Source organism: Intrasporangium sp. DVR, assembly GCF_040365325.1.
GTDB lineage: Bacteria > Actinomycetota > Actinomycetes > Actinomycetales > Dermatophilaceae > Intrasporangium.
The window spans coordinates 169608-226347 of record NZ_BAABZW010000003.1 but is presented as its reverse complement, the minus strand read 5'-3'; the positions used below and the strand labels follow the sequence as shown (position 1 = coordinate 226347).

Sequence of the window (56740 nt, the reverse complement as noted above, 5' to 3'; positions counted from 1 at the left end):
GCACCACGGTCGAGTGGACCGGCAGCCCGGAGGCTGCGTGGCTGCTCGACGGACGCCCGGACGGCATCTCCCTCGACCCGGTCGGCTCAGGCGTCCCGACCGTGCACGCGTCCTACCTCCACACCCACTGGGCGGGCCACCCGGCCCTGGCCCGGAGGTTCGCCGAGGCGGTCCACGCCTTCGCCGCCTCCTCCCCCGCGTCGAGCGCGCAGTTCGTGCCTGTCCCGCCCTCGTCGAGTGCGCAGTTCCTGCCCGTGTCGCCCACGCCGGGTGACCAGGGGACCGACCTGCTGCACCACGGGGACCGGGACGTGCGGCCGGGGCTCGTCGACCTCGCCGTCAACGTCCGCCGACCCGGCCCACCCCCGTGGCTCGCCGACGTCATCGGCCGCACCATCGAGGGCCTCGGCACCTACCCGGCCACGAGCGCGGCGAGAGAGGCGATCGCCGCCCGGCACGGCGTCGACGAGGGGTGCGTGCTGCCGACATCGGGCGGCGCCGAGGCCTTCACCCTCATCGCCCGGGGCCTCGACCCGCGTCGAGCCCTCGTCGTCCATCCTCAGTTCACGGAGCCGGAGGCTGCCCTCCGCGCCGCGGGGCGTCCCGTCGAGCGGCACCTGCTGACCGCCGAGCACGGTTTCCGACTCGACCCTGCCGCCGTCCCCGGTGACCCGGACCTGGTCGTCGTCGGCAACCCGACCAACCCCACCGGGGTCCTCCACGCCGCCGCGGCCCTGCGGGCCCTGTGCGGTGACGGACGGGTCCTCGTCGTCGACGAGGCCTTCATGGACGCCGTGCCGGGAGAGCCGGAGTCGCTCCTGCACCCCGGAACGGACCTGCGCGGGATGCTGGTGCTGCGGTCACTGACGAAGACCTGGGGCCTCGCGGGCCTCCGGGCCGGCTACGTCGTCGGGGACCCGGAGCTCATCGCCCGGCTGGCGGCCGTCCAGCCACCGTGGTCCGTCTCCTCCCCGGCCCTCGCGGCCATGGTGGCCTGCAGCTCGTCGCGGGCCGTCGCGGAGGCCGGCGCCGAGGCCCGGCTCATCGCCGAGCACCGCGCCGTCCTCGTCGACGCGCTGACCGTCGCGGGTCTCACCGTGCTCGCCGACTCGGCAGCCCCCTTCGTGCTCGTCGACACCTCAAGCCTCGGCCCCGGCTCGATCCGCGAGAATCTCGCCTCGCGCGGGCTCGCCGTCCGACGCGGCGAGACCTTCCCCGGCCTCGGCCCCACCTGGATCCGCGTCGCCGTGCGGACCCCCGACGTCAGCGCCGCGCTCGCCAGTGCCCTGACCGACCTCCGAAGGAGCCGTCGTGCCTCTTGACCTCTCGTTCACCGGACGATCGGTTCTCCTCACCCGCATCGGAACCGACACCATCTCGACCATCCACGCACTGCTCCACGACGGGGCCACGGTCACCGTCGAGAGCGCCGAGCCACCCACGTCCGTTCGTGACCTCGCCGACCGGGGACTCATCGAGCTCTGCGCGGAAGCCGAGCACACGGCATACGACGTCGTCATGCGCGGCGCGACCGCCACCCCGCCCCGAGCGGGCATCGGCGCCGGCGAGGTGGTGCTCGTGGGCGGCGGGCCGAGCGACCCCGGCCTGCTCACTCTCCAAGGGCTGGACGCCATCCGCGCCGCCGATGTCGTCGTCCACGACCGGCTCGCGCCGCTCGCCGCCCTCTCCCACGCCCGGGCGGACGCCGAGATCATCGACGTCGGCAAGATCCCGCGCGGCGAGTTCACGCCCCAGGAACGCATCAACGCCATCCTCCTCGAGCACGCCCGGCGTGGGCGGATCGTCGTGCGGCTCAAAGGCGGCGACGGTTTCGTCTTCGGTCGCGGCGGCGAGGAGGCCCAGGCCTGCCGGGACGCGGGCATCCCGGTCACCGTCGTCCCCGGGATCTCGTCGAGCATCGCCGCCCCGGCTCTCGCCGGCATCCCGGTCACCCACCGCGACCTCGTCCAGGGCTTCAGCGTCGTCAGCGGCCACGTCCCACCCGGTGACCCGCGCAGCACCGTCGAGTGGGGAGCCCTCGCCCGCAGTGGCACCACGCTCGTCGTCCTCATGGGCGTGGCCACGCTCGCCGCCATCACGGCCGAGCTCATGGCGCAGGGCCTCGCTGCCGACACGCCGGCAGCCGTCGTCGCCGACGCCGGGATGGCGAGCATGCGCACGGTCCGGGCGACCCTCGACACCATCGCCGAGACCGCTGCCCACGAACGCATCGGCGCCCCCGCCGTGGCCGTCATCGGCGCCGTCGCCGCACTCGACGTGCTCGCGTGAACGAGCCGACCGCCTCAGCCGAGCGACTCCACCCACCGAGCCGCGGCGGCCGGCTCCTCGACGACCACCACCCCGTCGGGCAGCGGAGGGCGGCGCACCACGACCACCGGAACGCACAGGCGAGCCGCGGCCTCGAGCTTGGCCTCGGTCAGCGCACCCCCCGAGTCTTTCGTCAGCAGCACGTCGACCCGACGGTCCTCCATGAGCGCCCGCTCGGCGGCATACGTGTAGGGACCGCGCGCCTGGAGCAGCTCCCACGACGCCGGGACCGGCCAGTGCGGCGGGTCCACCACCCTCGCGAGGACGTAGCGGTCGTCCCACCCGGCGAAGACCTCGAGCTGCTGACGACCGGTCGTCACGAACGGCCGCACCCCCAGCCCCTCGGCTGCGACTCGGGCCACCTCCACGTCGGCCACCCAGTGGAACCGCCCAGCGTCGGCGTGACGCTCCCAGCCGGCCCGCTGCAGCCGCACGAGGGGGACACCGGTCAGCGCGCAGGCCTCTGCCGCGTTGGCGGAGATCTGTGCAGCGAACGGGTGGGTCGCGTCGACCACCGCTCGCACGGCATGGTGACTCAGGTGGGCGACGAGTCCGTCGACGCCACCGAAGCCACCCGTCCGCACCCTGCCCACGGGCAGGGCCGGCCGGCTCACCCGGCCCGCGAGGCTCGACACCACGTCGTGGCCACGGTCCACGAGCACGGCGGCGAGCGCACGGGCCTCACCCGTGCCACCGAGAAGGAGGATCCGCATGGCGGGCAGTCAATCAGGTAGTCGGTCGTGACGGCGTCCGGGATCCTCGTCGCGGGCACCTCGTCCGACGCCGGCAAGTCCGTCGTCGTCGCCGGGCTGTGCCGCGCGCTGGCGCGCCGCGGCATCCGCGTCGCGCCGTTCAAGGCCCAGAACATGTCCAACAACTCCATGGTGTGCGTCGACGGCGAGATCGGGCGGGCCCAGTACGTCCAGGCGCTCGCGGCCCGCGTCGAGCCGACCACGGCGATGAACCCGGTCCTGCTCAAACCCGGGACCGACCGCCGCTCCTTCATCGTCGTCCGCGGGCAGCCCGCGGGGACCCTCGAGGCCGGTCAGTATGCCGCTGGGCGCGCTCACCTGCGCGACGCCGCGTTCGCCGCCTACCGGGAGCTCTCAGACGAGTACGAGCTCGTCGTGTGCGAAGGCGCCGGGTCACCCGCCGAGATCAACCTCCGGGTCGGCGACTACGTCAACCTCGGACTCGCCCGCGAGTTCGGCCTGCCCGTCGTCGTCGTCGGCGACATCGACCGAGGCGGGATCCTCGCCTCGCTCTACGGGACGTGGGCGCTGCTCGACGAGGGCGACCGCGAGCTGCTGAAGTCCTTCGTCATCAACAAGTTCCGCGGGGACGTGTCGGTCCTCGAGCCCGGTCTGCACGAGATCACCCGGCGCACCGGAGTGCCCTTCCACGGGGTCATCCCGTGGCTGCTCGACGTGTGGCTCGACAGCGAGGACACTCTCCAGGTCGGCCACTGGCGCGCGTCGACGTCGCTCTCAGCGACGGCCCGGGAGCGGCTGCGCGTCGCCGTCGTCCGGCTGCCGCGCATCTCCAACGCGACCGACGTCGACGCGCTCGCCGCCGAGCCCGGCGTCGACGTCCTCGTCACCATCGACCCTGCCGTGTGCGACGCCGCCGACCTGCTCGTCCTGCCCGGGTCCCGCTCGACCGCAGGGGACCTCGCCTGGCTACGGGACAACGGCCTGGCCGACGTCGTGGTGCGAAGAGCCGCCGCGGGGCGACCCGTGCTCGGCGTGTGCGGCGGCTACCAGATGCTCGCCGACGAGATCGAGGACGACGTCGAGGGCGAGGTCGGAATCGTCCCCGGGCTCGGGCTGCTGCCGACCCGGGTCGAGTTCGCGGCCGAGAAGGTCCTGGCCCGGCCCAGCGGCACCTGGCGCGACCACCCCGTTGAGGGGGCGTACGAGATCCACCACGGCATCGCCCACCCCTGCGTCGACCGAGCCACCCCTGCGGCGGAGCCGTTCCTCGACGGCTGGAGGGCCGGTCAGGTGTGGGGCACCATGTGGCACGGCGCCTTCGAGAGCGATGCGTTCCGGCGGGCCTGGCTCGCCGAGGTCGCCCGGGCTGCAGGGTCGCTCTGGCTGCCGGAGCCCGGCGCGCCGAGCTTCACGGACCGACGCGAGCGGATGCTCGAGACCCTCGCCGATGCTCTCGAGGAGCACGTGGACATCGACGGCCTGCTCGCCATGACCCGCGTCGGAGCTCGCTCGTGATCAAGCGGATTCGGATCATCGGCATCGGCATGGGCGACCCGCGGCACCTCACCGGCGAGGCCGTCGACGCCCTGGCCACCGTCGACGTCTTCCTCGTCGCCGACAAGGGCGAACGATCCGCCGACCTGCTCGCAGCCCGGCAGGCGGTCTGTGACGCCGCCATCCCCGCCGACCGCACCTACCGCGTCGTGGAGGTCACCGACCCGGAAAGGGGACCAGACGCGGAACGGAGCCCAGCGGCATACGGCCGAGGTGTGCGCGACTGGCACGCAGCGCGCGTGGACGCCTACGCCGACGTCATCGCGACGCTCGAGCCGCACGAGGAGACGGTCGGCTTCCTCGTCTGGGGCGACCCGGCGTTCTACGACTCGACGATCCGCATCGTCGACGCGCTGACCGGGAGGCTCGACGTCGAGCACGACGTCATCCCCGGCATCAGCGCGCCGCAGCTGCTCGCCGCCCGGCACCGCGTGCCGCTCAACCGGATCGGCGCGCCCATCCACGTGACGACGGGCCGCCGGCTGGCCGACGAGTACGACCCGCGGCTCGGCGACGTCGTCGTCATGCTCGACGGCCACCTCGCCTGCCGAGGGCTCGTCGACCGGTACCCGGACCTCGAGCTGCTCTGGGGCGCCTACCTGGGGTCGGCCGACGAGCTGTTGGTCCGCGGTCGGCTGGCCGACGTCATCGACGAGGTGGCACGGGTGCGGGCCGACGCCCGCGAGCGTCATGGCTGGGTGATGGACACCTACCTGCTCCGCCAGGCGGACTGAGCACCCTGGGAGCGGCGCGAGCTGCACACTCGATCCTGCCGGTCGAGTGTGCAGCTCGTGCTCACGACTCGAGGTCGCCCTCGACGTCGAGGTAGACCTGCTGCAGCTCGGCGAGCAGCTCCGGGTCCGGGTCGGCCCAGAGACCCCGCTCGACCGCCTCGTGGAACCGTTCGACCATGCCGTGCAGGGCCCACGGGTTGGCGTGCCGGAGGAAGTCCTGGTTCTCCTTGTCGGTGACGTAGGTGCGGGCGAGCTGGTCGTACATCCAGTCGTGCACGACCCCGGCGGTCGCGTCGAAGCCGAAGAGGTAGTCGACCGTCGCAGCGAGCTCGAAGGCCCCCTTGTAGCCGTGCCGGCGCATCGCCGCGATCCAGCGCGGGTTGACGACGCGGGCGCGGAAGACGCGGGCCGTCTCCTCGGCGAGGGTGCGCGTGCGGATGGCGTCGGGTCGGGTCGAGTCGCCGACGTAGGCGCGGGGGGCCGTGCCGGTCAGGGCCCGGACCGTCGCGACCATGCCGCCGTGGTACTGGAAGTAGTCGTCGCTGTCGGCGATGTCGTGCTCGCTGGCGTCGACGTTCTTGGCGGCGACGTCGATGCGGCGGTAGGTGCGCTCCATGTCGCCACGAGCGGGCACGCCGTCCAGCTCCCGGCCGTAGGCGAAGCCGCCCCACGTCGCGTAGACCTCCGCGAGGTCCTGGTCGTCGCGCCAGTTGCCCGACTCGATCAGGGGCAGGATGCCCGCGCCGTAGGAGCCGGGCTTCGAGCCGAAGATCCTGGTCGTGGACCGGCGCTCGTCACCGTGCTCGGCGAGGTCGGCCTGCGCGTGGGCGCGGACGTAGTTGACGCCGTCTGCCTCGTCGAGGCCGGCGACGAGCCGGAACGCGTCGTCGAGCAGCGCGATGACGTGCGGGAACGCGTCGCGGAAGAACCCCGAGATGCGGACCGCCACGTCGATCCGGGGGTGGCCGAGCTCGTCGAGCGGGATCGGGTCGAGCCCCACCACGCGGCGCGACATCTCGTCCCAGCGGGGCCGGACACCGATGAGCGCGAGGACCTCGGCGATGTCGTCCCCCGAGGTCCGCATCGCCGACGTGCCCCAGACCGAGAGGCCCACGGTGCGAGGCCACTCCCCCGTGTCGTCCCGGTGCCGCTCGAGGAGGCTGTCGGCCATCGCCTGCCCGGTGTCCCAGGCGAGCCGCGAGGGGATGGCCTTCGGGTCGACCGAGTAGAAGTTGCGGCCGGTCGGCAGCACGTTGACCAGGCCGCGCAACGGTGACCCCGACGGACCGGCCGGCACGTAGCCGCCGTCCAGGGCGTGGAGGACCGCGTCGACCTCCCCTGCCGTGCCCAGCAGCCGCGGGACGACCTCGTCGCACGCGAAGGCCAGTGAGCGGCACACGGCCTCGTGGACGGAGTCCGTCACGTCGGGACCGAGCGTGGCGCGCACGACGGCGGGGACGGCGTCGCGGTGCCAACCGGCCTCCGCCAGCCCACCGACGAGCCCGCTCGCCTGCTCCTCGAAGCGGTCCACGGCGTCCCGGTCCAGCGAGGACTCGTCGTGGCCGAGCGCGGTGCGCAGGCCGGGCACCGCGCCGACGGCACCGGCGAAGACCTGGTTGGCGCGGAGAATCGCGAGGACGAGGTTGGTCAGGCTCTCCCCCTGAGGAGCCTGCCCAAGGATGTGGAGGCCGTCGCGGATCTGGACGTCCTTGATCTCGCAGAGCCAGCCGTCGACGTGCATGACGAGCTCGTCGAAGGTGTCTGCGTCGGGGGCGTCGGCCGCGTCCTCGAGACCGAGGTCGCGGTGCATCTCCGCAGCCCGCAGCAGCGACCAGATCTCCGCCCGCAGGGCCGGCGCCTTGGCCGGGTCCATGACCGAGACGTTGCCGTACTCGTCGAGGAGCTGCTCGAGCCGGGCGATGTCGCCGTAGGACTCGGCCCGCGCCATCGGCGGCACGAGGTGGTCGACGATCGTCGCGTGGGCACGGCGCTTGGCCTGGCTGCCCTCGCCGGGGTCGTTGACGAGGAAGGGGTAGACGAGCGGGATCGACCCGATCGTCGCGTCCGGGCCGCACGCCGCCGACAGGGCGAGGTTCTTGCCGGGCAGCCACTCGAGGTTGCCGTGCTTGCCCATGTGGACGATCGCATGGGCCCCGAAGTCCCTGGCCAGCCAGTCATAGACGGCGAGGTAGTGATGGGTCGGCGGCAGGTCCGGGTCGTGGTAGATCGCGATCGGGTTGGCCCCGAATCCGCGTGGTGGCTGGACGATGATGACGACGTTGCCCGCACGGAGCGAGGCCGCCACGATCTCGCCCTTCACATCGGTGTGGCGGTCGACGAAGACCTCGCCCGGTGCCTCGCCCCAGTGCTCGGTCACGGCGCTGCGCAGCTCGGCAGGAAGCGTCTCGAAGAACTCGCGGTAGCGGGCCGCCGAGATCCGCACCGGCTGCCCGGAGAGCTGCTCCTGGGTCAGCCAGTCCTCGTCCTGGCCGCCGGCCTCGATCAGGGCGTGGATGAGGGCGTTGCCTGCGGTGGTGTCCGGGGACTCGCCCTCGACCGGGTCGAGCGGGCCGGTGCCCGGGATGTCGCCCGGTGATCCGAGGTCATAGCCCTGGTCGCGCATCGCCCGGAGCAGCCGGATGATCGAGACGGGCGTGTCGAGGCCGACGGCGTTGCCGATCCGCGAGTGCTTGGTCGGGTAGGCGGACAGGACGACCGCGATGCGGCGGTCCCTGGCCGGCACGTGCCGCAGCCGCCCGTGGTTGACCGCCAGCGTCGCGAGGCGCCGGCAGCGCTCCAGGTCGGGCACGTAGTGCGGCAGCCCGTCGGCATCGACCTCCTTGTGCGAGAAGACGCTTGCGATGATCCGACCGTCGAACTCCGGCACCGCGACCTGCGTCGCGACGTCGAGGGGACTCATCCCGTCGTCACTCGTCGCCCACTGCTCCCGGCTCCACGTCAACGTCAGGCCCTGGAGGATCGGCACGTCGAGCTCCGCGAGGGCCGCCACGTCCCAGGACTCGTCGTCGCCGCCGGCTCCGGCCGAGGCGGGGCGCGTTCCGCCCGCCGCGAGCACCGTGGTGACCAGCACGTCATAGCCGCGCAGGTGCTCGAGCAGGTCCGCCGGTGCATCACGGAGCGACGTGACGAAGACCGGCGTCCCGATGCCGCCTGCCTCCGCCACCGCGTCCGCGAGCGCCTCGACGTGGGCGACGTTCCCGGCGGCGTGGTGCGCCCGGTAGTAGAGGATCCCCACGCGCGGCCGGCCTTCACGCGCGAGCGAGCCCAGCGGCATACGGGACGATGCGGCACCCCACTGCGGCTGCTCGGCAGGCGGCTCGAAGACGTCACCCGTGAGCAGGATCGTGTCGGCGAGGAAGGCATGCAGGTGGCGCAGGTTGTCCGGCCCGCCCTGCGCGAGGTAGCGGTGCGCCTCCGCGACGATCCCCGGCACGACCGTCGACAGCTCCATCAGCGCGGCGTTCGGGGTCTGCTCGCCGCCGAGGACGACCATCGGCACGCCCGCGTCCCGCGCGGCCCTGAAGCCGTCGCACAGGTCCTGCGGCCCACCGAGGATGCGGGCCACGACGATGTCCGCGCTGCCGATGACGTCCGCCATCGAGGCATGTCCGGGACGGGAGGGGTTGGCCACGACGTAGTCGCCACCGCTCGCGCGGGCGCTGAGCAGGTCGGTGTCGGACGTGCTGAGCAGGGCGATGCGCGTCATGGGGCTCCTTCGCGAGGTGTCCACGCCCCGCGGTCGGTCGGATGTGATGCGCGGCCGGCAGTTCCTGACTCACGGCCCCCCCCGGGGGTGGCGCGCTCACAGTGGCGGGACCGTCCCGGGCTTGCACCGGGTTCCTGGTCGACGACGCAGGCGTCACCCTAGCGCCACGTTTCCGGGACACGCCTCCCACCCCAGCCCTACCGTCGTGTCATGGACGACCCGCGGATCCACCTGGTCGAGGAGAACCTGCTGTCCCAGTTCGAGATCCTGGCCGACAGCGGCCACGTGACCCGGCTGCCGGACGAGGACGTCGTGGCCTTCCGCCGCGACCTCCCCTTCCCGCTCTTCAACGCCATCAGCGGCGCGCGGTTCGCCCCGGGCACGGCTGGCGAGCGCACCCGGGAGCTCGTCGCCGGCTACCTCGAGCGGGGCAACGGGCTCCTCTGGTGGGCGACCCCGTCGACGATGCCTCCCGAGGCCGACGTCGCGCTCCGCTCGCTCGGGATCCACCCGTCACCGGAGCCGGGGATGCACCGGACCATGGCGGGCGAGGTCGACAGCGGCCGAACGCCTCCGGGCCTCGCCATCGTCGAGACCGAGGTCGACGAGGTCCTCGCGGACGTCCTCGCCGAGGGTTTCGGCTTCCCGGCGTTCGTCGTGGAGCCGATGCGCGCTGCCATGGCCAGCATCTCCAGCGGCGTGCTCTTCCACGTGCTCGCGACCCTCGACGGCAGGCCCGTCGGCGGGGGGAGCGGCTTCCTCAGTGGGCCGGACCGGCGCACGCTCGGGATCTACAACATCACGACCCTCGACAGCGCGCGCCGTCAGGGCATCGGCCGGGCGGTGACGGCAGAGCTGATGCGGCTCGGACGTGAGCGCGGCTGCACCGACGCGGTGCTGATGGCCTCGCAGCTCGGCCGGCCGACCTACGAACGCCTCGGTTTCGTCGAGGTCTGCCAGACGCCGCAGTACGTCTGGGCGCCATCGACGTGACCGTGGGGGCGCCCCCTACGATGGCGCCGACCGTCATCCGCTCGGCACGGCCGGGCCAGCCCGGGGAGACCCATGACCAGCCTGCCGCAGTCGTCCCGCACCGGGGCCGACGCGTGCCCAGGGGTCGCTCGCCCGTTCGGCGCGGCCGACGGGGCCATCGTGCGGGTCCGGACGGGCGCGCGGCCGGTGACCGTCAGCGCCCTCCGCGATCTGCTCGACATCGTTGCGGGACAGTCTGATCCGCAAATCCAGCTGACGTCCCGCGGGGCCCTGCAGCTGCGCGGCCTGCCCGACCCACTTCCCGCCGGGGTGCGCACGGCGATCGCCGCCACGGGACTGGTCCCTTCGGCGTCGCACGAGCTGGCGCGCAACATCGTCGCCTCGCCCCTCTCCGGCCTCGGCGAACCGGGGCTGGCGGACGTGCGCGGTCTGGTGGCTGCGCTCGATGCCGGGCTCTGCGACGACCCTGCCCTCGCCGGTCTGCCCGGCCGGTTCCTCCTCGCCGTCGACGACGGCCGCGGCGACGTCGTCGGGTCGGGTTTCGACATCGCGATCGTGGCCACCGGACCCGACTTTGCCGCCGTCCTGGCTGGTGGTCCGCATCGGGGCTGGGCCGTCCCCGTCGAGCAGGCCGTCGGGGTTGCTCTCGACCTGGCTCGCGAGTTCCTCGCCACCCGTGAGCGGCTGGGGTCGACCGCGTGGCACGTGCGCGAGCTCGGCGTGCCGCTGGGCGCGCCGGGGGCCGTCGCGCTCTCCCTCCCGACCAGCCCACCGCCCTCCGTCGGTCGCCACGGCGACCATGCCGTCGTGGCCGTCCCCTTGGGCCTGCTCACGCCCGCTCGTGTCGCGGCGCTCGCCGACGTCACGGACGAGGTGATCGTGACGCCGTGGCGCAGTCTCGTGGTGCTCTCCGGGGCTGGTGGCCTGAGCCGGCTCGCGTCAGCCGGGCTCGTCATCGACCCATCGGACCCGTGGCTGCGCCTCCATGCCTGCACCGGCCTGCCCGGCTGCGCCAGGTCGGCCATCGACACCCGGCGGCTGGCGCACGAGCTCGCTCCACGGATGCCGCTCGGCTCGCTCCCGGTGCACGTCAGCGGGTGCGAGCGCCGGTGCGGGACGCCGCGCGGTGCCTTCGTGGACGTGCTGGCGCCGTCGTCGGTCCCCGAGGCGTTGAGTGCCCTCGAGGCCTCGGAGGCGGCCCTCTCGCCCTGAGGGCCCGCGGCGCCGAGGACCGAGCAACCCCCTACGATGACGGGCGATGTCTGCGCCCCAGCCCCCCGCACCGCCCCTCACCCCTCCCACCCGTCGCTACGACTACGAGACGGATGGCCAGGAGATCTACCGGCGCTCGTTCGCGACGATCCGGTCCGAGGCCCCCCTCGACCACCTGCCCGAGGAGGCCCGCGCCGTCGCCGTCCGGATGGTTCACGCGAGCGGCGACGTCGGCCTGACCGAGCAGATCGCCGTCCATCCGCGCCTCGTCGCGGCAGCCCGCGCCGCCCTCGACAGCGGCGCACCCGTCTTCACCGACGCCCACATGATCGCGTCGGGCATCACCCGCGCCCGCCTCCCCCGCGACAACGCCGTCATCTGCACGCTGCGCGACGAGCGGGTCCCCGCACTCGCCCAGGCCTGGGGCACGACCCGCTCGGCCGCCGCAGTGTCCCTCTGGGGCGACCGGGTCGAGGGGGCGGTCGTCGCGATCGGCAACGCGCCGACGGCCCTGTTCCACCTCCTCGAGCTCATCGCCGACGGAGGCCCCCGGCCGGCCGCGATCATCGGGATCCCGGTCGGCTTCATCGGCTCGGCCGAGTCGAAGCTCGCCCTGGCCGACAACCCCTTCGACGTGCCGTGGCTCGTCGTCCACGGGCGCCGCGGCGGCTCGGCCCTGGCCGCCTCCGCCGTCAACGCCCTCGCCCGAACGGAGGAACTGTGAACCGCACCCCCGGCTGGCTGCGCGGGGTCGGCGTCGGCCCCGGCGACCCGGACCTCGTGACGATCAAGGCCGCCCGCACCATCCGCTCGGCGGACGTCGTGGCGTTCCACAGCGGGACGAAGGGCGACTCCATCGCCCGCCGCATCGCCGCCCAGTACTTCCGCCACGACGCGATCGAGGAGCTGCTCGTCTACCCGGTCACCACGGGCGTGACCGACCACCCGCTGGGCTACCACGGCCTCATGGCGGACTTCTACGACGAGTCGGCCGCGCGCCTCGCCGCCCACCTCGACGCCGGGCGCAACGTCGTGGTGCTCGCCGAGGGCGACCCGCTCTTCTACGGCACGTACATGTACCTCCACGACCGCCTCGCCGACCGCTACGACTCCGACGTCGTCCCCGGCGTCACCTCCGTGAGCGGCTCCACGGCCGCCGTCGCCACCGGCCTGTGCCGGCACGAGGACGTCCTGACGATCCTCCCCGGCACCCTGCCGGTCCCCGAGCTCGCCCGACGGCTCGCCGACACCCAGGCTGCCGTCATCATGAAACTCGGCCGGACCTTCCCCGGCGTCGTCGAGGCACTGCGCCAGGCGGGCCGGCTCGACGAGGCCCGCTACGTCGAGCGCGCGACCTCCTCCGCCGAGCGGGTCCTTCCCGTCACCGAGGTCGACCCCGCCACCGTCCCCTACATGTCGATGATCGTCGTGCCGGGCCGGGACCTGCGCGCCGACTCAGCCGGGCGCGCAACGATGCCGTATGCCGCTGAGCCGGCCCAGCGGCATACGGCTGAGCTGGGTGCCGCGCTGGGTGAGGTCGTCGTCGTCGGCCTCGGCCCGGGACCCGACCGGTGGCTGACGCCCGAGGCGAGCGCGGCGCTCGCGGAGGTCGACCATGTCGTCGGCTACGCGCCCTACGTCGACCGGGTGACGCAACGGCCGGGCCTGACCCGACACCCGTCCGGCAACACCGTGGAGGTGGACCGGGCCAGGCATGCCCTCGAGCTGGCCCGCACCGGCGAACGCGTCGCGGTGGTGTCGGGAGGGGACGCGGGTGTGTTCGGCATGGCGGCGGCCGTCTTCGAGGCCGCCGAGGACCCGGCGTTCGCGGGTGTCCCGGTCCGGGTGCTGCCCGGGGTGACTGCGGCACAGGCCGTCGCGGCTCGGGTGGGCGCGCCGCTCGGCGGCGACTTCGCGATCATGTCGCTCTCCGACCGGCTCAAGCCGTGGTCGGTCATCGAGCGCCGCCTGCGCGCCGCCGCGGAGGCCGACCTCGTCATCGCCCTCTACAACCCGGCGTCACGCACGCGCACCGGGCAGATCGCCCTGGCCAGGGAGGTCCTGCTCGGCGTCCGCGGCCCCGACACGGTCGTCGTCGTCGGTCGTGACGTCGGCCGCTCGGAGGAGTCGGTGGCGGTGACGACGCTCGGTGGGCTCGACCCCTCGACGATCGACATGAAGTGCCTGCTCCTCGTCTGCGCAACGGGGACTCGGGTCACCGCCGACGGTCGGGTCTGGACACCGCGCTTCGTGGAGCAGCCCGCCGTGGTCTGACGGGCCTGAGGGCGGGATCGCCCGGGCGTGCGGTCGCTCAGAAGGGCACTGCCGCCGTCGGCGCCGTCTCCGTGCGCTCGACCCTGGCCTCGCCGCTGTCCCCGGGACGGACGCGCCAGCTGCCGTGGTTCCCCGGGGCTACGGCGTCGTGGACCGCGCGGGATCAGCCGGACGGAGTGCCGGACGCGGTCAGCACGGCCTGTCTGGCGTCGCCGCGGGCACCCTGGACCAGCCGGAGGCCCATCGTCCCGAGCATCCGCTGCATGCCGGCCCCGACGTGCTCCGCCACGACGACCTCGATGCCGTGCTCCTTGAGGAAGGTGGCGATCCGTGCGTGGTGTGACCCCTCGGTGCCCTCACCGTGCAGGCGGTCCCACCCCACGGGCACCTCGTTCCACGAGGTGATCTGGCCGTCGGTCACGTCGGCCACGGCCACCCGGGCCGCGCGACCGAGGCCGCCCCCCACGGTGTCACCTGGGCCGAGCGTCGTCATCACGATCATTGCGAGCTCCTCTCGTCCCGACCACCGTAATCCGCTGCCTCCCGCCACCGTCGGGCAGGGTCCGCCACCGGTCGACGGACGGCTGGCCGGCCGACGACTGGCCGGCCGACGACCGGCTGGGACTGGGCACCGGTGGGTGGTCCGACCGATGTAGCGCTTTGGCCCGCTCGTGCGTCAGTGAACCGACAGCGAACCACCAGCACCTGCTGGACACCGAAAGGAGCACACCATGAAGCGCAACCTGGGAGCCTCGGACCGTCTCGCCCGCGCCGTCCTCGGCGTCGGCGCCCTCGGCTGGGCGGCGGCGCTGGGGTGGTCGTCCACCGCCGCGATCGTCCTGCTCGCCCTCGCCGCCCTCCTCGTCGTCACCGCCGCTGCGGGGTTCTGCCCGCTCTACCGCCTGCTCGGCCTGAGCACCTACCACCCGGAGCGCACGGCTGCGGTCCCCGCCGGGCGCACCGAGCGAACCGAGCGCGCTGGGCAACGCACCCGACACTAGGCTCGATCCCATCCTCAGAGAGGCGGGTCCCGTGGACCTGGATGACCTGGCCGCGACGCTGCCGCGGGAGCTTCCCGGGCTCCTGCGGTACGCCCGCGGCCTCACCCGTGACCCGGCCGACGCGGAGGACCTGGTCCAGGACACGGTGGCCAGGGCCCTGGAGCGGGCTGGGTCCTTCCGCGGCGACGCGTCCCTGACCACATGGCTGCACCGCATCCTCCACAACCTCGCCGTGGACCGGCTGCGCCGCCTGCGCGAGGTCCCGACGGAGGAGGTGGCCGAGCTTTCCGAGCTGGCCGAGCGCCAGTGGCGCGCAGACACCTACACCGTCGACGTGGCCACCGTCGCAGCCAGGGCGGAGGACCGCGACGAGCTCCGCGAGGCCCTCGCCCACCTGCCCTTCGACCAGCGCAGCGCGGTCCTGCTCCACGACATGGAAGGCCTGACCTCCGCCGAGGTCGCGCGGATCCAGCGCATCAGCCTGGCCGCGGCCAAGCAGAGGCTCCGGCGCGGGCGGATGATGCTGGTCTCCGAACTGGCTCGCGGGGCCGAGCGCCGCCATGACCTCGAAGGAGTCCCGATGCGTTGCTGGGAAGCCCGCCGTCACGTGAGCGACTACCTCGACGGGGAGCTCGAGCCCGCGGTGGCGCGGACCGTGGAGCAGCACCTGCAGGGCTGCCCCACCTGCCCGCCGCTCTATGCCGCGCTCGTCGCGACGACCGACGCCTTGCGCCTCACCGGCCGTGACCCCGACACCGTGGTGCCGCCGGACATCGCGCAACGCCTGTCCAGCCCCACTGACTAGCCCACCCAGCGGTCCAGCTGCTTGCGCCGGAGCTTCTTCCACGCCTTGTCGAAGTCCGCCTCGGCCCGTTCGGCCCGGGACTCCTCGACCCCGTGCAGGCGCCCGAAGGTGAAGGCGTTGTCTCCGTCGAGGTGCGCCTGCATGCCGAGCTCTCGCAGGCGTTCCCGGGCGACGACGGAGTCCTGGTGGACGCCGAGGGCCTCCTGGACCTTCTTGGCCGAGGCGGCCAGGGACCGGGCCTTCCTGCCGACCACCGGCCTCGCCATCTCAGCGGCGTAGCGGAGGCGCTTCGCCTTCTTCCGCGCTTCGTGGAAGGCGACGTCGCGCTGCGTGGGCTCCTCCGCCGTGTCGATGGCGCGAACCGCCCGGTGCAGGCGCTTGACGTCTCGCCGCAGGAGCCGCTTGACCCGCTTCCCGGCCGGCCCGTCGGCGTCCGGGGCCAGCGGTGGCGAGGCACTGAGCCCGTCGAGGGCGTCGAGCAGGCGAACATAGCGGGCGCTGTCGAGCGTCTCGACGGCGCGCTCCCGGCCGGCCTGGTAGGCGGCACTGAGCTGGTCGTCGATGCGCGCGGCCACCGAGCCGACGACGAGCTCTGCCGGTTGGGCCGCGATGACCTCCGAAAGGTGCTCGCGCAGGACCTGGGCGTCACGGGCAGCGCCGAGCGACTCGCCGAGCCAGCGCAGCTCGTCACGAACCGGGTCCGTGGCGGAACGATCGAGCAGGGGGCGCCACGTCGCCAGCGCCGAACGGAGGCGGCGGGCAGCGATCCGCAGCTTGTGGATGCCCTCCGGGTGGCCCTCCCGGACCGCGGCGTCGTGCGTGTGGAGCTTGGCCGTGTGCTCGGCCAGGTGCGCGGCGAGCAGCTCGCGCGCCGTTCCGTCCGAGAGGTCGTCCTCCGACGGATGAGGCGCGTCGGCGGGCAGGTCCCCGAGCGTCCGGCGCAGCTTCGACGCCGACGCAGCAGGCGAGGCGCCGGCCGACCGGAGCCGCCCCTCGACGAGGTCGAACAGCTCGGCCGGCCCGCGGTCGAGCTCCAGCTCCCACTCGCGCCACGACTGCTCGAAGCCGGTGTCCGAGCCCGAGCCCGCTCCGTCGTCGAGTCGCCGGGCCTGCACGTGGTCGTCGCAGACGCGCGCCAGGACGGCACCGTCGCCATCGCACAGCGCGTACTCCCGACGCACGGTGTTGACCTGCGCGACGGGACGGAGCGGGCGGCCGCGGACGAGCGCACGCACGCGGGCCGTGAGCGGGGCCGGCACCTCGCCGGGGTCGTCCCCGAGCGGCTCGTGCATCTCGGTCCGCGTGTCACCGCCGCCGGGCAGCTTGAGGTGCCATCCCTCGTCGCGGCCACCGGTGCGCCGCCGCAGCGTGACACCGGCGCGCGCGAGGTCGAACCCCGACGTGTCGTAGTAGACCGCGTGCAGCGCGAGCTCCTCCGGCTGACGCACCGCACCGACCCCGGCCACCCCGGAGAGGTCGGGAAACACCACCCCGGTCTCGATGTCGTACTTGCGCTCGATCTCGTCCCGCTGCGAACCGGCCATACCCCTCATGTTCCCCCCAGCCGCAGTGCCGAACAGCAAACCGGAGGCGTATGCCGCTGAGCTCGCTCCCAGCGCCCGCATCGGGAGGACCCTCCCGACCTCCCCGCACGGGACGGGGCCGACGAGGTCATGCGGTCAATGCCCGTCGAGTGGCACCAGTCTCCACATCGACCTGTGGAGGCCGGGGCCACTCGCGAGACGAGCGGCTGACGCAGTGCGAGCGGGACGGCGTGCAGGTCCGGACCGACGGTCAGCCTGTCCTGCTCAACGGGCGTGGGCGAGGAGGACGGCGGCCAGCTCGGCGGGGCGGGGCACTCGACCGCTGACGACGAGCTCCTCGTCGACGACGAGGCCCGGTGTCTTGAGAACGCCGTAGCCCGCGATCTCGCTGTAGTCCGTGACCTTCTCGACGGTGGCGTCCACACCGAGCTCGGCCAGGGCCGCCCTGGTGTTCTTCTCGAGGTTGCGGCAGTTCGCGCAGCCTGGGCCGAGGATCTTGACGATCATGTGGTCCTCCATCGGGTCGTGGTCAGGGGAAGAGAGCGTTGAAGAGGTAGCCGATGCCGACGAGGCCCAGCGTCACCGAGCCGAAGAAGATGGCGAGCAGCGGTGGCTTGAGCACCCGCCGGAGCATGATGGCCTGCGGGATCGAGAGGGCGATCGCGCTCATCGTGAACGTCATCACGGTGCCGAGGGACATTCCTTTGGCCCACAGCGCCTCGGCGATGGGGACGACCCCGGCGCCGTTGACGTAGAGCGGGACACCCGCGACCGCGGCGACGAGGACGGCGAAGGGGTTGCCGGGCCCGGCGTACTCGGCGAAGAAGTCCTCGGGCACCCACCCGTGGATGGCGGCCCCGATGCCGACGCCGAGCAGGACCCACGTCCACACGGTGGTGAACACCTCCTTGGACTCCTCGACCGCGGCGTCCACCCTCTCGGTCCACGTGGGCACGTGCCCCGCGGCGCGCAGCTGCGCGATCCTCGTGGCGAAGACCATGTCCTCGACCCATCGCTCGAGTGCGAAGCGGGAGAAGACCCAGCCGATGGCCAGGGCGATGGCGGAGCCGGCCAGGACGTAGGCGCCGGCGATGTGCCAGCCGAACTGGTCGCCGATCATGATCGCCGCGACCTCGCTCACCAACGGCGACGCGATGAGGAAGGTCAGCGTGATCGAGAGGGGGATGCCCGCGGCGACGAAGCCGATGAAGAGCGGGATCGAGCTGCACGAGCAGAACGGCGTGACGACGCCGAGCACCACGGCGAGAAGCAGCCCGACGGCCAGCCCCTTGCCTGCGAGGTAGTCCCGCGCCCGATCCAGGTCCAGGCTCGCGCGGAGCATTCCGATGACGAACATCAGGCCAGTCAGGAGCAGGAAGATCTTGATCGTGTCGTAGAGGAAGAAGTGGACACCGGACCCGATCCGGCCTTCGAGGTCGAGACCGAGGAGGTCACCGAGCAGCCAGGACCACACCCGTCCGTTCGCCCAGTAGAGGCCAACCCAACCGGCTGCAGCGAGCCCCACCCGGAACCAGACGTGGGCATCGGCCCGCCGCCGCAGCATGACGCTCACGGTGATCCCACCACGACTGAATTGTCTCGCGGTGGGATCGGCCCCGGCGACCGCGCTGAGGGGTTCCTTCCGTCACACCCGGTGGAGGTCCGGCGTGCCGACTCCCCCCGGGCGGCGCGGCCCCCGCGTACGCGAAAGGCGGTGCCAGCTGAGCTGGCACCGCCTGTCGCACCGTCCGGGCCGACGCCCGGTTGCTGGTCTCCTCTGCCTCACACCGTGTGCGCAGGGGCCCGTTCGTACGCCACGTCTCGACGGCTCAGGGACATGAGCGCCCAACCGATCAGGAGCAGCATCAAGCCAATTCCCATCGCCATCGCGGCGACGCCGAAGGCGACCACCGAGGTGAAGAGCGACGCGCGCAGGAACGACGCGGACATCGCGGTCTGACGCAGTGGGTCCTCACGGTCGAGCTCGGCGTACGTCTTGCCACCCGTTGCGTCAAGGGCGTGGTGGTCGATGATCTCGGCCTCCGCGTACGCGGAGAAGGGGCCGTCGACCTCGTCACCAGCAAGCATCGAGGCGTCCTTCGCGACGGTGATCTTCGCGGCCTTGAGCTCGTTGTGGACCATGTAGTACGTGACGCCACCGGCGATGATCATCAGGATGCCGACGATGGCAACGATCATGCCGAGGGTTCTTCCGGTACGGCTGGCCATGCGAGTTCCTCTCTAGATGTAACAGATGCGATGAGTATGGCCCTCAGTGGGACTCGGTTGGTGGATGACGAATGGCCATACCGTCGCGTGTCCCCGGGTCCGTGGCTGCGCAGCAGGCGCGGCCGGCGGGCTCAGGTGAGCTGGAGAGTGGCCAGGCAGGTCGCCGACTCCTTGCCGGTGGAGATGGCCGAGGTGGCCGAGCGCCCCTCGGAGGTCACGGTGATCGTGCCCTCGATGTCACGCGGCAGCCAGAAGCCGACGAAGCCGTTGGCGTAGGTCTTCTGTGTGCCCTCGACGAGCGTCTTGCCAGTGGAGTCAACGATCTTCACGTCGACGTTCTGGTTCGCGAGCTCGCCGGTGCAGGTGGTCAGGCTGTGGTAGAAGCATTCGTGCGTCTGGTTCACGTAGGGGGCCACGGAGAGGTAGAACTTGTCGGCGGGCAGGGCCACCTGCGTCTCGGTGCCACCGTCCTTGAGGACCAGCTTGTCGTAGCGGACCGACGCGAAGATGTCCTTCTGCCGGTCACTGGCCTGGTCCAGTGCCGTGATGACATCGGTTGCGCTGCGCCCGGAAAGACCGAGCTTGGCGAGGATGGCGTCCGCTTCGGAGCCTGCCGCGGCTGCCGCAGCGGGGGCACCCTGCGGCGCCGCGCCCGGGGCGTCCGCCGCGCTGGCACAGCCCGCGACGAGCACGAGCGAGGCCACTCCGGCGGCGACCCAGGCGAGCGGGGCGCGGCGGGTTCGGTTCGGACGGTGGGCTGAGAGCTGGCGCTGGTTCACGGCTCTACTGTCGCCGACCATGTTCACCGTTCGACGAAGGGTCCATGAAGGTCTGGTGAAGGCGTCGGTGCGGGCAGTGGCAGCCGCTTGAGCATGAGCGCATTGACCGCGACGATGATGCTGGACCCGGACATCGACAGGGCCGCCACCTCCGGTCGCAGGGTCAGTCCCCAGGCCGCGAAGACTCCGGCGGCGATCGGCAGCGCAACGGCGTTGTAGCCGACCGCCCAACCGAGGTTCTGCCGCATCTTGCGCAGCGTTCCCCGGCCGACCCGGAGCGCCGTCGGCACGTCGAGCGGGTCAGACCGCATGAGCACGACGTCGGCGGTCTCGATCGCGACGTCGGTGCCGGCGCCGATCGCGATCCCGAGGTCGGCCTGCGCCAGCGCCGGTGCGTCGTTGACGCCGTCACCGACCATGGCGACGGCGCGACCCGCACGCTGCAGGTCGGCGACCTTGGCCGCCTTGTCCCCCGGCAGGACCTCCGCGATCACCGTGTCGATGCCGAGCTGCGCGGCGATGCGTTCCGCCGTCGCCTGGTTGTCTCCTGAGAGCATCACGACCTGCACGCCCAGCTCGTGCAGGGCGCGGACCGCGTCCGCCGACGTCTCCCGAGCGGCATCGGCGAGCGCGATGACGGCCACGGCGACCCCGTCGACGCCGACGAGGACGGCGGTCTGGCCCGCCGCGGCGAGCTCGTCACGCTGGGCGAGCAGCCCACCGAGGTCGACAGCCTCTGCCTCCATGAGCTTGCGGTTGCCGACGACGACTCGCCGTCCGCGGACATCCGCCACGGCACCGTGGCCGGGGACGTTGCGGAAGCCTGACGCCACCTCACCCGCGAGGCCCAGCCCAGCGGCATACGACACGACGGCTGCGGCGAGGGGGTGCTCGGACTCCTTCTCGACGGCGGCCACGAGGGACAGCACCTCCGCCTCGCTGCTGCCCTCGACGACGACCTTGGTGACCTCGGGGGCGCCCTTGGTCAGGGTGCCGGTCTTGTCCATGACGACGGTGTCGATGTGGGCCGAGCTCTCGAGTGCGGTCGCATTCTTGAAGAGCACTCCCCGTCGCGCGCCGAGCCCGGTGCCGACCATGATGGCCGTCGGCGTGGCCAGCCCCAGGGCGTCGGGGCAGGTGATGACGACGACGGTGATCGCGAAGAGGAGTGCGACCTGGACGTCTGCGCCGACGCCGAGCCACACGAAGAAGGTGGCCAGCCCGCCGACGAGGGCGACGAGGACCAGCCAGAAGGCCGCTCGGTCCGCCAGCCGCTGGCCCGGCGCCTTCGAGTTCTGGGCCTCCTGGACGAGGGCGACGATCTGGGCGAGCGCGGTGTCGGAGCCGACCTTCGTCGCCCGCACCCGCAGCGTCCCCGTGGTGTTCATCGACGCGCCGATCACCTGCGACCCACCGGACTTCGGGACCGGGAGGCTCTCACCGGTGACCATCGACTCGTCCACGTCGGACTCGCCGTCCTCGACGACCCCGTCGACCGGCACCTTCCCGCCGGGCCGCACCTGGACGAGGTCTCCGACGACAACCTCGGAGGTCGGCACCTCGACGGGCTGCCCCTCCCGGATCACCGTCGCCATGGGTGGGGCGAGGTCGATGAGGGTGCGGATCGCGTCGTTCGCGCCGCCCCGTGCCCGCATCTCGAACCAGTGCCCGAGCAGGACGAACGTGGTGAGCATCGCGGCGGCCTCGTAGAAGACCTCGCCCCCACCACGGAGCGTGACATGGACGCTGTAGAGCCAGCCCGCGCCGATCGCGACCGCGACGAGGACCATCATGTCGAGGGTGCGGTTGCGCAGGGCGCGCACCGCGCCGTCGAAGAAGATCCAGCCGGAGTAGAAGACGACCGGCAGGCTGAGGACGAGCGACCACACGTCGTCGCGCAGGCCGAACGGCGCGGCGACGCCGAAGCCGAGCATGTCGCGCCCCATCGGTGACCACAGCGTGATCCCGAGCGCGAGGACGGCGGCGACGACGAAGCGGTTGCGCATGTCGCGGACCATGTCCTCCATCGACATGCCGGCGTGACCGCCGTGGCCCATCGCCTCGTGCGGCGAGAGCACCGCTGGTGCGACACCTCCGTGGCCGTCGTGGCCATCGTGGCCGTCGTGCTCGGCGTGGCCAGGTGCCGTATGCCGCTGGGCCGGCTCCCGCTCCAGCGTTTGGGTCCGGTGGTCGGCTGGGTGGCCAGCTGGGTGGTCGGCTGGGTGCTCGTGGTGAGCGGGAGCAGCGTGGTGGTCGGGAGTCGCGTGCTCGGTTGGCGGGCACACGTGGGACGGGACCGACGCACCGGCGCAGTGGTAGCCGCACTCACGCACCCAAGCAGCGAGCTCCTCGACGCTCGTCTTCGCCGGGTCGAACGCGACGGTCGCGGTCTGGGAGACGGCGTTGGCCGTGACCGCCGTGACACCCGGTCGGCGGAGGAGCCCCTTTTCGATCGCGGGCTCAGAGGTGGCCCAGTGCAGCCCACCGACGTGCAAGACGGTCTGCGTCGTCATGACGCCTCCTGAGGGTCGGTTCGTCGTGGGTCCGGTCCAGACCCACGATACCCCTAGGGGGTATGCATCCGACAACCCCTCGCCGACCTGCACTATTCCCGGGCCACTGCCACGGTGTCACGGCCCACCCACGCGGTCACGGCCGACGCACGCAGTCACGGCCGAGGGCTGCCACCCCGCCCGTCACTGCGTGCGCTCAGTGCGCGTTCTTCAGGACGTTCCTCGTCCGCTGGTACTCCTCGATGTCGATCTCGCCGCGCGCGAGCCGCTCGTCGAGCAGCCGCAGTGGCTCCGCAGCCCTCGGCGTGGATGCACCGTCCTCGGGACGGCGACCCAGGATCACGGCCCGCACGACATAGGCGACGAGCACCCAGAAGCCGATCGTGCCGATGAGCATCAGCAGCCACATCCACCACTCGGCGCCGTAGCCCCAACCGTGTCCCCACATACCGGTGCCTCCTCTCGATGACGGAATGTCTCCTGAGTCACAGGTTCCCCCCGTCATGTCTGGGCCCCGCGACGATTCCATGAAGGTTTGACGAAGTTCCGCGCAGGCCGGGCAGTTGGGGACTGCGAACCCTCCGGGACGGCAGACTGACGCCATGGAGTCCCCGTCACCCGAAGCCAACGCTGCCCGCCGCATCCTCGTCGTCGACGACGAGCGTGCGCTCGCGCAGATGGTCAGCACCTACCTCGCGCGGGCGGGCTACTCCGTCGCCGAGGCCTACACGGGCACGGACGCCCTTGCGATGGCCCGAGAGCTGGACCCGGACGTCATCGTCCTCGACCTCGGGCTCCCGGGGCTCGACGGCGTCGAGGTGTGTCGCCAGGTGCGCACGTTCTCCGACTGCTACGTCCTCATGCTGACGGCCCGCGGCGACGAGGTGGACCGCATCATCGGCCTGTCGGTGGGGGCCGACGACTACATCACCAAGCCCTTCAGCGCCCGCGAGCTGGTCGCCCGGGTCCAGGCCGTCCTGCGCCGTCCGCGCCAGCGCGGCGGGTCCGCCTCGACGGGAAGGGGGCAACCCGAGGAGCCGGAGCGCGTCTTCGGCGACCTGTCCATCGACGCAGCCGGTCGGAGCGTCACCGTCGCCGGGGAGGAGGTGCCGCTGACACGGACGGAGTTCGACATCCTCGACGTCCTCTCCGCGCGCCCCAAGTACGCCTTCTCCCGACGCCAGCTCATCGACGAGGTGTGGGACATCGCCTGGGTCGGGGACGAGCACATCGTCGACGTCCACGTGGGCCACATCCGCCGCAAGCTCGGTGACGACCCCGCCGCTCCGAGCTACATCGAGACGGTCCGCGGCGTCGGCTACCGGATGGGCCGGGGGTGAGCGGCATGAGCGGCGACTCCTCGACGGGGATGGGCCGGGGCCTCGCCCCGCGCCTCATGCTCGCCCAGGTCCTCGTCCTCGGGGCGAGCGTCCTCACGGCCGGTCTCGTGGCCGCGTTCGTGGGGCCGCCGCTCTTCCACCACCACATGCTCGAGGCCGGCCACGTGCCCAACACGCCCGAGCTGGCCCACATCGAGGAGGCCTACCGGGACTCCTCCTTCGTCTCCCTCGGCGTCGCCCTCGTCTTCGCGCTCGTCTGTGCCGCCGCCGTGACGTGGTACGTCACCCGCCGGCTCCAGGCTCCGCTCGGAGCCCTGGCCAAGGCCGCCCGCGAGGTCTCCCGAGGCCACCTGGGCGCCCGGGTCGGCGACTTCGGCTCCGGGGTTGAGTTCGACGAGCTCGGCCGCGCGTTCAACCTCATGGCGGGCCAGCTCGAGCAGACCGAGGAGACCCGTCGGCGGCTGCTGTCCGACCTGGCCCACGAGCTGCGCACGCCGATCGCGACGCTCACCGTCTACTGCGAGGGGCTGCGCGACGGCGTGACCACCTGGAACTCCGACACCGAGCGGGTGATGACCGAGCAGACCCAACGCCTGGCCCGCCTCGCCGCCGACCTCGACGACGTCTCACGCGCGGAGGAGGGTCGGCTCTCCCTGGAGCGGTCCGCGACCCCGGTCCGCGACCTCATCTGGTCCGCGTGGCAGGCCAAGCGCGAGGCCTTCGCCCGTCAAGGGGTCGATCTCGTCGCCGACACGGACGGCGCGCCCGACGTCGACGTCGACGTCGACCCGAGGCGGCTCGGCCAGGTGCTGGACAATCTCCTGGCCAACGCACTGCGGCACTCCCATGCCGGGGGCTCGGTGCACCTTTCTGCCCGGACGGTGGACGACACGGTCGAGATCTCCGTCACCGACACGGGGGACGGCATCAGCGCCGAGCAGCTGCCGCACGTCTTCGACCGCTTCTACCGGGGCGACACCGCGCGGGACCGGGACCGCGCGGGATCCGGGCTGGGCCTGACCATCAGCCGCGCGATAGCCGATGCCCACCAGGGCAGCCTCGTCGCTGACAGCCCCGGCCCCGGAGAGGGAGCGACGTTCACGGTCACCCTGCCCGCGTTCACGCGCCTGCCCCACTGAGCCCGGGCAGCGTCCACGTCGGCCCCGGTGGGACGCGTCGGGAGGGGTGTGGCACCCGCCCTGGGATCGGGTAGGGCACACGTGACCGCCAGACGCTGGACACCAGGGCGCGCCAGGCGCCGGAAAGAGGTGAGAGACATGGCCACTCCCGGAAGGTCGACGGAGCAGACATCGCGGGGTCGCAGAGGTGCGGCTCTCGCCGTCGCAGCGCTCGGCGTGGCTGCCGTCGTGCAGCGCGCCCGGACGCGCAGCGGACAGCACGGGCGCGGCCGTCCCGGACCGCTGTCGCTGCGTGCCTCGGTGACGGTGAACCGCCCGCCGGACGAGGTGTACGCCTACTGGCGCAGCTTCGAGAACCTGCCGACCTTCATGACGCACCTCGAGTCGGTGACCGCCTCCGAGGGGAACCGCTCCCGGTGGGTGGCCAGGGCGCCCTTCGGCCGGACGGTCACGTGGGACGCCGAGCTGACCGGCGACGAGCCGGGCCAGCGCATCTCGTGGCGCAGCCTGCCGGGCGCCGACATCGACAACTCGGGCACGGTCCACTTCGCGCCCGCCCCGGGCGACCGCGGGACCGAGGTGAGCGTCGCACTGCACTACGACGTCCCGGGCGGCAAGGTCGGCCAGGCCGTCGCCACGCTGCTCGGCGAGGAGCCGGAGCAGCAGGTGCGCGACGACCTGCGCCGCTTCAAGCAGGTGCTGGAGACCGGTGACGTGGTGCGCAGCGACGCCCTTCCCGATGGGCTCCAGGCTCGAAACACCCTGCTCCAGCGGCACGCTCAGCCGGTGCGGGGCGACGAGGAGAACGACTGATGCGGGCCCTGTGCTGGGACGCACCCAACAAGGTGACGGTTCGGGACGTCCCCGACCCCCAGATCCTGTCCAGCCGTGACGCGATCATCCGGGTCACGACCACGGCGATCTGCGGCTCCGACCTGCACCTCTACGGCGGCTACATCCCCAGCATGGTGCCTGGCGACGTCCTCGGCCATGAGTTCATGGGCGAGGTCGTCGAGGTCGGCGCCGACGTCACCAACCTCAGGGTCGGCGACCGGGTGGTCGTCCCGTTCCCCATCGCCTGCGGCGCCTGCCACGCCTGCCAACGCGAGATGTGGTCCCTCTGCGAGAACTCCAACCCCAACGCCGCCCAGGCCGAGAAGCTCATGGGCCACTCGCCCGCGGGAATCTTCGGCTACTCGCACCTCACCGGCGGCTACCAGGGCGGGCAGGCGGAGTACGTCCGCGTGCCGTTCGCCGACGTCGGCCCACTCACGATCGAGGACGACCTGACCGACGAACAGGTTCTCTTCCTGAGCGACATCCTGCCGACCGGCTACATGGGGGCCGAGCTGTGCGGGATCCAGCCCGGTGACGTCGTCGCCGTCTGGGGGGCGGGGCCCGTCGGTCAGTTCGCGGCCCTCAGCGCGACGCTCCTCGGTGCCGCCAAGGTCATCGTCATCGACCGGTTCCCCGAGCGCCTCGCCCTCGCGGTCGAACACGCTGACGCACACCCGCTGAACTACGAGGAGACCCCCGTGCTCGGCGAGCTGAGGGAGCTGACGGCAGGTCGCGGGCCGGACCACTGCATCGACGCGGTGGGCCTGGAGGCGCACACCGACGTGACCCCGGTCGCCCTCTACGACAAGGGGAAGCAGATGATGCGGCTGCAGACCGAGCGGCCCACGGCACTGCGCGAGGCCATCCTCGCCTGCGCCAACGGCGGCACCGTCTCCATCATGGGTGCCTACGGCGGCCTGGCCGACAAGTTCCCGATCGGGTCGATCATGAACCGCTCGCTCACGATCAAGAGCGGTCAGTGCCACGTGCACCGCTACATGCGGCCCCTGCTCGACCGGATCCGCACCGGCGAGATCGACCCGACCTACATCATCAGCCACCGGCTGTCCCTGGAGGAGGCGCCGAAGGGCTACGACATCTTCAAGAACAAGGACGAGCGCTGCACGAAGGTGGTCCTCACGCCCTGAGGGCAGCAGCACGGTCCCCCAGCCCCCCGCGGAGACCACGCGCGTGCGGGACCGAGCCCAGCGGCATACCGTTGGTTGATGGAGCGTGCGGACCTCATCGCGGAGATGGGTCGGGCCCGAGACGACTTCCGGACCCTCGTCGAGACCGCGACGGTCGCTGAGCTGCGCCAGCCCACGAACGGGACGAAGTGGACCAACGACCAGCTGCTCTTCCACATGCTCTTCGGCTATCTGCTCGTCCGGAGCCTCCGGTGGCTGGTGCGCGGCCTGGCACGGCTGCCGGACGGCGTCTCCCGACGCTTCGCCGCCGCCCTCAATGCGGCGACCAGGCCGTTCCACGTCATCAACTACGTCGGCTCCCTCGGCGGCGCGCGGGTCCTCGGCCACACCCGGATGATCCGACTCATGGACCACGTCGTCTCAGATCTGCAGCGCTCGCTGCGACGTGAGTCGGACACCGCTCTCGAGCGGGGCATGCACTTCCCGGTCGGATGGGACCCCTACTTCGCGGACTTCATGACCATGTGGGACGTCTACCACTACCCCACCCAGCACTACGACCACCACCGCCGGCAGCTGACCCTGGCCTGTGTGTCCCGACGCAATCCCGCGTGAACTCCCCTCCGGGTCCATAGGCTCGGCACTGTGACGGTGTCCCCCGGTTCGGGCGGGTGGCAGCGGGTGCTCATGGGTGGACGCGCCCGCTGGTTCGTCGCTGTCGCCGTGGCCTACTACCTCGGTGCGCGACTCGGCCTCAGCCTGTCGCTCGTCGAGGACAACGTGACGCCCCTGTGGCCGCCCACGGGGATCGCCGTCGCCGCCTTCGTCGTCCTCGGCCGTTCGCTCTGGCCGGCCGTGGCCCTCGCCGCCCTGGCCGTCAACCTGCCCGTCAGCGAAGGCATCGTCCCCGCCCTGGCCACCGCCGCGGGCAACACCCTGGCACCGCTGGTCGCGGCACTCGTGCTCGAACGAGTGGGCTTCCGCCGCCAGCTCGACCGCCAGCGCGACGCGATCGCGATCGTGCTCGCGGCGCTCGGGAGCACGGTCATCAGCGCCACGGTCGGCTCCCTCGCGCTCGCCTGGTCCCAGGCCATCCCAGCGCCCGGGCTCCCGGCCGCCTGGGCCGTCTGGTGGACCGGGGACGCCATGGGCGTCCTCATGGTGACACCGTTCCTGCTCGGTCTGGCCCTCTACCGCGAGCTGCCGTCCTGGCCGCTGCGGCAATGGGCCGAGCTCGTCGCCGTTCTCCTCGGCGTCGTCCTCGCCACCACCTGGGCCGCCCGGACGCTGCAGGTCATCTTCCTGGCCCTTCCCGTCGTGGGCTGGGCCGCATGGCGCCTCCAGCTGCGTGGAGCCGCCCCCGCCGCCCTCATCGCATCCGCCATCACGACGTGGTCGGCGACGCGCGCCGTCGGCGTCTTCGAGGGCCGGACGCTTCTCGACCAGATGCTCACCCTGCAGGCGTTCAACGCCTGCATCGCCCTCACCTCCTTCGTCCTGGCCGCGCTCGTCAGCGAGCGCAACAACGCCGCACGAGCGCTGCAGCAGTCGGCAACTGAGCTGGAGGCGAGGGTCGAGGTGCGCACCGCCGAGCTGTCCGCGCTCAACGCCCAGCTCGAGACCGAGATCCGCGAGAGATTCGAGGCACAGGAACAGCTGAGCCAGGAGGAGGCCCGGGCCCAGCGGGAGCACGACATCGCCGAGACCCTGCAGCGCAGTCTGCTCCCCGACCGCCTCCCCGACGTTCCCGGGGTCGAGGTCGCCGCCCGCTACGTGCCCGCGACGAGAGACGTCCAGATCGGTGGCGACTGGTACGACGTGCTCCAGCTGCCCGGCGGCCAGGTGGGCCTCGCGATCGGTGACGTCGCAGGTCACGGGGTGTCCGCCGCCGCGACGATGGCCCAGCTCCGGATGGCGCTGCGGGTCTACGCCCTCCAGGACACCTCTCCCTCGTCCGTGCTCCGCAGCGTCCACCGCCTCGTCTCCCAGCTACCGATGCCCGAGATGGTGACGCTGCTCTACGCCGTGCTCGACCCCAACACGCACCTGCTGCGCGTGGCGAGCGCCGGGCATCCACCCGCTCTCACCGCCGATGCGACGGGCGCCAGGTTCCTCAAGGTGGGCCTGGCTCCGCCGCTCGGGGTCACCGCCGAGGCCTGCTATGACGAGTCGAGCCACCGCCTCGAGGCCGGGGCGACCCTGCTCCTCTACACCGACGGGCTCGTCGAGCGGCGCGGCGAGCCGATCACGGACGGCCTCGACCGGCTGAGCACCGCAGCCGCGCCCATGGCCAACGAGAGCCTCGAGCACCTCTGTGACCATCTGCTCACCTCGTTGATCGAGCCGCACCGCCTCGCCGACGACGTGGCGCTCGTCGCGGTCCGGCCGCTTCGAGTGCCCTCCGGACCGCTGCGCCTGACCGTCCCCGCCGAGGCCCAGATGCTCTCCCACGCCCGCGGCTCGCTGAGGCGCTGGCTGCGCGAGGCCGGCGTCACCCCTGACGAGGAGAACGACCTGCTCGTCGCCTGCGGTGAAGCGTGCGCCAACGTCGTCCAACACGCCTACGCCGCGGCCCCGGGTGTCCTCGAGCTCGAGGCCAGACTCGAGGAGGGCCTGGTGCTGCTGTGGGTGCGCGACCGTGGGCACTGGCGGGCGCCCTCCAACCGGGGTGGGGGCTGGGGCCTCCCGTTGATGCAGGCCCTGACCGACACCGTCGACGTCGCCCGCACCGGCGAGGGCACCGTCGTCCACCTGCAGCGTCGCGTCAGCATCGAGAACGGAGGCGCCCGATGAGCTCCGTGGCCCGCATCACCTCGCACGAGCACTCCGCCCGGGTCCGACACGTCCAGGTCAGCGGGGAGATCGACCTCGCCAACGTCGACGACGTGCGGCAGACCATCACCTCGGCCCTCGCGGACGACCCAGCCCGCGTCGTCCTCGACCTGCGTGGCACGACCTACCTCGACAGTGCCGCCATCGCGATGCTCTTCCGTCTCGCGCAGCGCCTCGGGCACCGGCGACAGGACCTCCGACTGCTCGTCCCCCCCAAGTCTCCGATCCGCGCCGTCCTCGAGCTGACGAGCATCCGGACGGTGATCTCCGTGCACGACACCCTCGAGGAGGCCGCTGCCGAGCCCGCGACTCCCGACCGCGGGGCCCCGGGACCGACGCCGCCCCAGCGTCCGCTGACTCCTCCGTGACCGCGTGCAAGGCCACCCCCGCCGTATGCCGCTGGGTGACCTCGGCCGCCCGCGCTCGACCGTCGGGGGGCCGGGTCAGACGCTCTCGGTGACGACGCCGCGAAGGAGCGCGAGGTAGTCCTCGACGGAGCGCGCGCCCGAGATCGCGGCGCGGCCGTTGGCGAGCAGGAACGGCACGCTCGTGACGCCCATCGAGGCGGCGAGCTGCTCGTCCTCGCGCACCCGCTCGGCGTAGTCGTCACCGGCCAACACCGCGGCGACCCGACGCTCGTCGAGGCCGGCCTCGGCGGCGAGCCGCTGGAGCACCTCGTGGTCGTCGATCGCCAGCCCCTCGCTGAAGTGCGCGGCGTGGAAACGCTCGTAGGCGGCCGACTGCAGGGCGGGCCCGCCCATCTCGAGCGCGAGCGCGCACAGCCGGTGCGCGTCGAACGTGTTGGCGCGGACTGCGGTGTGCCAGTCGAAGGTCAGCCCGTCGCCCACCGCCACGTCGCTGACGTGGGCGTTCATCAGGCGCCCGCCCTCGACGCCGCCGCCGTACTTCCGGCCGAGGTGCTCGGCCACCCCGAGGCGCTCACCGACCGGGACGAGCGGGTCCAGCTCGAACGAACGCATCCGCATCGTGACGTCATGCGGACGCTCGAAGGCCGCGATGGCAGCCTCGACGCGACGCTTGGAGATCCAGCACCACGGACAGACGAGGTCGGACCACAGCTCCAGGCTGACGGGCGTCGTTGACTCCGCTGCGGACTGGTCGGTCATCGGTTCAGTCTTGCACGGTCGCTCCGCGGGCGCGCACCCTCGGACCTGCCGTAGCAGCCCTCATGGGGGAGGTCAGCTCAGTAGCGCCCGTAACCGGCGGGCATGGTCCAGATCGAGTGGTAGCCGATGACCGTGCCGGGGCGCTGCGCGTCGATCATGCGCCCGGGGCTGACGTAGATGCCGACGTGGTAGGCCGGGTAGCCGAAGAAGACGAGGTCACCGGGCTGGGGCGTGCTCACACGGGTGGCCGAGGCCTGCTGCTGGGAGGCGGTGCGCGGGATCGAGATCCCCGCCTGGCGGTAGACCCAGGAGGTGAAGCCGGAGCAGTCGAAGCCGCTCGGCGTGCTGCCGCCGTAGACGTAGGGGACACCGATCATCGACTGGGCGATGCCGACGATGCCAGACGCGGACGGCGCCGGGTCGGCGATCGGGGTGCGCTCGGTGGTCGTGCGGGACGCCCGCTGCTGCGTCTCGCGGCGCTCCGCCGCGGCCCTCTCAGCCGCCTGGGCGGCCTCCCGCGCGGCGCGCTCCTTCTCGACGACGACGTCCTTGATGACGATCGGCTTGACCACGTCTGCCTTGGTGGTCGTCGCCTGCTGGGCGAAGCCGATGGCGTTGAGCGCGCTCGCCGCCTTGATCGTCGTCGCCTGCGGACCGACGACGGCTGCGCTGCTCGGCGTGGACTTGACCGCGGCGAGAGCCTGGCTGTCCGCAGCGGCCGGCTGGGCGAACGTGGCGACGAGGCCGCCAGAGGCTGCCACGATCGCGGCACCCTTCACGGCCGGCTGCGCCGACTCCTTGGCGATGAGCTTGAGCTCTGACAACGGGTTGTAGCGACCAGGGGCGCGGTGGCGCCCGGCAACGTTCTGAGCCACGTGCTACCTCTCGACGCCTGCGAGGTGAGCTGTCGGGTTCGGGTGGGAGGTACTACCCGGCCCTCGCTCGGACCCGAAGGTCCTCGGGAGGACTTCACCCCAAGGACGTCTCACGACGCCCGGAGAATGGTTCCCCCGCTCCTGCCATGCGGTGTGGTCACGTGCCCGGTCCGGTGGCAGGACTTGGCGATCCGGCCCGGAGCACCCGCCCCATTCGGAGCGAGCCCGCTCAAACTATCCAAACCCCCCGCCGTTGTCACGTCCTGATCACGACATGGGGACAACTTTCTCGCCGGCTGCGTCACGCGGGAGTGGCGGCAGCCGTGGCGGGGCCCGACGCGGAGTGCGCGTGCGGCTCCGGATCGCGCTGGCCGAAGACATGGACTGCGACGTCCTCGGGCAGCGACACGCCGCTCGATCGGTCCATCCCCTCCCGGCAGGCGATGACGCGGCTCGCCTCGCGCACGACGGCGACGCGCTCGCCCGGCATCAGGCCCGCCGAGGTGAGCAGCGCGAGCGCCTCCGGGTCGACCTGCACCGGCTCACCGATCCGTCGGATCGTCACGGTGACGGCCTCGTCGCCGGCGGCCTCGGTCAGCGCGACGAGCCCGCTGCGGAAGTCATCGGACACCTCCAGGCCCAGCTCCTCGAGACCGGGGATGGGGTTGCCGTAGGGCGACTCCCGCCCCTCACCGATGAGGCTGAGGATCTTGCGCTCGACCTTCTCCGACATGACGTGCTCCCAGCGGCAGGCCTCGTCATGGGCGTACTCCCACTCGAGCCCGATGACGTCGACGAGGAGGCGCTCGGCGAGACGGTGCTTGCGCATCACCCGCGTCGCGAGCAGCCGCCCCTCGTCCGACAGCTCCAGGTGCCGGTCACCCGTGACGGCCACCAGGCCGTCCCGCTCCATCCGGGCGATCGTCTGCGACACCGTGGGCCCGGAGTGGCCGAGCCGCTCGGCGATCCGCGCCCGGAGCGGGATGATCCCCTCCTCCTCCAGCTCGAAGATCGTCCGGAGGTACATCTCTGTCGTGTCGATGAGGTCGGTCACGGTCCTACTCTCTCAAAGAATCCTTCATGGCTCGGGCAGCTCGGACCGGGCACTCGAGCTGTCCACGGCGTCCCGGTCCCGCGCCGACGCCGAGCGGGCCGCCACGGCGCCCCTCGACGCTGCGCGCCGAGCGACGGTCGGATCATGACGCGGCACCCAGATCCGCAACCACACGGCACCCGCGACCGCCCCGAGGCCGAGGAGGACCGACGCGGCACCGAGCGTGATGATCGCGCTCAGTCCTGACAACGCGAGCGGCCCGGCGGCTCTTCCCACGTCGGCGCACAGGCGCCAGCCGCCGAGGAACTGGGCCCGCGCCTCGGGTGGGGAGGCGTCCGCGCCCAGGGTCATGATGAGGCCGGCCCCGAGACCGTTGCCCAGCCCGAGGACCGTGGCGGCCGCCGTGACGGCGACGAGTGTCGTGCTCAAGGGCAGCAGGGCCATCCCGAGCCCGAGGACGAGCATGCTGGGGACCGCCGCGGCGACCCGGCCATGGCGGTCCATCAACCACCCCGAGGGGTAGAACAGGGCCATGTCGACCGCACCCGCGACACCGAAGACGAGGGCGGTCTGGCTGGGGGACAATCCCACCGACTCCGCCCAGAGCGGGACGAGGGCCTCGCGGACCGTGCGGGCCCCGGAGACCCACATGGCGCCCACACCCAGCGTCAGCAGCACGCGTCGGTGCTCGACGAGGACGGAGCCGACCGACCGCTGCCGGAGGCGCGGGGCCGACTCGGTCGCCCGGGGCGTGATGTCCGGCGCCACGAGGACGAGGGCGAAGGCCGCGAGGCTCGCCACGACACCGACGAGGTAGGCGGCGGCGACGTCCCACCGGGCGACGACCAGGGCGCCGACGAACGGACCGACGAAGTACCCGATCCGGTGGACCCCGCCGAGCGTGGACAGGGCCCGGGCGCGCATGCCGACGGGCACCGCCTCGGTCAGGTAGGCCTGCCGGGCGAGCCCGAAGAGGGACTGGGCGAGCCCGATGACGACGACCCCGACGAAGAGCAGGACGAGGGCCCGCGCGGTCGCAGCCACGACCATCCCGGCTGCCTCGACGAGTGCCGCGACCAGCAGCGCTCGGCGCTCGCCGATCCGGGCGGCAAGAGCGCCGGACGGCAGGTCGCCGAGGAGCGTGCCGACGCCGAGGGCCGCGACGAGCAGCGCAGCCACGCCGACCGAGGCGCCGAGCCCCCGAGCCGACACGGCGATGATCGGCGCGATCGCGCCCGTCCCCGTCGAGGCGAGCAGAGTGGGGCCGTAGGCCGACAGGGCGATGGCCCGGAGCGTCCCGCGCGAACCCTGCTCATGGGGCACGGTCATCCTTCGCACCTTACGGCCATCGGACTCCCGTCTCACCAGGTGGCCACCCCGTGGTCACCGGCCTCGCCGGCGCCCGTGCTCAGCGGTCTCGGACGTGCCACGACGGCCTAACGATTGCGCATCTGCGGTCGCTGCCGGTCCGGTTCGCCGGAAACCATGACGAGGTGGCCACCGACCGTCAGACGCCCCCCACGGGCCCGCCGTATGCCGCTGGGCTCGCTCCCAGCGGCACGCCGGGCTGGGTGCCGTGACCCGTCCCGGACCCGCGGCGGCGGGTCCCCGGACCGGGCACCTCGTCGGGTCGTTCCTCCTCGTCGTGGCCAGCGCGCTCGCGGTGTCGCTGGCGTCCCCGGTGGCGACGGTGGTCCTCGGCGTCGTGCTCCTCGGCGTCCTGCACGCCGTGCTCGAGCTGCGCTACCTCGCCGGCCGGTTCTCGGCGCAGGCCCTCCGACTGGGGCGGCCGTTCCTCCGCCTGGTCGTCCTCCTGCTCGCCGGCATCGTCATCAGCCGGCTGCTCGGGGGTCTGGTCGGCCGTCCCGGCAACGTCGCCGAGATCCTCCTCGGTTACGCGATCATCGCGGTCTCGGTCAACCGTGTCCTCGAGCGACGGCACTGGGTCCCGGCCTGGGCGCTGACCGGCTTGGCCCTCGCGGCGTCCCTTCTCTGGCCCGCCCACCACTTCGTCGCACTCGCCCACCTGCACCTGGCCGCCGTGGTCATCTTCCTCTGGGAGTGGTCACGTCGGCTGCCCTCCCGCCGGGCCCGCCGCGTGTTCCGGTCCGTCCAGGTCGGCTGGGCCGTGGTGCTGCCACTGCTCATCCTGGCGGGCTACGCCGATGCGTGGCTGGGCACGGACGCCACCTTCGTCCGCAGCCTCGTCGGCGACGGGCACTCGGTCGTCGCGGGCGCGCAGCCGCCCGGCGGGGCCGGGACGATCACCAGTGCACGGTTCCTCGCGGTGTTCGCCTTCCTGCAGAGCATGCACCTGCTCACCTGGGTCGTGTTCTTCCCCCGCTGGGCTCCCGACGCCGCGGCCGACCTGGAGGAGCGGCTGCCCTGGCTGACGGGCGCCCGCGTCTGGGCCATCGGCTTCCTCGCCGCCGCGGCGCTCGCTGTGCTGCTGGTCAGCGACTACCCGCACGGCGTGGTGGTCCACGACGCCCTCACGAGCCCGCACGTCTACGTCGAGGTCCCGCTCGTCCTCGCCCTCCTCGGTCGGCGACGGACCCCGGACAGGGCGAGCCAGTCCGCTGGGGCAGGTGCGCAGGGACGGGACGAGGGTGGACAAAACCTCTTGGCGACCACCGCGGAGGCGACGTACGGTCGGGGGAAGCATCAGGAAAGGAGGTGATCCGAGAAGTGATTTCTTCCGGAACGTGTGAGGTGGCCACGCGATAGCCGCGTCCCCACCTCCACGGCAGGATGAAGCAGGGCAGTCCGACCCGGTCGGGCTGCCCTGTCTCTGTGTCTGCCTCGCTGTGCCGGCACGGCGGGTGAGACGGTCAGGGCTGGCGGCGCGACCGGGTCCAGGCGTCGGCCTCGGCGAGGGATCCGTCGCGGGTCCGGCTGAAGACGATCCGGTCGTGGAGGCGGTTGAGCCGACCCGCCCAGAACTCCACCTCGTCGCACCGCACTCGGTAGCCACCCCAGAAGTCAGGGACCGGCACGTCATCCGGCCGGCCGCGGTCCGGGAACCGCGCGAGAGCGTCCTGCCACCGCCGCTCCAGATCCCCCCGGCCGGACGCGGGACGCGACTGGTCGGACGCCCAGGCCGACAGCCTCGAGCCGTAGGGACGGGAGAAGAAGTACTCCTCGACCGCGTTGCGCTCCACCGGCTCGGCCACGCCGCGGAAGCGGATGGCCCGGTGGAGCGCCGGCCAGGTCAGCGTGGCAGCGACCCGCGGGTTGGCCGCCAGCTCCAGCGCCTTGGTGGACTCGAGGTTGGTGACGAACCCCGGACCCCGCTCGTCGAGGAACCTCATGAGGACCGTGCGGACGTTGGGCGCGCCGTGGGCGTCGACCGTCGCCACGCACATCGCGGTCGGCTCGGGTACGTCCTCGCGTGCGGCCGAGGCGACCAACGCCGCATCGACCCATGAGCGCACCTGCTCGTAGGGCGAGCCGAGCAGGTCGGCCTCGAGCAGCCCGTCGCCGGCGGCGAGTCGGCCGGTGTCCATGGGATCGGGTCTGGCCATGGACCCAGACTAGGGTTGAGCGTCACGACCCCCGAACACCTACCGACCACGAGGAGTGAGCAATGGCAGGCAAGGGCAAGGCGGTCTCCAAGATCGTCAAGGTCGGAGCCAAGTACGGCCCGCAGATCTGGGTGGCGAGCAAGGCGCTCCGCGAGCCGGCGAAGGAGGCCGCCCAGAAGGTCATCGTGAGCGAGAAGGCCCGCAAGAAGGCGTTCGACCACGCGAAGTCCCTCTCCGACGGCAGCATCCTGAAGGTCTACGAGGGCGACCAGTCGCTGTGGATCGTCTTCAGCGGCGACACGGCGATCACCGTCCATCCCGTGTCGCCCACCCCGCTCCCCCGACTGCTGCAGGGCGCCGACCTGACCAAGCGCATCCGACCGACGGACAAGCTGACCGCGACGGACCGCGCCAAGGACGCCGCCACGTCGGCCCTGCGGCGCGGCAGGCCGGGCACGATCAACTGACCTCGGCTGGGCGACGGGTGGTCAGTCCGCGAGGTGGACGCCCAGCTCGGCCGCGAGCAGCTCGGCCAGGTCGAGCAGTTGGAGTCGGCTCACGGTCGCGCCCTTGAGCCCGGCCACGCCCCGAGGAGACCGCAGGGTCGCCCCGGAGAGGTCGAGAGCGGCATACGATCCTCGGCCGAAGGCCGGCTCGACCAGCGTGCAGCCGTCGAAGCTCAGCCCGTGGACGACCGCCTCACCGAGGTCGAGCTCGGTGACCACGCAGTCGACGAAGCGCACGTCCTTCACGCGGGCGCCACGCAGGTTGAGGAAGTCGATCTTGCCGCCCTCCACCGTCACGTCACGCCAGGACGAACCACCGGCTGACACGGCCGCCAGCCGGCAGCCCGCGATGACGACGTCCGCCAGGCTGGCCTGCGAGAGCGTGATGCCCACACCTTCGACCCGCTCCCACCGGGACTCGGACCAGCGCGACGACTCCAGGTGGACGCCGTCGAGCGAGCCGCCCTCGACCACGCACTCGAGGAAGCTCGCGCCCTCGAGGTGAGCGCGGCTGAAGTCGGTTCCCTGGAAGCGGACGAGGTCGAAGTCTCGCCCGTCCCGGCCAGTGAGAACCGGGTGCGGGAAGACCGAGAGGTCCGCTGCTGACGGCATACGGTGAGTCTGTCAGCCCCGTCGGACCGCGACGGCCCTGCGATGTGCAGAATGGCTGGTGGCCCACGCCGGGGTGGCAGACCACCCGGTGCCCATCGAACCTGACAAGGAACGTCATGGCAGACCACGCACCCGACCCCGACTTCAAGCCCGGTCTCGAGGGGGTCATCGCCTTCGAGTCGACGATCGCCGAGCCGGACAAGGAGGGCGGCGCTCTGCGATATCGCGGCGTCGACATCGAGGACCTCGTCGGGCACGTCTCCTTCGGACACGTGTGGGGCCTGCTCGTCGACAACAAGTTCAACCCCGGCCTGCCCCCCGCCGAGCCGTACCCTCTGCCGGTGCACACCGGTGACGTGCGCGTCGACGTCCAGTCGGCCCTGGCCATGCTCGCCCCGGGGTGGGGGTTCCGGCCGACGCTCGACATCGAGCCGGAGGAGGTCCGCGAGAACCTCGCCCGCGCGGCCGTGATGGCGCTGTCCTTCGTCGGCCAGTCCGCGCGCGGCCTCGACAAGCCGATGGTCCCCCAGGCCGAGGTCGACAAGGCGAAGACGATCACCGAGCGGTTCATGATCCGGTGGCGCGGCGAGCCGGACCCGAAGCACGTCGAGGCCGTCGACGCCTACTGGGTCTCCGCGGCCGAGCACGGGATGAACGCGTCGACCTTCACCGCCCGCGTCATCACCTCGACCGGCGCCGACGTCGCCGCGGCGCTCTCCGGTGCGGTCGGTGCGATGTCCGGTCCGCTGCACGGCGGCGCACCGTCGCGGGTGCTGCACATGCTCGAGGGCGTCGAACGGGAGGGCGACGCCACCTCCTACGTCAAGGGGGTGCTCGACCGGGGCGAGCGTCTGATGGGCTTCGGGCACCGCGTCTACCGGGCCGAGGACCCTCGGGCTCGCGTCCTGCGCGCCGCCGCAGAGCGTCTCGGGGCCCCGCGCTTCGAGACGGCCGCGGCGCTCGAGAAGGCCGCGCTCGAGGAGCTGCAGGCCCGCAGGCCCGACCGGGTCCTCGCGACGAACGTCGAGTTCTGGGCGGCGGTGATCCTCGACTTCGCGCAGGTCCCACCGCAGATGTTCACCCCGATGTTCACCTGCGCCCGCACCGCCGGGTGGTCCGCGCACATCCTCGAGCAGAAGCTCACCGGTCGGCTCATCCGGCCTTCGTCGCGCTACATCGGCGAGGGGCCGCGCAAGCCGGAGGACGTCGAGGGCTGGTCCGCCGAGATCGCCCACTGACGCTCCGGGCGGTCGCCGTCGACCTGGATGCGTCCCCTCGAGGCGACGCATCCACGTCATCCGAGACCAGCTCGCCAGTGCGGCCGGGGCCCGGCGGCATACGGCATCGTGCCTGTGGGCGTCCACACAGCGGGCGAGCATGTCCAACTGGTGGGCGCCTACGGTTCAATGGTCCGGTGACAACGGCGTCACCCGCCCTGACCACGCCCGCCACCCTCTCGAACCGTGGCCCCACCCCAAGGTGACAACGTGACCGACGCCCCAGCGACCACGCCGACCATCACGATCCCGAGCGAGCTGATCCCGTCCGACGGCCGGTTCGGCTCCGGTCCCTCCAAGGTGCGACCCGAGCAGGTCGAGCACCTGGCCGCCCTGGGACGGACGGTCCTCGGCACGTCGCACCGCCAGGCGCCGGTCAAGAACCTCGTCGGCTCCGTCCGCACCGGGCTGCGCGACCTGTTCAGCCTTCCCGAGGGCTACGAGGTCATCCTCGGCAACGGCGGCTCGACCGCCTTCTGGGACATCGCCGCGTTCGGCCTCGTCCGCGACCGGGCCCAGCACCTCGCCTTCGGTGAGTTCTCGAGCAAGTTCGGCAACGTCACGCACAACGCGCCGTTCCTCGGCGACTCGACGATCATCAAGGCCGAGCCCGGCACGCTCCCGGCGCCGCGCGCGGAGGCCGGGGTCGACGTCTACGCCTGGCCGCACAACGAGACCTCGACCGGTGTCATGGCCCCGGTCCAGCGGGTCGAGGGGGCCGACGCCGACGCGCTCGTGCTCATCGACGCGACGTCGGGTGCCGGCGGGCTCCCCGTCGACGTCACGCAGACCGATGTCTACTACTTCGCGCCGCAGAAGTGCTTCGCCTCCGACGGCGGCCTCTGGCTGGCCCTCTTCTCCCCCGCCGCCCTGGCCCGCGTCGAGGAGATCGCGGCGACGGGCCGCTGGGTCCCCGACTTCTTCAGCCTGCCGACGGCGATCGACAACTCGCTCAAGAACCAGACCTACAACACTCCCGCGGTGGCGACGCTGGCGATGCTCGACGCGCAGCTCCAGTGGATGAACGGCAACGGCGGCCTCGAGTGGGCGACCGCCCGCACCAAGGACTCGTCGAGCCGGCTCTACGAGTGGGCCGAGGCGACGTCCTACACGACGCCCTACGTCGCGGACCCGGCGGCGCGGTCGCAGGTCGTGGGCACGATCGACTTCGACGACGCGATCGACGCGGCGGCCGTGGCCACGGTGCTCCGCGCCCACGGGATCGTCGACGTCGAGCCCTACCGCAAGCTCGGCCGCAACCAGCTGCGGGTCGCGATATTCCCGGCCGTCGAGCCCGAGGACGTGAGCACGTTGACGCGCGCCATCGACCACGTGGTCTCCCAGCTCGGCTGAGCCACCACCGAGGTCGTATGCCGCTGGGCTCCCTCCGCTCCCGGCTGCCCAGCGCCTCCTCCCGGACCTTCGGATCATGCTCGCCCCTCGAGTCGAGTGTGCACTCCCTGCCGTGGTAGCGCCTCGGCCGTGACCTCAGGCCGGGTCACTCGTTGACCAGTGCGGGTCACCGGCGACGGTGGCTCATGCAACCGGTCGGCGAGGAGTCGAGGAGTCACCATGGTCCGGATCGTCCGCGTGAAGGAGGCCGCACGGCGCGCCGTCGCCGTCCTGCCCGTCATCGCCCTGGCCTCGACAGGGGTCGCTCTCGCGGCCGGGGCCGCGACGTGGGAGTCCCCGGCCGGAGTGCCGGACGAGGCCCTGACCGGCGGCGCCAGTCCGCTCTACCCGAGCGCCGGGCCACCGCCCGCGCCGATGCAGCTCCCCCCGATCTACCGCACGTTCACGGACCCGTTCCCCCGCGTCCCGGTGCCGGGGCCCGCCGCGGCCGCGGCCCGGGCCGCCGGTGCCCTCGCCCCCGTGCGGATCGACGCGACCGGCATCCCGAGCCCCGCCCTGGCCGCGTACCGCCGGGCGGCGGACCTCATCGGCTCGCTGGATCCGGCCTGCGGCCTCGACTGGGCGCTCCTCGGTGCCATCGGCCGGGTCGAGAGCAACCACGCCCGGTTCGCCGGCAACGCCCTCGATCGCGCGGGGATCGCCCGACCCGGCATCATCGGCATCCCCCTCGACGGGCGTCCCGGGACGGCGCGGATCACCGACACCGACGGCGGCCGCTGGGACCGCGACGGGGTCTACGACCGGGCCGTCGGGCCGATGCAGTTCATCCCCGGGACCTGGCGGGTGGCGGGCCGGGACGGGGACGGGGACGGCGCGACCGACCCGCAGAGCATGGGCGACTCGGCCGCCGCTGCCGGGGTGTACCTCTGCTCGGGTGACGGCGACCTGCGGGACCGGGACGACGCCTACTCCGCGGTCCTCCGGTACAACCAGTCCGACGACTACGCGCGGAGCGTCCTGGCCATTGCGCAGGCCTACCGCTCCGGCGTGACGGTCGTGCCGATGAGCGCGATCCCGGCTGCCAGGCCGGCCGAGGGCTCGGGCACGCAGACGCCGGAGGGGTCCGGGTTCGCCTGGCACGGCGGCGCCGCCCCCGAGTCCGGCGCCGACGCCTCGGAGAGCACCCCGACCGGCAGACCGACGAGCACGCCGACGGAGTCCGGCCGGCCGACCGCGGAGCCGCGCCCTTCGACGGTACGTCCCGCACCGGCCGGGCCCGCGCCTCGACCGAGCGCGTCGACACCCAGCCTGCCGGTGCCCACACCTCCGCTGCCCACGACGGCCGGGTCGCTGCCTGTCCCGACCGAGCCTGTGGAGACGGCGCTCCCGAAGGCGACCTCGCTGAGCATCGAGCAGCTGCTCGCCCTGCCGCACCTGCCCCCACTGCTCGGTGACCCGGCCGGACTGGTGCGTGTCACCGACCCGTCGACGAGCGAGGTCGTGTGCCTCCTCGAGGAGGTCATCGTCAGCTGTCCCTGAGCGCGCTCGCGGTATCGGTGGAGAGTCGGTCGATCCCCCGATACCGCGCCGATACCTCCTCGGCCCAGCCTCGGTGCACGGGTAAGCACCACTGACAGGGAGGGTCCCGAGATGTCAAAGCACATCGCCGTTCGTATCACCGCCACCATGGCCGCGCTCACCGCCTGGGTCGTCTGGAACTCCACGCGCGCGCTCGCCTACGTCGACCCCGGCCTGGGAGAGGGGTCCGGGGTGCCGCCCACCGCGCCGCCTCCGCCACCGGACGCGGGCCCCGGCTGGGTCGTCATCGCCACAGTCACGCTCGTCGCGATCGCTCTGATGGGCCTCACCTTCAGCGTCGCGCACCGACGGCGCGTCGCCAGCGGACAGCCCGCCTGACCGCCGCCACGAGAGGGGACCGTATGCCGCTCGGCCCGGCCCCGTGCCCCATCGGACCTGGGGCGCGGGCCGAGCTGAGCGGCATACCTCTGTGCTGGTCGGTCACCCGATGAGGGCTGCGACGGCGGCGATCGCGATGAACAGCACGAGCGCGGCCACGGTCACCCGGTGCCGGGTGCGGAAGTTCACCTGGCCACCTCGGGAGTCGTCGGACGGTCGAGCCGGATCCGCACGCGCGGCCGGCCCTGCGTCTGGAAGGTCACCGCCACATTCTGCCTCCGCGAGACCCACAGGACCACCGCGACGACGCTCAGGCCGACCGTGATGGTGCCGAGGGCGATGGTCCACCGGGCACCCCACGCGTCCCCGATCCAGCCGATCAGCGGCGCACCGAACGGGGTCCCGCCCATGAAGATCGCCATGTAGAGCGCCATCACCCGCCCGCGCATCGCCGGCGAGACGCTCAGCTGCACCATGGCGTTCGCGGTGGTCAGGGCAGTCAGGGCGGACAGTCCGGTGGGCACGAGGTAGACGGCGAACAGCTCGTAGCTCGGAGCCGTCGCCAGCAGCGCCGTCGAGATGGTGAACCCGACGAGCGCGACGACGAGGACCCGCATCCGTGGGTGGCGCCGGGCCGACAGGAGCGCAGCCGAGAGGGAGCCGATCGCCATGATCGAGCCGAGCAGGCCGTACTCCCCCGGCCCCTTGTGGAAGACCTGGGTGGACATCAGGGCCGTTGTCAACTGGAAGTTCATGCCGAAGGTCCCGAGGACGAACACGAGGCTCATGATGAGGATGAGGTCCGGCCGCCGCCGAACGTAGCGCAGCCCCTCCCGGATCTGGCCCTTGCCGCGGGCGCGCGGTGCGGGGGTCAGGCTCTGCTGGTCCATGCTCAGCAGGGCCACGAGCACGAAGACGAACGTGAACGCGTTGACGTAGAACGCCGGCGCGATGCCGAACCACGCGATGAGGAGTCCGGCCACCCCCGGCCCGATGAGACGTCCGAGGTTGAACGAGGCACTGTTGAGGGCCACGGCGTTGGCGAGATGGTCGTGGTCTACCATCTCCGAGACGAACGCCTGGCGGGACGGGTTGTCGATCGCCGTCGCGACGCCTTGCGCCAACGCCAGCGCGTAGACGTGCCACAGCTCGACCAGGCCGGTCCCGGTGAGCAGGGCGAGCGCGAAGGCGGTGACGAGCAGGGCGGACTGGGTCCAGAGCAGGATCTGCCGCTTCGGGAACCGGTCGGCGATCATCCCGGCCCAGGGCGCCAGCAGGAGGAACGGCAGGAACTGCAGGCCGGTGACGATGCCGAGCGCCGTGGCCGAGTGGTCGGTGAGGACCGTGAGGACCAGCCAGTCCTGGGCGACGCGGCCCATCCACGTGCCGATGTTCGACACGAGCGCGCCGGACGCGTAGCGGCGGTAGTTCGGCACCCCGAGGGAGTGGAAGGTGGGGCTCACTTGCTCGCCACCTTCGCGAGGACGGCACTGGCCCGGTGGAGCAGGGCGAGCTCGTCCTCGGTCAGGGTGGCGAAGCGCTCGAGCATCCACTCGTCGCGGTGCCGGCGGACGCGGGCGACGGCCCGGCGACCTGGGGGGGTGAGCGAGAGGATGACCTGTCGCCGGTCCAGCGGGTCGTCGGCGCGGGAGACGAAGCCGGCGTCGACGAGACAGCTGGTCGTGCGCTTCATGCTGGGGGCCGAGACCCGCTCGATGTCGGCGAGCTCGCTGTTGGTGCGCGGCGCGTCCTCGAGCCGCGCCAGCACCGAGAACTGGTGCGGGGGCAGCTCCTGGTCGGACTCGAAGCGCACCCGTCTCGAGATGCGCATGCAGGCGAGTCGGATGTCGTTGGCCATCTCAACGAGCTCGGGGCGGGAGACGGGCTGGGCAGGCTTGGCAGTCATGCGAGGGGTCCTGAGTCAGGTCGTGTGCGGCAATCATTACCTTAACTCATTACCCGTGCTAATCATTCCCCTCAGCGCAACACACCCGCTCACCGACTGCTCGCCCCTGCTGCAGGTGGGGGGTGCAGTCGACAAGCGGGTGTGTTGCGCGGGGGTGGGCGGGCCCGGGCACGCGCGAGGGCCCGCCTCCGTGCGGAAGCGGGCCCAGCGGCATACGGCGTGGTGGGCGACGACGCCCTCGGTGGGCTAGAGCAGGGCGTTCTCCAGCGGCGTCTTGATGAAGTAGATGAGGAAGAAGGCCGACACGATCCACAGCAGCGGATGCACCTGCCGGGCGTGGCCGCGCGCGATCTTGACGAGCACCCACGCGATGAACCCCGCCCCGATGCCGACGGTGATGTTGTAGGTGAACGGCATGAGGACGATCGTCAGGAACGCCGGCAGCGCGACCTCCATGTCGTCCCAGTCGATGTTCTTGACCTGCATCATCATCAGGAAACCGACGATGACGAGCGCCGGAGCAGCGGCCTCGGACGGCACGATCGCGAAGAGTGGCGCGAGGAACGTGGCCAGCAGGAACAGCACGCCGGTCACGACCGAGGCCAGGCCCGTGCGAGCGCCCTCCTCCACCCCCGCAGCCGACTCGATGTAGCTCGTGTTGGAGCTGACCCCACCGGCACCACCGGCGATCGCCGCGACCGAGTCGACGACGAGGATGCGGTCGGTGTGCGGCGGGTTGCCCTCCTCGTCGAGCAGGTTCGCCTCCGTGCCGATCGCGACGACCGTGCCCATCGTGTCGAAGAAGTCGGCGAGCAGGAGCGAGAAGACGAACATGACTGCGGTGACCATGCCGAGCTTCTCGAACGACCCGAGCAGGCTGAACTGGCCGAGGATCCCGAAGTCGGGGGTGTTCGTGATCGAGTCCGGCAGGCGCGGGACCGTGAGCTGCCAGGCCTCGGGGTTCTGCAGGCCCTGGTCGGTGTAGACCCGCGGCCCGATCTTGAACACGGCCTCGATGATGATCGCGATGACGGTGGCGGCGGCGATCCCGAGCAGGATGGCGCCCCTGACCTTGCGGATCAGCAGGACCGCGATGAGGAAGACACCGGCGACGAAGACGAGCGTCGGCCAGCCGTTGAGGCTGCCACCGATGCCGAGCTCGCTCGGGACGGATCCGGGGCTCGTGGGGCGCCGGGCGAACCCCGCGTCGATGACGCCGATGAAGGCGATGAACAGGCCGATGCCGACCGAGATCGCGACCTTGAGCGGCGGCGGGATCGCCCGGAAGACCGCCTTGCGGAAGCCGGTCAGCACGAGAACGAGGATGATGATGCCCTCGAGGACGACGAGGCCCATCAGGTCGGCGAAGGTGATGCCCTCGGCTGCGTGCGTGAAGACCATGCCGGCGATGAGACCGTTGATGCCGAGGCCGGCGGCGAGCGCGATGGGGAAGTTCGCGACGAGTCCCATGAGGAGGGACATGACGCCGGCGATCGCCGCGGTGCCGACGGCGACGAGCAGCTTGCTCTGCTCGAGGTCGGCCACGCCGCCGATCATCAGACCGGACCCGTCGGTGGCTCCCGAGAGGATGATCGGGTTGAGGACCACGATGTAGACCATCGTGAAGAAGGTGACGAATCCGCCTCGGATCTCGCGGGCCACGGTCGACCCGCGCTCGGTGATCTTGAAGAACCCGTCGAGTCCGGAAGGGGCCGGACGTCTGGTGGTTTTGGTCGACATGGCGCGCACTCTAGCGGCGGCACCGCACCGGCGCGCTTCGACCCGCTCGGGTCGGCGATCGTGAATCACCTAGGCTGGCCCCGTGACCGACCAGACTCCTCCCCGCGCCCCGGGTGAGCCGCTCCAGCCGGTCCACGTCCCGATGCTCAGGATCGTCGAGTGGGGCATTGTCGTCTGGGCCGTGGCCCTGGTCGTCACCCTGGTCGTGCCCGCGCTCCACGACGGCGACCGGACCTGGTGGCCGTGGGCGTGCGTCGCCGGAATCGTCCTCGGCGGCATCGGCTGGCTCTACGTGCGACGCGGACGCGGGAACGCCCAGGACGCCCGCTGACCGGTCGATCGCCGGCCTGACCGCGAGGCCGTATGCCGCTGGGCTCAGTCCTGCTCGCCCGCGCCGTCCGCACTCGCCGGGTCAGCCGGGTCAGCCGGGTCAGCCGGGTCAGCCGGGTCAGCCGGGTCAGCCGGGTCAGCCGGCTCGCCGGTCCCCTCGAGGTCGGTCTCGGCGTGGGGCGGGGAGCCGCCCCGGTCGAGCACCTCGAGGTCGACGGCGAACTCGTCGACGATCGGCTCACCGATGGGGGTGGGCTCCGGCGGCTCGGCGTCGGTCTCGGAGTGGGCGCCGCACCCGTGGTCGAGGGACACGACGCGACCGTCCGACGGGCTCCACTCGTTGGCGCAGACGCCGAAGACGGCCCGCAGTGCCCCGGCCATGGGCAGGAAGTATCCGCAGGTGGAGCAGGGTGCGGCGGCCTTGAGGGCCACCTCGGAGGTCGGGCCGCCCTCGCCGGAGTACCAGCGCGTGGCCGCGGCGTCGCGACCCTCGGCCGACAGGACGCGAGGACGCCCCAGGCCGAGCTCGAAGAAGGCCATCTGGTCGACGTCCTCGTCACCGGTCGCCTCGAAACCCGCCTCGAGGTGGGGGTCGTCGGAACGGCGCGGCAGGACGTCACCCGGGCCGAGGTCGCCGGGGGCGAGTCGCTCGGCGTAGGGCAGCCACTCGGGCGCGAGAACGGCATCGGGGCCGGGCAGCAGGTTGGTCTCGCAGACGGTCGCCACCTTGCCCCGGGGGACGCGGGTGACGCTGACGCCCCAGCGCCAGCCGTGGTAGCCGGGCGAGGTGCACTCGAACCAGTGCATGGCGAGGCGCTCGCCGAGCGAGTCCATGCCGGCGTGGGCGCCGACGGTGCCCGGCTCGGCGACCTCGGCGAGGGCTGCGCGCGCGAGGTCGGCGGCGGCGAGGAGGACGGCGTCCGTCTTGGCCGAGTCCCGCCTGGGGGTGAGCGTGGGGGTCATCGCCTCAGCCCTCGAGCTGGTCGGCAACCTTGCGCAGGGCCTGCGCGACCTTCGTGCCGAACTCACGGTCGGGGTAGCGGCCCTTGCGCAGGCCGTTGCTGACCTCGTCGAGGACCTGCATGACGTCCTCGATGATGACGACCATCTCGTCGGTCGGCTTGCGGTCCCGCTCGCGACGCTTCGCGACGAGGGAGGGTGCCGGGTCGAGGACCCGCACCTGCAGGGCCTGTGCCCCCTTGCGTCCCTCCACGATGCCGAACTCGACGCGCGTCCCCTTCTTGAGCGTCGTCACGCCCTCGGGCAGGGCGTTGGCGTGCAGGAACACGTCAGCACCGTCGTCCTCGGCGATGAAGCCGAAGCCCTTGTCGGCGTCGAAAAACCTGACCTTGCCAGTCGGCACAGTCCACCTCGTTGCTCGTCTGCGGCGCGCCGACCACGTGGCCGAGCGCTGACGCCAAGACTATCTGCTGACGCCAAACCCTATGGGCGTGCGCTCACCCGGGGGGCCTGAGCGCCGAGGCGGCGGCCCTGGACACGGGTGAGATGCCCCACGTGCCGGTCCACTCGTCCCCGGGGCCGAGGGTGATCAGCGAGTCCCCCGAGTTGAACGCCTCGGCGGGGCAGGTCATCGGCTCGACGGCGATCCCCGGCTCGCCGAGCCCCTTCTCGACCACTCCGGTGAAGACCTGCAGCCAGGGGAACGTCGCGTCGGCCCAGAGGACGAGCCGGCCGACGGACTCGCTGGCGACCTCGCACCGCCACATCCCGTCGTCGTCCCGGAGGACGTCGGTGAAAGGGGTGTCGAGCGTCGTGTCACCCAGGGCTCGACCGCGACGGAGGTCGACGGCGCTGTCCTCGACGCTCTCCCGTCCGGTGGGCAGGCCACGGTCGTCGGTGCGGAGCCAGGTCGATGCCGGCACCGTCACCCTCACCTCGGCCAACGGGGTGTCACCGATGGCGAGGTAGGGGTGCGCGCCGTAGCCGAACGGCGCTGGCGAGGTGCCGACGTTGCGCGCTGCCGCCGTGACGACGAGGCCGGTGTCGTCCAGCACGTAGGTCGTGCGCAGATCGAGCGGGTGGTCCCAGCCGGGCTGCGGGTAGAGGCGGTAGCCCACGGTGACGGAGTCGGGCTCGAGCTCGATGAGCTCCCAGATGGCCCACCGGACCAGCCCGTGGCTGGCGTTGCCCTTGGGGACCTCGGTGAGGGGCAGCTGTTGGCGCTTGCCCCCCCAGGTGTAGCGGCCGTCACGGATGCGGTTGGGCCAGGGCATCAGCTGCTGCCCGCGGCCGGACTGACAGGTCTCGTCGGGGCCGTATCCCGCGACGAGGGGCAGCCCGTCCATCGTCAGGGTGCGCAGACCGCCGCCGACCTCGACGACGGTCGCCTCGAAGGGGCCTCGCCCGATGGTCCACTGCTGCCCGGTCGGCGCGGCGGATGCGGCAGCGAACGAGGGCCGCACGGGCTCTGGGGAGACAGCGCTCATGGCCTCACGCTAGCGGCTCGGCCTAGGTTGGAGGGGTGGCCATCAACAGTCGGGACCTCCGGGCGGGCAGGAGTCTGGCGGACGACATCCGAGCCCGCGACGACCGTGAGCTCGTCGCGCTGGTGCTCGCACGCCCGGACCTCGCCCGGCCGGTGCCGGCCGACCTGACGAGCCTCGCAGCCCGGGCCTCGACCAAGGCCAGCGTGCAGCGTGCCATCGACGCCCTCGACGAGGGTCACCTCCGGGTCCTCGAGGCGCTGGTCGTCGCGGCGGAGCCAGCCGTGCTCGGTGACCTGCTGCGCCTGCTCGGGGTCGACGAGTCGGAGGAGCCGACCGTCCAGGCACTCGTCGACGACCTGTGGGTCCGGGCGCTCCTCTGGAGAGGGAGCGACGGCACTCACGTCGTGCGCACCGTCCCCGAGGTCCTGGGGCCGTCGGTCGCCGGCCTGGGCGCGGCGTACCGCGACCTCCGGCCGGGGTCGCCGGTCCCGACCGAGGCTCAGGTCCGCACCGCGGTGGACGCCGCGCCCGACGCGGCGCGCACCGTCCTCGACCGCCTGACCTGGGGCCCTGCGGCCGGCGTCCTGCCGACCGGTCCGGCCGGGTCGACGGCGGTGCGCTGGCTCCTCGAGCGCCGGCTGCTCGTCTCCGTCGGTGGCGACCGGGTGGCGTTGCCGCGCGAGATCGGCCTCGTGCTCCGCGGGGGTCGGCTGCACCGCGCCACCCGCCTGCGGGCCCCCGACCTCACCGCGCGGGACGTCGCTGCCCGCGTGGTCGACGCCGTCGCGGGGGGCGCCGCCAGCGACCTGCTGTCCCGGGTCGACGAGCTCTCCGCCGCGTGGGGTGCAGAGCCGCCGCGGGTCCTCCGGGCGGGGGGCCTGTCCGTGCGGGACCTCAGGTCGGCCCAGCAGGTGCTCGACGTCGAGCCCGAGCGCGCTGCCTTCGTCATCGAGGTGTCGTATGCCGCTGGGCTCGTCGGCGACGACGGCGAGATCGTGCCCGTGTGGGCTCCGACACCCGAGCTGGACGAGTGGTCGGCCAGCGAGGCGGGCCGGCGGTGGGCGGTCCTGGCGCGTGCCTGGCTGTCCTCGACCCGCGCCCCCCACCTGGTGGGCCGGCGCATCGGCGACTCGTCGGCGAACGCCCTCGGCCCCGACGTCCAGTGGCCGGCGATCCGCGGGCTGCGACAGGAGGTCCTGGCCGAGCTGGCGTTCTTGGAGCCGGGGATGGCGGCCGACGGCGACGCGATCCGCGAGCGCCTGCACTGGCGCCGTCCGTTGCGGTCGCCGGCCCTGCTCGACGACGCGATCGAGGGAGTGCTGCGCGAAGCGGAGTGGCTCGGCGTCACGGGCCGCGGCGCCATCTCGTCACCGGGCCGCGCGCTTCTCGGCCTGGGGACGGCGGGGCCACTCGACGAGGTGGCCGCCGCGATGTCACCTCACCTGCCCGCGCCGGTCGACCACATCCTCGTCCAGGCCGACCTCACCGCCGTCGCACCGGGGCCGCTGGAGGGCTCCCTGGCGGCGTTCATGCGCCTGGCCTCGGACCTCGAGTCGCGGGGCGGGGCGACGGTCCACCGCTTCACGCCCGACTCCGTGCGCCGGGCGCTCGACGCCGGGTGGACCGCCGCCGACGTGCTGGACACCATCCGCAGGTCGAGCCGAACCCCTGTGCCCCAGCCTCTCGAGTACCTCGTGACGGACGTCGCGCGCAAGCACGGCGTGACCCGGGTAGGGAGCTCAGCGGCATACGTCCGCTCTGACGACGAGGCGGTCCTCGACGCGATGCTCGCGACCCGGGACCTCGCGGCGCTGCGCCTGCGGCGCCTCGCGCCGACCGTGCTCGTGTCGGACGCCGACCCGGCGGTGCTCGTGGAGATGCTGCGCGACGGCGGCTTCGCCCCGGTCGTCGAGGGACGCGACGGAGGCGTCGTGGTGGCGGGGCCGGAGCAGCGACGCGCCCGACCCCGGCGCCGGCCGGCGGCACCGACGACGACGCCGGTGGACGAGACGTTCACCACGGCCCTCGTGGCCGGGCTGCGCGCCGCCGAGGCGAGTGCGGACGAGCGGCGGGCCGACGAGGCGGCCAGACCCGGCCCCTCGATCCCGTCGAGCGACCCGGTGGTCACGCTGGCGCTGCTGCGGGAGGCGATGGCCGACGGTCACGGCGTCTGGATCGGGGTGACCGACCGGCTCGGAGCGACGACCCGCCACCTCATCCACCCGCGGCGCGTGGAGGGCGGACGGGTCTTCGCCACCGACGAGGCCGGCCACGAGAAGACCTGGTCGGTGCACCGGATCACCGGCGCGACCCTCGACACCCCCTGACCATCGAAAGAGCAGTTCGCGCCACGCTGACGTGTCGCGAACTGCTCTTTCGATCAGGCGGGGCCGGCGAGGGCGCGGACCACGTTGGAGGGGCTCGGCCGGCCCAGCTGGGCGGCCATCCAGACACTCGTCTCGACGAGCTGCTCCAGGTCGATGCCGGTCTCGACGCCGGCGCCCGTGAGGGCCCAGACGAGGTCCTCTGTGGCGAGGTTGCCGGTCGCCGACTTGGCGTAGGGGCACCCGCCCAGGCCACCGGTCGAGGCATCGACGACGGACACCCCGTCGCGGAGGGCAGCCATGGTGTTGGCGAGTGCCTGGCCGTAGGTGTCGTGGAAGTGCACGGCGATGCGGTCGGAGCCGATCCCCTTGCGGTCCAAGGCGTCGAGGAGCCGGTGGACGTGGCCGGTCGTGCCCACGCCGATCGTGTCACCGAGGCTGAGCTCGGCACACCCGAGGTCCATCAGGCGCTGGGCCACCTCGACGACCTGGTCGACGGGGACGGGCCCCTCCCACGGGTCGCCGAAGCACATCGAGACGTAGGCCCGCACCCACATGCCGTCGGCCAGGGCCCGCTTCACGACGGGCTCGAACATGGCGTACTGCTCGGTGACGGTGCGGTTGAGGTTCTTGCGGGCGAACGTCTCGGTGGCCGACCCGAAGATGGCGATCGCCTGCAGTCCCAGCTCCTCGGCTCGGTCCAGGCCTCGCTCGTTGGGGACGAGTGCGGGGCGCCGGCGACCCGTCGCGTCGCCGCCGGCCGCGGCCAGCCCGGCGAGGACCTCCTCGGCGTCGCCCATCTGCGGCACCCAGCGGGCGGGGACGAACGAGGTGGTCTCGATGGTCTGCAGGCCGGCCGCCTCGAGGCGCCGGATGAACTCGACCTTCGTCGTGGCCGGCACGACCGTCTTCTCGTTCTGCAGCCCGTCGCGCGGACCGACCTCGTAGATCGTCACCGACCGGGGCAGGCCCGTCGCCGCCTCCACCTGTGGGGTACGCATGCGCCCATACTGTCAGGCGTGCCCCAGCCCCCCGACGTGACCGCCGACACACCGAGCACCCGGCAACACACCCGCAACGGAGGCGGGTGGGTTCGCAGGTGCTCGGTGTGTTGCGGGCTGAGCGTGCGCGGGGAACAGGACCGGCCGGTGCGGGGTTGGACGACACGATGAATGACGGACCGCTGATCGTCCAGAGCGACAAGACCCTCCTGCTCGAGGTCCAGCACCCGCGCGCCGAGGAGGCGCGCCGGGCCATCGCGCCCTTCGCCGAGCTGGAGCGCGCCCCCGAGCACGTCCACACCTACCGCGTCACGCCGCTCGGCCTGTGGAACGCCCGGGCCGCGGGCCACGACGCCGAGCAGGTCGTCGACGCGCTCATCACCTACTCGCGCTACGCCGTCCCGCACGCGCTGCTCGTCGACGTCGCCGACACGATGGACCGGTACGGCCGCCTCACCCTCGAGAAGGAAGGGTTCGCCGACACCCCGGAGGGCACCCGCCTCGTCCTGCGCACGACCGACCGTCCGGTGCTCGAGGAGATCCTGCGCCACAAGAAGATCAGGCCCCTGCTCGGCGAGCGGATCGACGACCTCGCCGTCGTCGTCCACCCCAGCGAGCGCGGCACGCTCAAGCAGGAGCTGCTCAAGGTCGGGTGGCCCGCGGAGGACCTCGCCGGCTACGTCGACGGTGAGGCGCACCCGATCGACCTGCTGCAGGACAGCTGGCACCTTCGGCCCTACCAGAAGCAGGCGGTCGACGGGTTCTGGCACGGCGGCTCGGGCGTCGTGGTGCTGCCCTGCGGGGCCGGCAAGACGCTCGTCGGTGCCGGCGCCATGGCCGCCGCCAAGGCCACGACGCTCATCCTCGTCACCAACACCGTCAGCGCCCGCCAGTGGAAGGACGAGCTCCTCCGGCGCACGACGCTGACCGAGGACGAGATCGGCGAGTACTCCGGTGCCCGCAAGGAGGTCCGGCCCGTCACGATCGCCACCTACCAGGTGCTGACGACCCGCCGGAAGGGCGCCTACACCCACCTGGACCTGCTCGACGCCCGCGACTGGGGCCTCATCGTCTACGACGAGGTGCACCTGCTCCCCGCCCCGATCTTCCGGATGACCGCCGACCTCCAGGCCCGGCGCCGCCTCGGCCTCACCGCGACGCTCGTGCGTGAGGACGGGCGGGAGGCCGACGTGTTCAGCCTGATCGGTCCCAAGCGCTTCGACGCCCCGTGGAAAGACATCGAGGCGCAGGGCTACATCGCCCCCGCCGACTGCGTGGAGGTCCGGGTCACCCTCCCCGACAGCCTCCGGCTCGCCTACGCCACCGCAGAGCCGGAGGACCGCTACCGGCTGGCCAGCTGCGCCGACGCGAAGCTCGCGGTCGTCGACAAGCTCGCCCAGCGGCATACGGCTGAACCGACCCTCATCATCGGCCAGTACCTCGACCAGCTCCACGAGATCGCCGAGCGCCTCGGCGCCGACGTCATCACCGGCGAGACGACCGTCAAGGAGCGCCAGCGGCTCTACGACGCGTTCCGCAACGGGCAGATCACCCGGCTCGTCGTCTCCAAGGTCGCGAACTTCTCCATCGACCTGCCGGAGGCGAGCGTGGCGATCCAGGTCAGCGGCACCTTCGGCAGCCGACAGGAGGAGGCGCAACGCCTCGGACGGGTGCTCCGGCCCAAGGGCGACGGGCGCACGGCCCACTTTTACACGGTCGTCGCCCGCGACACCGTGGACGCCGACTTCGCGGCGCACCGACAGCGCTTCCTTGCCGAGCAGGGCTACTCCTACCGCATCGTCGACGCCGCCGACGTGTGACGGCACGAGGCGGCCGTATGCCGCTGGGCCCGGTCCCAGCGGCCCGGACCTCGCGACCCTCCGAGTTCCCAGCAAACTCCCAGCGGACTCCCCGAAACTGGGGAGGTGCCCTCCTCCTCCGCACCCGTCCCCGAGGCGCGACTGCTCGTCGTCGAGGACGAGCCCAACATCCGTGAGCTGCTCGCCACCTCGCTGCGTTTCGCCGGCTTCGACGTCCGGACCGCCGACAACGGCGAGACCGCCCTGCGACTGGCCGAGGAGTACCAGCCCGACCTCGTCGTCCTCGACGTCATGCTGCCCGACGTCGACGGCTTCGAGGTGACCCGGCGCCTGCGCGAGCGGGGCCGCCAGCAGGCGGTCCTCTTCCTCACCGCCCGTGACGGGCTCGGCGACAAGGTCCACGGCCTCACGGTCGGCGGCGACGACTACGTCACGAAGCCGTTCAGCCTCGAGGAGGTCATCGCCCGCATCCGCGCCGTGCTGCGCCGCACCGGAAGCCCGGTCGACGACTCCGCCACGCTCCGCTTCCACGACCTCGAGCTCAACGAGGACTCGCACGAGGTGCGGCGCGCCGGACGGGTCATCGACCTGTCACCGACGGAGTTCAAGCTGCTCCGCTACCTGCTCCTCAACCCCAACCGCGTCGTGTCCAAGCTCCAGATCCTCGACCACGTGTGGGACTACGACTTCCGCGGCGAGTCCGGCATCGTCGAGTCCTACATCTCCTACCTGCGGCGCAAGGTCGACGCCCAGGGTCCCCCGCTCATCCACACGAAGCGCGGTGTGGGGTACGTTCTGCGCGTCCCACCCGAGTCACCCACGGCCTGACGAGCGGGAGCACGCATGCGAGCCCTCACCCTGCGCTGGCGGCTCCTGGGCGTGGCCCTCGGGCTCATCCTCGTCGCCCTCGCCGCCACCATCGTCATCCTCGGCGTGCTCCTCGACCGCTACCTCATGGGGCAGGCCCGGCAGGAGCTGGAGTTCTACGGCACGAGCGTCGCTCAGCTGCAGCTCAAGGAGTACCGGAAGGCCAGCTCACCGCTGCCGAGCGGTTTCACGCTGCGCCTCATCGTCGAGGGCAGCGACGAGCAGGTCTCTCTCGGGGAGGCGTTCCGCGAGCCGACGAAGCCGGCCATCCCGCTCATCCACGCCGACGACCCGCGGATCGGCCAGACGCTCGTGCTCGACTCGACCGACGGGACGATCGAGTGGCTCGCCCTCGCCATGACCGACACGCAGCGCGAGGCGACCCTGGTCGTGGCCCTGCCGCTGCGCCAGCTGCACGCCACCGTCAACCAGGTGGTCGTCTTCGCCAGCGCCATCGGGATCCTCGTCCTGCTCAGCTGCGCCGCGCTCGGGTGGTTCCTGATCCGGCGCACCTTCCGCCCGCTGACCCGCATCGAGGACACGGCCGCGGCCATCGCCGGTGGCGACCTCACCCGGCGCGTCGACGTCCCCGACACGGACGACGAGGTCGCTTCCCTGGCCCGGTCGCTCAACGCGATGCTGACGCGGATCGAGCAGAGCTTCGCGGCGCGGCAGGCCAACGAGGAGGAGATGCGGCGCTTCATCGCGGACGCCTCGCACGAGCTGCGCACCCCGCTCGCGGCCGTCTCCGGATACGCCGAGCTCTACCGGCACGGGGGCCTGCCGTCGGACGAGGCCGTCGGCGGCGCCATGGCGCGGATCGAGAACGAGAGCCACCGGATGAGAGCGCTCGTCGAGGACCTCCTCACCTTGGCGCGGCTCGACGGCGACCGGCCGCTCGAGCTGCAGACCGTCGACCTCGCCCTGCTCGCCGCGGAGGCCGCCCAGGACGCGCAGGCCATTGCACCGGATCGAGTCGTCACCGTCGGGGGCATCGAGGGCCCCCTCGCCCCAGCCGAGCTGGTCGCCGACGAGCGCCAGCTGCGTCAGGTCGTGACGAACCTCGTCACCAATGCCCGCATCCACACTCCCCCGTCGAGCCCGATCGAGCTCCGCGTGGGCTCCGGAGGTCCGGGCCGGGTCGTCCTCCAGGTGCGCGACCACGGCCCGGGCATCCCGCAAGCGGACCGCGAGCGCGTCTTCGAGCGCTTCTACCGCGCCGACCGCGCGAGGACCCGAGGTGGCGGCGCCGGCAGCGGGCTCGGCCTCGCGATCGTCGGGGCGATCGTCGCTGCCCACCGCGGGACGGTCCGCGTCGACGAGACCCCCGGCGGCGGCGCAACCTTCATCGTCGACCTGCCGACGCACTGACGCCGGCCACACCTGATACGCACGTCTTCCGATCCGGGTACCGGTCACAGGAAGCTCACAGACACGTCATACCCGCATCCCAACCTCGCGGGGTGTCATCGAACCAGCACCCGACCCGAGGAGAAGCCATGACGCTCTCACCGCATGACACACAGCACCTGCCCGAGACGGGCCGGACCCAGGAGATCCCTGCCGCGAGCGTCCCACCGTCCGCCGCCAGCGCCCCGCCGCCCGCCGCGACGACGACCCCTCCGGCGCCCCCGGCCTCGCCCTACCAGCCGATCGGTGACCCGCCTGGCCAGCCGCCGCGACGCGGCCGGGGCCTGGGCCAGACCGCTGCGGTCGCGTTGCTGGCGGCCGTGCTCGCGAGCGGCGGGACCTATGCCCTGACGCAGGCCAACGAGCCGGATGCGGCTGCCCCCGCGGCCGCGACGTCGTCGAGCCAGCAGGGCTCCTCCCCCACCGTGATCCAGGGCGATGCGGCCGCCCCTGACTGGTCAGCCGTCGCCAAGGCGGTCTCCCCCAGCGTGGTGAGCATCGAGCTGGCGAACGGCGCAGGCTCGGGGGTGATCCTGGACAAGGCCGGTCACGTCGTGACGAACAACCACGTCGTCGAGGGAGCGCGGGGCAACGGTGCGATCCAGGTGACCCTGTCGGACGGCCGAACCTATGACGCGTCGGTCGTCGGCACCGACCCCTCCGCCGACCTCGCCGTCATCAAGATCGACGCGGCACCCGACGACCTGACCCCGATCACGCTCGGCGACTCGGACGCGCTGGCCGTCGGCAACCCCGTCATGGCCATCGGCAACCCGCTGGGGCTCTCCGGGACGGTGACCACCGGGATCATCAGTGCGCTCGACCGACCGGTCACCACCGGCACCTCCACCGAGTCGCCCTTCGGCAACCAGGGCTCGTCCGAGCCGGTCGTGACGAACGCGATCCAGACCTCGGCAGCGATCAACCCCGGCAACTCCGGCGGCGCCC

At 72.2% G+C, this 56740-nt stretch carries 52 protein-coding genes and 2 riboswitches (2 of these 54 only partly in view); of the genes, 29 read left to right on the top strand and 23 right to left on the bottom strand.

Going from position 1 to position 56740, the window contains the following annotated elements; translation table 11 throughout:
* Both cobBC and cobA read left to right on the top strand, forming a co-directional pair.
* Positions 1-1322, top strand: partial view of a bifunctional hydrogenobyrinic acid a,c-diamide synthase/histidinol phosphate aminotransferase CobBC gene (cobBC, locus tag ABWV20_RS03945; protein ID WP_353353519.1) — the 3' portion only. 1210 nt of this gene lie to the left of the window's left edge; 1322 of the gene's 2532 nt are visible here — the last part of the coding sequence; its start codon lies off the left edge, out of view; it ends in the stop codon at positions 1320-1322.
* Positions 1312-2289: a uroporphyrinogen-III C-methyltransferase gene (gene cobA, locus ABWV20_RS03940; RefSeq protein ID WP_353353518.1), complete on the top strand. Its 978-nt coding sequence runs from the start codon at positions 1312-1314 to the stop codon at positions 2287-2289. The genes cobBC and cobA overlap by 11 nt, the downstream gene beginning before the upstream one ends.
* A 14-nt stretch (positions 2290-2303) precedes the next feature.
* On the opposite strand, the gene ABWV20_RS03935 is transcribed toward cobA, so the two are convergent.
* The gene (locus ABWV20_RS03935; protein WP_353353517.1) at positions 2304-3041 is read right to left on the bottom strand and encodes a cobalt-precorrin-6A reductase; all 738 of its coding nucleotides are present in this window, start codon (positions 3039-3041) and stop codon (positions 2304-2306) included.
* Between the two features lie 27 nt (positions 3042-3068).
* Between ABWV20_RS03935 and ABWV20_RS03930 the strand changes: the two genes are divergently transcribed.
* Positions 3069-4556 carry a cobyric acid synthase gene (locus ABWV20_RS03930; RefSeq protein ID WP_353353516.1) on the top strand — a complete coding sequence of 496 codons (1488 nt, stop codon included), beginning with the start codon at positions 3069-3071 and terminating at the stop codon, positions 4554-4556.
* Positions 4553-5329 (top strand): precorrin-6A synthase (deacetylating), encoded by a 777-nt coding sequence (cobF, locus tag ABWV20_RS03925; protein WP_353353515.1) that lies wholly within the window; start codon positions 4553-4555, stop codon positions 5327-5329. The genes ABWV20_RS03930 and cobF overlap by 4 nt, the downstream gene beginning before the upstream one ends.
* 61 nt (positions 5330-5390) lie before the next feature.
* Here cobF and cobN read toward each other — a convergent pair whose 3' ends face one another.
* Positions 5391-9056 carry a cobaltochelatase subunit CobN gene (gene cobN / locus ABWV20_RS03920; protein ID WP_353353514.1) on the bottom strand — a complete coding sequence of 1222 codons (3666 nt, stop codon included), beginning with the start codon at positions 9054-9056 and terminating at the stop codon, positions 5391-5393.
* Positions 9057-9097: 41 nt separating this feature from the next.
* A riboswitch (cobalamin riboswitch) is annotated at positions 9098-9229 on the bottom strand.
* 37 nt (positions 9230-9266) lie between these two features.
* On the opposite strand from cobN, the gene ABWV20_RS03915 reads away from it, so the two are divergent.
* The 4 genes from ABWV20_RS03915 (at position 9267) to ABWV20_RS03900 (ending at position 13535) form a co-directional block, all read left to right on the top strand.
* Positions 9267-10049 carry a GNAT family N-acetyltransferase gene (locus ABWV20_RS03915; RefSeq protein WP_353353513.1) on the top strand — a complete coding sequence of 261 codons (783 nt, stop codon included), beginning with the start codon at positions 9267-9269 and terminating at the stop codon, positions 10047-10049.
* A gap of 72 nt (positions 10050-10121) precedes the next feature.
* The gene (locus tag ABWV20_RS03910; RefSeq protein WP_353353512.1) at positions 10122-11261 is read left to right on the top strand and encodes a 4Fe-4S domain-containing protein; all 1140 of its coding nucleotides are present in this window, start codon (positions 10122-10124) and stop codon (positions 11259-11261) included.
* A 46-nt stretch (positions 11262-11307) separates the two neighbouring features.
* A complete protein-coding gene (locus tag ABWV20_RS03905) occupies positions 11308-11985 on the top strand; it encodes a precorrin-8X methylmutase (RefSeq protein ID WP_353353511.1) in 678 nt (225 codons plus the stop codon).
* Entirely contained in the window at positions 11982-13535 is a 1554-nt protein-coding gene (locus ABWV20_RS03900) for a precorrin-2 C(20)-methyltransferase (protein ID WP_353353510.1), read from the top strand. The genes ABWV20_RS03905 and ABWV20_RS03900 overlap by 4 nt, the downstream gene beginning before the upstream one ends.
* Positions 13536-13698: 163 nt before the next feature.
* Here ABWV20_RS03900 and ABWV20_RS03895 read toward each other — a convergent pair whose 3' ends face one another.
* Complete coding sequence (locus tag ABWV20_RS03895; protein WP_353353509.1) at positions 13699-14037, bottom strand: NifB/NifX family molybdenum-iron cluster-binding protein; 339 nt, start codon at positions 14035-14037, stop codon at positions 13699-13701.
* A gap of 229 nt (positions 14038-14266) precedes the next feature.
* On the opposite strand from ABWV20_RS03895, the gene ABWV20_RS03890 reads away from it, so the two are divergent.
* The gene (locus ABWV20_RS03890; protein ID WP_353353508.1) at positions 14267-14536 is read left to right on the top strand and encodes a YgaP family membrane protein; all 270 of its coding nucleotides are present in this window, start codon (positions 14267-14269) and stop codon (positions 14534-14536) included.
* 31 nt (positions 14537-14567) lie between these two features.
* Positions 14568-15341: a sigma-70 family RNA polymerase sigma factor gene (locus ABWV20_RS03885; RefSeq protein ID WP_353353507.1), complete on the top strand. Its 774-nt coding sequence runs from the start codon at positions 14568-14570 to the stop codon at positions 15339-15341.
* Here ABWV20_RS03885 and ABWV20_RS03880 read toward each other — a convergent pair.
* The 7 genes from ABWV20_RS03880 to ABWV20_RS03850 all read right to left on the bottom strand — a co-directional run bounded on the left by ABWV20_RS03880 (position 15338) and on the right by ABWV20_RS03850 (position 22854).
* Positions 15338-16885, bottom strand: coding sequence for a CYTH and CHAD domain-containing protein (locus tag ABWV20_RS03880; RefSeq protein ID WP_353353506.1), 1548 nt, complete (start codon positions 16883-16885; stop codon positions 15338-15340). The two genes, ABWV20_RS03885 and ABWV20_RS03880, sit on opposite strands and share 4 nt — an antisense overlap.
* Before the next feature lie 264 nt (positions 16886-17149).
* Positions 17150-17392, bottom strand: a complete 243-nt coding sequence (locus ABWV20_RS03875; protein ID WP_353353505.1) for a thioredoxin family protein — start codon at positions 17390-17392, stop codon at positions 17150-17152.
* Positions 17393-17414: 22 nt separating this feature from the next.
* Positions 17415-18449 (bottom strand): permease, encoded by a 1035-nt coding sequence (locus ABWV20_RS03870; protein ID WP_353353548.1) that lies wholly within the window; start codon positions 18447-18449, stop codon positions 17415-17417.
* A gap of 218 nt (positions 18450-18667) precedes the next feature.
* On the bottom strand, positions 18668-19084 hold the full coding sequence (locus tag ABWV20_RS03865) for an aromatic ring-opening dioxygenase LigA (protein WP_353353504.1): 417 nt from the start codon (positions 19082-19084) through the stop codon (positions 18668-18670).
* Between the two features lie 161 nt (positions 19085-19245).
* Complete coding sequence (locus ABWV20_RS03860; protein ID WP_353353503.1) at positions 19246-19893, bottom strand: CueP family metal-binding protein; 648 nt, start codon at positions 19891-19893, stop codon at positions 19246-19248.
* A gap of 23 nt (positions 19894-19916) precedes the next feature.
* Complete coding sequence (locus ABWV20_RS03855) at positions 19917-22406, bottom strand: heavy metal translocating P-type ATPase (protein WP_353353502.1); 2490 nt, start codon at positions 22404-22406, stop codon at positions 19917-19919.
* A gap of 196 nt (positions 22407-22602) precedes the next feature.
* Positions 22603-22854 carry an SHOCT domain-containing protein gene (locus tag ABWV20_RS03850; protein ID WP_353353500.1) on the bottom strand — a complete coding sequence of 84 codons (252 nt, stop codon included), beginning with the start codon at positions 22852-22854 and terminating at the stop codon, positions 22603-22605.
* 154 nt (positions 22855-23008) lie between these two features.
* Here ABWV20_RS03850 and ABWV20_RS03845 point away from each other — a divergent pair, with 154 nt between their 5' ends.
* From ABWV20_RS03845 to ABWV20_RS03815, 7 genes are all read left to right on the top strand, one after another.
* Positions 23009-23746: a response regulator gene (locus tag ABWV20_RS03845; protein ID WP_353353498.1), complete on the top strand. Its 738-nt coding sequence runs from the start codon at positions 23009-23011 to the stop codon at positions 23744-23746.
* A 5-nt stretch (positions 23747-23751) separates the two neighbouring features.
* On the top strand, positions 23752-24885 hold the full coding sequence (locus tag ABWV20_RS03840; RefSeq protein ID WP_353353496.1) for a sensor histidine kinase: 1134 nt from the start codon (positions 23752-23754) through the stop codon (positions 24883-24885).
* Positions 24886-25023: 138 nt separating this feature from the next.
* Positions 25024-25698, top strand: coding sequence for an SRPBCC family protein (locus tag ABWV20_RS03835; protein WP_353353494.1), 675 nt, complete (start codon positions 25024-25026; stop codon positions 25696-25698).
* Positions 25698-26870: a zinc-dependent alcohol dehydrogenase gene (locus ABWV20_RS03830; RefSeq protein WP_353353492.1), complete on the top strand. Its 1173-nt coding sequence runs from the start codon at positions 25698-25700 to the stop codon at positions 26868-26870. Before ABWV20_RS03835 ends, ABWV20_RS03830 begins: the two co-directional genes overlap by 1 nt.
* 78 nt (positions 26871-26948) lie before the next feature.
* Positions 26949-27485, top strand: a complete 537-nt coding sequence (locus ABWV20_RS03825; RefSeq protein ID WP_353353490.1) for a DinB family protein — start codon at positions 26949-26951, stop codon at positions 27483-27485.
* A 30-nt stretch (positions 27486-27515) separates the two neighbouring features.
* Positions 27516-29663, top strand: coding sequence for an ATP-binding SpoIIE family protein phosphatase (locus ABWV20_RS03820; protein WP_353353488.1), 2148 nt, complete (start codon positions 27516-27518; stop codon positions 29661-29663).
* Positions 29660-30070, top strand: a complete 411-nt coding sequence (locus tag ABWV20_RS03815) for an STAS domain-containing protein (protein WP_353353487.1) — start codon at positions 29660-29662, stop codon at positions 30068-30070. The genes ABWV20_RS03820 and ABWV20_RS03815 overlap by 4 nt, the downstream gene beginning before the upstream one ends.
* Before the next feature lie 75 nt (positions 30071-30145).
* On the opposite strand, the gene ABWV20_RS03810 is transcribed toward ABWV20_RS03815, so the two are convergent.
* The 4 genes from ABWV20_RS03810 to ABWV20_RS03795 all read right to left on the bottom strand — a co-directional run bounded on the left by ABWV20_RS03810 (position 30146) and on the right by ABWV20_RS03795 (position 34087).
* A complete protein-coding gene (locus tag ABWV20_RS03810) occupies positions 30146-30829 on the bottom strand; it encodes a DsbA family oxidoreductase (protein ID WP_353353486.1) in 684 nt (227 codons plus the stop codon).
* Positions 30830-30906: 77 nt separating this feature from the next.
* Entirely contained in the window at positions 30907-31704 is a 798-nt protein-coding gene (locus tag ABWV20_RS03805) for a C40 family peptidase (RefSeq protein ID WP_353353485.1), read from the bottom strand.
* Positions 31703-31868: riboswitch (cyclic di-AMP (ydaO/yuaA leader) on the bottom strand. (Overlaps the previous gene by 2 nt.)
* A 137-nt stretch (positions 31869-32005) precedes the next feature.
* Positions 32006-32758, bottom strand: a complete 753-nt coding sequence (locus ABWV20_RS03800) for an iron-dependent transcriptional repressor DtxR (protein ID WP_353353484.1) — start codon at positions 32756-32758, stop codon at positions 32006-32008.
* A 24-nt stretch (positions 32759-32782) separates the two neighbouring features.
* Positions 32783-34087: an MFS transporter gene (locus ABWV20_RS03795; RefSeq protein ID WP_353353483.1), complete on the bottom strand. Its 1305-nt coding sequence runs from the start codon at positions 34085-34087 to the stop codon at positions 32783-32785.
* Positions 34088-34334: 247 nt separating this feature from the next.
* Here ABWV20_RS03795 and ABWV20_RS03790 point away from each other — a divergent pair, with 247 nt between their 5' ends.
* On the top strand, positions 34335-35438 hold the full coding sequence (locus ABWV20_RS03790; protein WP_353353482.1) for a hypothetical protein: 1104 nt from the start codon (positions 34335-34337) through the stop codon (positions 35436-35438).
* 151 nt (positions 35439-35589) lie between these two features.
* Here ABWV20_RS03790 and pdxH read toward each other — a convergent pair whose 3' ends face one another.
* Positions 35590-36282, bottom strand: coding sequence for a pyridoxamine 5'-phosphate oxidase (pdxH, locus tag ABWV20_RS03785; protein WP_353353481.1), 693 nt, complete (start codon positions 36280-36282; stop codon positions 35590-35592).
* Positions 36283-36344: 62 nt separating this feature from the next.
* Here pdxH and ABWV20_RS03780 point away from each other — a divergent pair, with 62 nt between their 5' ends.
* Complete coding sequence (locus tag ABWV20_RS03780) at positions 36345-36749, top strand: hypothetical protein (protein WP_353353480.1); 405 nt, start codon at positions 36345-36347, stop codon at positions 36747-36749.
* A 21-nt stretch (positions 36750-36770) separates the two neighbouring features.
* Here the strand turns inward: ABWV20_RS03780 and ABWV20_RS03775 are convergent, their stop codons facing one another.
* Positions 36771-37400: a pentapeptide repeat-containing protein gene (locus ABWV20_RS03775; RefSeq protein ID WP_353353479.1), complete on the bottom strand. Its 630-nt coding sequence runs from the start codon at positions 37398-37400 to the stop codon at positions 36771-36773.
* 116 nt (positions 37401-37516) lie between these two features.
* Here ABWV20_RS03775 and ABWV20_RS03770 point away from each other — a divergent pair, with 116 nt between their 5' ends.
* The 4 genes from ABWV20_RS03770 to ABWV20_RS03755 all read left to right on the top strand — a co-directional run bounded on the left by ABWV20_RS03770 (position 37517) and on the right by ABWV20_RS03755 (position 41947).
* On the top strand, positions 37517-38638 hold the full coding sequence (locus tag ABWV20_RS03770; protein WP_353353477.1) for a citrate synthase 2: 1122 nt from the start codon (positions 37517-37519) through the stop codon (positions 38636-38638).
* 249 nt (positions 38639-38887) lie between these two features.
* Entirely contained in the window at positions 38888-40030 is a 1143-nt protein-coding gene (gene serC / locus ABWV20_RS03765) for a phosphoserine transaminase (protein ID WP_353353476.1), read from the top strand.
* 219 nt (positions 40031-40249) lie between these two features.
* The gene (locus ABWV20_RS03760) at positions 40250-41569 is read left to right on the top strand and encodes a lytic transglycosylase domain-containing protein (protein WP_353353475.1); all 1320 of its coding nucleotides are present in this window, start codon (positions 40250-40252) and stop codon (positions 41567-41569) included.
* 111 nt (positions 41570-41680) lie between these two features.
* Entirely contained in the window at positions 41681-41947 is a 267-nt protein-coding gene (locus tag ABWV20_RS03755) for a hypothetical protein (protein WP_353353473.1), read from the top strand.
* Between the two features lie 185 nt (positions 41948-42132).
* Here ABWV20_RS03755 and ABWV20_RS03750 read toward each other — a convergent pair whose 3' ends face one another.
* The 3 genes from ABWV20_RS03750 to ABWV20_RS03740 all read right to left on the bottom strand — a co-directional run bounded on the left by ABWV20_RS03750 (position 42133) and on the right by ABWV20_RS03740 (position 45593).
* Positions 42133-43410, bottom strand: coding sequence for an MFS transporter (locus ABWV20_RS03750; RefSeq protein WP_353353472.1), 1278 nt, complete (start codon positions 43408-43410; stop codon positions 42133-42135).
* Positions 43407-43853, bottom strand: coding sequence for a MarR family winged helix-turn-helix transcriptional regulator (locus ABWV20_RS03745; protein ID WP_353353471.1), 447 nt, complete (start codon positions 43851-43853; stop codon positions 43407-43409). Before ABWV20_RS03745 ends, ABWV20_RS03750 begins: the two co-directional genes overlap by 4 nt.
* A gap of 246 nt (positions 43854-44099) precedes the next feature.
* The gene (locus tag ABWV20_RS03740; RefSeq protein ID WP_353353470.1) at positions 44100-45593 is read right to left on the bottom strand and encodes an NCS2 family permease; all 1494 of its coding nucleotides are present in this window, start codon (positions 45591-45593) and stop codon (positions 44100-44102) included.
* Between the two features lie 82 nt (positions 45594-45675).
* Between ABWV20_RS03740 and ABWV20_RS03735 the strand changes: the two genes are divergently transcribed.
* On the top strand, positions 45676-45924 hold the full coding sequence (locus ABWV20_RS03735) for a DUF2530 domain-containing protein (RefSeq protein ID WP_353353469.1): 249 nt from the start codon (positions 45676-45678) through the stop codon (positions 45922-45924).
* Positions 45925-45968: 44 nt separating this feature from the next.
* Here ABWV20_RS03735 and ABWV20_RS03730 read toward each other — a convergent pair whose 3' ends face one another.
* The 3 genes from ABWV20_RS03730 to ABWV20_RS03720 form a co-directional block, all read right to left on the bottom strand.
* A complete protein-coding gene (locus ABWV20_RS03730) occupies positions 45969-46886 on the bottom strand; it encodes a DUF3027 domain-containing protein (RefSeq protein WP_353353468.1) in 918 nt (305 codons plus the stop codon).
* Positions 46887-46890: 4 nt separating this feature from the next.
* Positions 46891-47286 carry a cold-shock protein gene (locus tag ABWV20_RS03725; protein WP_353353467.1) on the bottom strand — a complete coding sequence of 132 codons (396 nt, stop codon included), beginning with the start codon at positions 47284-47286 and terminating at the stop codon, positions 46891-46893.
* A 94-nt stretch (positions 47287-47380) separates the two neighbouring features.
* Positions 47381-48370 (bottom strand): aldose 1-epimerase family protein, encoded by a 990-nt coding sequence (locus ABWV20_RS03720; RefSeq protein WP_353353466.1) that lies wholly within the window; start codon positions 48368-48370, stop codon positions 47381-47383.
* Between the two features lie 35 nt (positions 48371-48405).
* Here ABWV20_RS03720 and ABWV20_RS03715 point away from each other — a divergent pair, with 35 nt between their 5' ends.
* Positions 48406-50697 (top strand): helicase-associated domain-containing protein, encoded by a 2292-nt coding sequence (locus tag ABWV20_RS03715; RefSeq protein WP_353353464.1) that lies wholly within the window; start codon positions 48406-48408, stop codon positions 50695-50697.
* Positions 50698-50750: 53 nt separating this feature from the next.
* Here ABWV20_RS03715 and ABWV20_RS03710 read toward each other — a convergent pair whose 3' ends face one another.
* Entirely contained in the window at positions 50751-51695 is a 945-nt protein-coding gene (locus ABWV20_RS03710; protein WP_353353463.1) for a hydroxymethylglutaryl-CoA lyase, read from the bottom strand.
* 167 nt (positions 51696-51862) lie between these two features.
* Here ABWV20_RS03710 and ABWV20_RS03705 point away from each other — a divergent pair, with 167 nt between their 5' ends.
* The 4 genes from ABWV20_RS03705 to ABWV20_RS03690 all read left to right on the top strand — a co-directional run.
* The gene (locus ABWV20_RS03705) at positions 51863-53515 is read left to right on the top strand and encodes a DNA repair helicase XPB (RefSeq protein ID WP_353353462.1); all 1653 of its coding nucleotides are present in this window, start codon (positions 51863-51865) and stop codon (positions 53513-53515) included.
* A gap of 105 nt (positions 53516-53620) precedes the next feature.
* Positions 53621-54343, top strand: coding sequence for a response regulator transcription factor (locus ABWV20_RS03700; protein ID WP_353353461.1), 723 nt, complete (start codon positions 53621-53623; stop codon positions 54341-54343).
* A gap of 15 nt (positions 54344-54358) precedes the next feature.
* On the top strand, positions 54359-55753 hold the full coding sequence (locus tag ABWV20_RS03695; protein ID WP_353353460.1) for a sensor histidine kinase: 1395 nt from the start codon (positions 54359-54361) through the stop codon (positions 55751-55753).
* A 128-nt stretch (positions 55754-55881) separates the two neighbouring features.
* A protein-coding gene (locus ABWV20_RS03690) for a S1C family serine protease (protein WP_353353459.1) crosses the window boundary here: on the top strand, positions 55882-56740 show its 5' portion. 449 nt of this gene lie beyond the right edge of the window; only the first 859 of its 1308 coding nucleotides appear in the window; its start codon is at positions 55882-55884; its stop codon lies beyond the right edge, outside the window.

Excerpts from the sequence above, each read along its gene's own strand:
- ABWV20_RS03935 (WP_353353517.1), bottom strand. The coding sequence starts at position 3,041 with ATGCGGATCCTCCTTCTCGGTGGCACGGGTGAGGCCCGTGCGCTCGCC.
- cobN (WP_353353514.1), bottom strand. The coding sequence starts at position 9,056 with ATGACGCGCATCGCCCTGCTCAGCACGTCCGACACCGACCTGCTCAGC.
- ABWV20_RS03915 (WP_353353513.1), top strand. The coding sequence starts at position 9,267 with ATGGACGACCCGCGGATCCACCTGGTCGAGGAGAACCTGCTGTCCCAG.
- ABWV20_RS03910 (WP_353353512.1), top strand. The coding sequence starts at position 10,122 with ATGACCAGCCTGCCGCAGTCGTCCCGCACCGGGGCCGACGCGTGCCCA.
- ABWV20_RS03905 (WP_353353511.1), top strand. The coding sequence starts at position 11,308 with ATGTCTGCGCCCCAGCCCCCCGCACCGCCCCTCACCCCTCCCACCCGT.
- ABWV20_RS03895 (WP_353353509.1), bottom strand. The coding sequence starts at position 14,037 with ATGATCGTGATGACGACGCTCGGCCCAGGTGACACCGTGGGGGGCGGC.
- ABWV20_RS03890 (WP_353353508.1), top strand. The coding sequence starts at position 14,267 with ATGAAGCGCAACCTGGGAGCCTCGGACCGTCTCGCCCGCGCCGTCCTC.
- ABWV20_RS03880 (WP_353353506.1), bottom strand. The coding sequence starts at position 16,885 with ATGGCCGGTTCGCAGCGGGACGAGATCGAGCGCAAGTACGACATCGAG.
- ABWV20_RS03875 (WP_353353505.1), bottom strand. The coding sequence starts at position 17,392 with ATGATCGTCAAGATCCTCGGCCCAGGCTGCGCGAACTGCCGCAACCTC.
- ABWV20_RS03870 (WP_353353548.1), bottom strand. The coding sequence starts at position 18,449 with ATGCTGCGGCGGCGGGCCGATGCCCACGTCTGGTTCCGGGTGGGGCTC.
- ABWV20_RS03865 (WP_353353504.1), bottom strand. The coding sequence starts at position 19,084 with ATGATCGTTGCCATCGTCGGCATCCTGATGATCATCGCCGGTGGCGTC.
- ABWV20_RS03855 (WP_353353502.1), bottom strand. The coding sequence starts at position 22,406 with ATGACGACGCAGACCGTCTTGCACGTCGGTGGGCTGCACTGGGCCACC.
- ABWV20_RS03850 (WP_353353500.1), bottom strand. The coding sequence starts at position 22,854 with ATGTGGGGACACGGTTGGGGCTACGGCGCCGAGTGGTGGATGTGGCTG.
- ABWV20_RS03845 (WP_353353498.1), top strand. The coding sequence starts at position 23,009 with ATGGAGTCCCCGTCACCCGAAGCCAACGCTGCCCGCCGCATCCTCGTC.
- ABWV20_RS03840 (WP_353353496.1), top strand. The coding sequence starts at position 23,752 with ATGAGCGGCGACTCCTCGACGGGGATGGGCCGGGGCCTCGCCCCGCGC.
- ABWV20_RS03835 (WP_353353494.1), top strand. The coding sequence starts at position 25,024 with ATGGCCACTCCCGGAAGGTCGACGGAGCAGACATCGCGGGGTCGCAGA.
- ABWV20_RS03830 (WP_353353492.1), top strand. The coding sequence starts at position 25,698 with ATGCGGGCCCTGTGCTGGGACGCACCCAACAAGGTGACGGTTCGGGAC.
- ABWV20_RS03825 (WP_353353490.1), top strand. The coding sequence starts at position 26,949 with ATGGAGCGTGCGGACCTCATCGCGGAGATGGGTCGGGCCCGAGACGAC.
- ABWV20_RS03815 (WP_353353487.1), top strand. The coding sequence starts at position 29,660 with ATGAGCTCCGTGGCCCGCATCACCTCGCACGAGCACTCCGCCCGGGTC.
- ABWV20_RS03810 (WP_353353486.1), bottom strand. The coding sequence starts at position 30,829 with ATGACCGACCAGTCCGCAGCGGAGTCAACGACGCCCGTCAGCCTGGAG.
- ABWV20_RS03795 (WP_353353483.1), bottom strand. The coding sequence starts at position 34,087 with ATGACCGTGCCCCATGAGCAGGGTTCGCGCGGGACGCTCCGGGCCATC.
- pdxH (WP_353353481.1), bottom strand. The coding sequence starts at position 36,282 with ATGGCCAGACCCGATCCCATGGACACCGGCCGACTCGCCGCCGGCGAC.
- ABWV20_RS03780 (WP_353353480.1), top strand. The coding sequence starts at position 36,345 with ATGGCAGGCAAGGGCAAGGCGGTCTCCAAGATCGTCAAGGTCGGAGCC.
- ABWV20_RS03775 (WP_353353479.1), bottom strand. The coding sequence starts at position 37,400 with ATGCCGTCAGCAGCGGACCTCTCGGTCTTCCCGCACCCGGTTCTCACT.
- ABWV20_RS03770 (WP_353353477.1), top strand. The coding sequence starts at position 37,517 with ATGGCAGACCACGCACCCGACCCCGACTTCAAGCCCGGTCTCGAGGGG.
- ABWV20_RS03760 (WP_353353475.1), top strand. The coding sequence starts at position 40,250 with ATGGTCCGGATCGTCCGCGTGAAGGAGGCCGCACGGCGCGCCGTCGCC.
- ABWV20_RS03755 (WP_353353473.1), top strand. The coding sequence starts at position 41,681 with ATGTCAAAGCACATCGCCGTTCGTATCACCGCCACCATGGCCGCGCTC.
- ABWV20_RS03745 (WP_353353471.1), bottom strand. The coding sequence starts at position 43,853 with ATGACTGCCAAGCCTGCCCAGCCCGTCTCCCGCCCCGAGCTCGTTGAG.
- ABWV20_RS03740 (WP_353353470.1), bottom strand. The coding sequence starts at position 45,593 with ATGTCGACCAAAACCACCAGACGTCCGGCCCCTTCCGGACTCGACGGG.
- ABWV20_RS03730 (WP_353353468.1), bottom strand. The coding sequence starts at position 46,886 with ATGACCCCCACGCTCACCCCCAGGCGGGACTCGGCCAAGACGGACGCC.
- ABWV20_RS03720 (WP_353353466.1), bottom strand. The coding sequence starts at position 48,370 with ATGAGCGCTGTCTCCCCAGAGCCCGTGCGGCCCTCGTTCGCTGCCGCA.
- ABWV20_RS03710 (WP_353353463.1), bottom strand. The coding sequence starts at position 51,695 with ATGCGTACCCCACAGGTGGAGGCGGCGACGGGCCTGCCCCGGTCGGTG.
- ABWV20_RS03705 (WP_353353462.1), top strand. The coding sequence starts at position 51,863 with ATGAATGACGGACCGCTGATCGTCCAGAGCGACAAGACCCTCCTGCTC.
- ABWV20_RS03695 (WP_353353460.1), top strand. The coding sequence starts at position 54,359 with ATGCGAGCCCTCACCCTGCGCTGGCGGCTCCTGGGCGTGGCCCTCGGG.